At 66.8% G+C, this 57671-nt stretch carries 51 protein-coding genes, 2 tRNA genes and 2 riboswitches (2 of these 55 cut by a window edge); of the genes, 25 read left to right on the plus strand and 28 right to left on the minus strand.

The features are described 5' to 3' along the window. The 9 genes from ACT3S6_RS01915 to ilvD all read right to left on the minus strand — a co-directional run. Positions 1-374 carry the 5' portion of an acetate--CoA ligase family protein gene (locus ACT3S6_RS01915; RefSeq protein WP_444553477.1) on the minus strand. It extends 1783 nt beyond the left edge of the window, so only the first 374 of its 2157 coding nucleotides appear in the window; it begins with the start codon at positions 372-374; its stop codon lies off the left edge, out of view. 53 nt (positions 375-427) lie between these two features. Beyond that, positions 428-2635, minus strand: a complete 2208-nt coding sequence (locus ACT3S6_RS01920) for an acyl-CoA dehydrogenase (RefSeq protein WP_444553478.1) — start codon at positions 2633-2635, stop codon at positions 428-430. Positions 2636-2883: 248 nt separating this feature from the next. Continuing rightward, positions 2884-4656 carry a BCCT family transporter gene (locus tag ACT3S6_RS01925; protein WP_444553479.1) on the minus strand — a complete coding sequence of 591 codons (1773 nt, stop codon included), beginning with the start codon at positions 4654-4656 and terminating at the stop codon, positions 2884-2886. Between the two features lie 183 nt (positions 4657-4839). Then, positions 4840-6402: a methionine--tRNA ligase gene (metG, locus tag ACT3S6_RS01930; RefSeq protein ID WP_444553480.1), complete on the minus strand. Its 1563-nt coding sequence runs from the start codon at positions 6400-6402 to the stop codon at positions 4840-4842. Positions 6403-6556: 154 nt separating this feature from the next. After that, the gene (serA, locus tag ACT3S6_RS01935) at positions 6557-8152 is read right to left on the minus strand and encodes a phosphoglycerate dehydrogenase (RefSeq protein ID WP_444553481.1); all 1596 of its coding nucleotides are present in this window, start codon (positions 8150-8152) and stop codon (positions 6557-6559) included. A gap of 198 nt (positions 8153-8350) precedes the next feature. Then, positions 8351-9376, minus strand: coding sequence for a ketol-acid reductoisomerase (ilvC, locus tag ACT3S6_RS01940; protein ID WP_444553482.1), 1026 nt, complete (start codon positions 9374-9376; stop codon positions 8351-8353). Between the two features lie 56 nt (positions 9377-9432). Continuing rightward, positions 9433-9951, minus strand: coding sequence for an acetolactate synthase small subunit (gene ilvN / locus ACT3S6_RS01945; RefSeq protein ID WP_444553483.1), 519 nt, complete (start codon positions 9949-9951; stop codon positions 9433-9435). A gap of 4 nt (positions 9952-9955) precedes the next feature. Further along, a complete protein-coding gene (locus ACT3S6_RS01950) occupies positions 9956-11836 on the minus strand; it encodes an acetolactate synthase large subunit (RefSeq protein ID WP_444553484.1) in 1881 nt (626 codons plus the stop codon). A gap of 271 nt (positions 11837-12107) precedes the next feature. Further along, entirely contained in the window at positions 12108-13811 is a 1704-nt protein-coding gene (ilvD, locus tag ACT3S6_RS01955; protein WP_444553485.1) for a dihydroxy-acid dehydratase, read from the minus strand. Between the two features lie 100 nt (positions 13812-13911). Here ilvD and ACT3S6_RS01960 point away from each other — a divergent pair, with 100 nt between their 5' ends. From ACT3S6_RS01960 to ACT3S6_RS01975, 4 genes are all read left to right on the plus strand, one after another. Continuing rightward, positions 13912-14415 (plus strand): hypothetical protein, encoded by a 504-nt coding sequence (locus ACT3S6_RS01960; RefSeq protein WP_444553486.1) that lies wholly within the window; start codon positions 13912-13914, stop codon positions 14413-14415. 454 nt (positions 14416-14869) lie between these two features. After that, positions 14870-15001, plus strand: coding sequence for a hypothetical protein (locus ACT3S6_RS01965; RefSeq protein WP_444553487.1), 132 nt, complete (start codon positions 14870-14872; stop codon positions 14999-15001). A 254-nt stretch (positions 15002-15255) separates the two neighbouring features. Beyond that, complete coding sequence (locus ACT3S6_RS01970) at positions 15256-15933, plus strand: DUF6318 family protein (protein WP_444553488.1); 678 nt, start codon at positions 15256-15258, stop codon at positions 15931-15933. 665 nt (positions 15934-16598) lie between these two features. Further along, entirely contained in the window at positions 16599-17015 is a 417-nt protein-coding gene (locus ACT3S6_RS01975; RefSeq protein WP_444553489.1) for a hypothetical protein, read from the plus strand. Positions 17016-17054: 39 nt separating this feature from the next. On the opposite strand, the gene ACT3S6_RS01980 is transcribed toward ACT3S6_RS01975, so the two are convergent. Further along, complete coding sequence (locus ACT3S6_RS01980; RefSeq protein WP_444553490.1) at positions 17055-18005, minus strand: 2-hydroxyacid dehydrogenase; 951 nt, start codon at positions 18003-18005, stop codon at positions 17055-17057. 174 nt (positions 18006-18179) lie between these two features. On the opposite strand from ACT3S6_RS01980, the gene ACT3S6_RS01985 reads away from it, so the two are divergent. The 8 genes from ACT3S6_RS01985 to ACT3S6_RS02020 all read left to right on the plus strand — a co-directional run bounded on the left by ACT3S6_RS01985 (position 18180) and on the right by ACT3S6_RS02020 (position 25978). Beyond that, positions 18180-18252, plus strand: a tRNA-Lys gene (locus ACT3S6_RS01985). 66 nt (positions 18253-18318) lie between these two features. Then, on the plus strand, positions 18319-18807 hold the full coding sequence (gene bcp, locus ACT3S6_RS01990) for a thioredoxin-dependent thiol peroxidase (protein WP_444553491.1): 489 nt from the start codon (positions 18319-18321) through the stop codon (positions 18805-18807). A 76-nt stretch (positions 18808-18883) separates the two neighbouring features. Continuing rightward, positions 18884-18968, plus strand: a tRNA-Leu gene (locus ACT3S6_RS01995). 105 nt (positions 18969-19073) lie between these two features. Further along, positions 19074-20927 (plus strand): ABC transporter substrate-binding protein, encoded by a 1854-nt coding sequence (locus tag ACT3S6_RS02000; RefSeq protein ID WP_444553492.1) that lies wholly within the window; start codon positions 19074-19076, stop codon positions 20925-20927. A 78-nt stretch (positions 20928-21005) separates the two neighbouring features. After that, positions 21006-22499 carry a malate:quinone oxidoreductase gene (locus tag ACT3S6_RS02005; protein WP_444553493.1) on the plus strand — a complete coding sequence of 498 codons (1494 nt, stop codon included), beginning with the start codon at positions 21006-21008 and terminating at the stop codon, positions 22497-22499. Positions 22500-22683: 184 nt separating this feature from the next. Continuing rightward, the gene (locus ACT3S6_RS02010; RefSeq protein WP_444553494.1) at positions 22684-23829 is read left to right on the plus strand and encodes an LLM class flavin-dependent oxidoreductase; all 1146 of its coding nucleotides are present in this window, start codon (positions 22684-22686) and stop codon (positions 23827-23829) included. Then, on the plus strand, positions 23822-24277 hold the full coding sequence (locus tag ACT3S6_RS02015) for a MarR family winged helix-turn-helix transcriptional regulator (RefSeq protein WP_444553495.1): 456 nt from the start codon (positions 23822-23824) through the stop codon (positions 24275-24277). Before ACT3S6_RS02010 ends, ACT3S6_RS02015 begins: the two co-directional genes overlap by 8 nt. Before the next feature lie 54 nt (positions 24278-24331). Beyond that, entirely contained in the window at positions 24332-25978 is a 1647-nt protein-coding gene (locus ACT3S6_RS02020; protein ID WP_444553496.1) for an ABC-F family ATP-binding cassette domain-containing protein, read from the plus strand. Between the two features lie 34 nt (positions 25979-26012). On the opposite strand, the gene ACT3S6_RS02025 is transcribed toward ACT3S6_RS02020, so the two are convergent. From ACT3S6_RS02025 to ACT3S6_RS02080, 12 genes are all read right to left on the minus strand, one after another. Then, positions 26013-26240 (minus strand): hypothetical protein, encoded by a 228-nt coding sequence (locus ACT3S6_RS02025; protein WP_444553497.1) that lies wholly within the window; start codon positions 26238-26240, stop codon positions 26013-26015. 115 nt (positions 26241-26355) lie between these two features. Next, complete coding sequence (locus tag ACT3S6_RS02030; protein WP_444553498.1) at positions 26356-27549, minus strand: cysteine desulfurase family protein; 1194 nt, start codon at positions 27547-27549, stop codon at positions 26356-26358. Next, positions 27546-28526, minus strand: a complete 981-nt coding sequence (gene nadC, locus ACT3S6_RS02035; protein ID WP_444553499.1) for a carboxylating nicotinate-nucleotide diphosphorylase — start codon at positions 28524-28526, stop codon at positions 27546-27548. The genes ACT3S6_RS02030 and nadC overlap by 4 nt, the downstream gene beginning before the upstream one ends. Before the next feature lie 7 nt (positions 28527-28533). Then, a complete protein-coding gene (locus tag ACT3S6_RS02040) occupies positions 28534-30177 on the minus strand; it encodes an L-aspartate oxidase (RefSeq protein WP_444553500.1) in 1644 nt (547 codons plus the stop codon). Beyond that, positions 30174-31457 carry a quinolinate synthase NadA gene (gene nadA, locus ACT3S6_RS02045; RefSeq protein WP_444553501.1) on the minus strand — a complete coding sequence of 428 codons (1284 nt, stop codon included), beginning with the start codon at positions 31455-31457 and terminating at the stop codon, positions 30174-30176. Before nadA ends, ACT3S6_RS02040 begins: the two co-directional genes overlap by 4 nt. After that, positions 31454-32248, minus strand: a complete 795-nt coding sequence (locus tag ACT3S6_RS02050) for an NUDIX hydrolase (RefSeq protein WP_444553502.1) — start codon at positions 32246-32248, stop codon at positions 31454-31456. The genes nadA and ACT3S6_RS02050 overlap by 4 nt, the downstream gene beginning before the upstream one ends. A gap of 119 nt (positions 32249-32367) precedes the next feature. Then, a complete protein-coding gene (locus tag ACT3S6_RS02055; RefSeq protein ID WP_444553503.1) occupies positions 32368-33687 on the minus strand; it encodes an MFS transporter in 1320 nt (439 codons plus the stop codon). After that, positions 33684-33887, minus strand: coding sequence for a hypothetical protein (locus ACT3S6_RS02060; protein WP_444553504.1), 204 nt, complete (start codon positions 33885-33887; stop codon positions 33684-33686). The genes ACT3S6_RS02055 and ACT3S6_RS02060 overlap by 4 nt, the downstream gene beginning before the upstream one ends. 200 nt (positions 33888-34087) lie before the next feature. After that, positions 34088-34405, minus strand: a complete 318-nt coding sequence (locus ACT3S6_RS02065; protein WP_444553505.1) for a hypothetical protein — start codon at positions 34403-34405, stop codon at positions 34088-34090. An 81-nt stretch (positions 34406-34486) separates the two neighbouring features. Further along, positions 34487-35293 (minus strand): energy-coupling factor transporter transmembrane component T family protein, encoded by an 807-nt coding sequence (locus tag ACT3S6_RS02070; protein ID WP_444553506.1) that lies wholly within the window; start codon positions 35291-35293, stop codon positions 34487-34489. After that, positions 35290-37008 carry an ABC transporter ATP-binding protein gene (locus ACT3S6_RS02075; RefSeq protein ID WP_444553507.1) on the minus strand — a complete coding sequence of 573 codons (1719 nt, stop codon included), beginning with the start codon at positions 37006-37008 and terminating at the stop codon, positions 35290-35292. Before ACT3S6_RS02075 ends, ACT3S6_RS02070 begins: the two co-directional genes overlap by 4 nt. Beyond that, on the minus strand, positions 37005-37637 hold the full coding sequence (locus ACT3S6_RS02080) for an ECF transporter S component (RefSeq protein ID WP_444553508.1): 633 nt from the start codon (positions 37635-37637) through the stop codon (positions 37005-37007). The genes ACT3S6_RS02075 and ACT3S6_RS02080 overlap by 4 nt, the downstream gene beginning before the upstream one ends. 34 nt (positions 37638-37671) lie before the next feature. Beyond that, positions 37672-37781, minus strand: a riboswitch (TPP riboswitch). A 57-nt stretch (positions 37782-37838) separates the two neighbouring features. Beyond that, positions 37839-37934: riboswitch (TPP riboswitch) on the plus strand. Positions 37935-38258: 324 nt separating this feature from the next. Between ACT3S6_RS02080 and ACT3S6_RS02085 the strand changes: the two genes are divergently transcribed. Together ACT3S6_RS02085 and ACT3S6_RS02090 are read left to right on the plus strand one after the other, a co-directional pair. After that, positions 38259-39023: a 3-oxoacyl-ACP reductase gene (locus tag ACT3S6_RS02085; protein WP_444553509.1), complete on the plus strand. Its 765-nt coding sequence runs from the start codon at positions 38259-38261 to the stop codon at positions 39021-39023. A gap of 2 nt (positions 39024-39025) precedes the next feature. After that, positions 39026-40348, plus strand: coding sequence for an LLM class flavin-dependent oxidoreductase (locus tag ACT3S6_RS02090; protein ID WP_444553510.1), 1323 nt, complete (start codon positions 39026-39028; stop codon positions 40346-40348). A gap of 22 nt (positions 40349-40370) precedes the next feature. On the opposite strand, the gene ACT3S6_RS02095 is transcribed toward ACT3S6_RS02090, so the two are convergent. After that, positions 40371-40844: an Lrp/AsnC family transcriptional regulator gene (locus ACT3S6_RS02095; RefSeq protein ID WP_444553511.1), complete on the minus strand. Its 474-nt coding sequence runs from the start codon at positions 40842-40844 to the stop codon at positions 40371-40373. Between the two features lie 156 nt (positions 40845-41000). On the opposite strand from ACT3S6_RS02095, the gene ACT3S6_RS02100 reads away from it, so the two are divergent. The 8 genes from ACT3S6_RS02100 (at position 41001) to hpaD (ending at position 49306) form a co-directional block, all read left to right on the plus strand. Then, a complete protein-coding gene (locus ACT3S6_RS02100; RefSeq protein WP_444553512.1) occupies positions 41001-42032 on the plus strand; it encodes a thiamine pyrophosphate-dependent enzyme in 1032 nt (343 codons plus the stop codon). Further along, positions 42025-43056, plus strand: coding sequence for an alpha-ketoacid dehydrogenase subunit beta (locus ACT3S6_RS02105; RefSeq protein ID WP_444553513.1), 1032 nt, complete (start codon positions 42025-42027; stop codon positions 43054-43056). The genes ACT3S6_RS02100 and ACT3S6_RS02105 overlap by 8 nt, the downstream gene beginning before the upstream one ends. Further along, positions 43049-43378 carry a biotin/lipoyl-containing protein gene (locus tag ACT3S6_RS02110; RefSeq protein ID WP_444553514.1) on the plus strand — a complete coding sequence of 110 codons (330 nt, stop codon included), beginning with the start codon at positions 43049-43051 and terminating at the stop codon, positions 43376-43378. The genes ACT3S6_RS02105 and ACT3S6_RS02110 overlap by 8 nt, the downstream gene beginning before the upstream one ends. A gap of 2 nt (positions 43379-43380) precedes the next feature. After that, positions 43381-44244, plus strand: coding sequence for an alpha/beta fold hydrolase (locus ACT3S6_RS02115; protein ID WP_444553515.1), 864 nt, complete (start codon positions 43381-43383; stop codon positions 44242-44244). 160 nt (positions 44245-44404) lie between these two features. Continuing rightward, positions 44405-45958 (plus strand): fumarylacetoacetate hydrolase family protein, encoded by a 1554-nt coding sequence (locus tag ACT3S6_RS02120; protein ID WP_444553606.1) that lies wholly within the window; start codon positions 44405-44407, stop codon positions 45956-45958. 10 nt (positions 45959-45968) lie between these two features. Next, positions 45969-46628, plus strand: a complete 660-nt coding sequence (locus ACT3S6_RS02125; RefSeq protein ID WP_444553607.1) for a GntR family transcriptional regulator — start codon at positions 45969-45971, stop codon at positions 46626-46628. 27 nt (positions 46629-46655) lie between these two features. After that, the gene (gene hpaE, locus ACT3S6_RS02130; protein ID WP_444553516.1) at positions 46656-48161 is read left to right on the plus strand and encodes a 5-carboxymethyl-2-hydroxymuconate semialdehyde dehydrogenase; all 1506 of its coding nucleotides are present in this window, start codon (positions 46656-46658) and stop codon (positions 48159-48161) included. A 47-nt stretch (positions 48162-48208) separates the two neighbouring features. After that, a complete protein-coding gene (gene hpaD, locus ACT3S6_RS02135; RefSeq protein ID WP_444553517.1) occupies positions 48209-49306 on the plus strand; it encodes a 3,4-dihydroxyphenylacetate 2,3-dioxygenase in 1098 nt (365 codons plus the stop codon). Here hpaD and ACT3S6_RS02140 read toward each other — a convergent pair. After that, a complete protein-coding gene (locus tag ACT3S6_RS02140) occupies positions 49303-50700 on the minus strand; it encodes an MFS transporter (RefSeq protein WP_444553608.1) in 1398 nt (465 codons plus the stop codon). The genes hpaD and ACT3S6_RS02140 overlap by 4 nt on opposite strands. Positions 50701-51039: 339 nt before the next feature. Here ACT3S6_RS02140 and ACT3S6_RS02145 point away from each other — a divergent pair, with 339 nt between their 5' ends. Then, positions 51040-51798, plus strand: a complete 759-nt coding sequence (locus tag ACT3S6_RS02145) for a hypothetical protein (protein ID WP_444553518.1) — start codon at positions 51040-51042, stop codon at positions 51796-51798. Between the two features lie 77 nt (positions 51799-51875). Beyond that, positions 51876-52547, plus strand: coding sequence for a phosphoribosyltransferase (locus ACT3S6_RS02150; RefSeq protein ID WP_444553519.1), 672 nt, complete (start codon positions 51876-51878; stop codon positions 52545-52547). Positions 52548-52632: 85 nt separating this feature from the next. Here the strand turns inward: ACT3S6_RS02150 and ACT3S6_RS02155 are convergent, their stop codons facing one another. Both ACT3S6_RS02155 and ACT3S6_RS02160 read right to left on the minus strand, forming a co-directional pair. Continuing rightward, complete coding sequence (locus ACT3S6_RS02155; protein ID WP_444553520.1) at positions 52633-53964, minus strand: MFS transporter; 1332 nt, start codon at positions 53962-53964, stop codon at positions 52633-52635. Positions 53965-54213: 249 nt separating this feature from the next. Beyond that, positions 54214-54753, minus strand: a complete 540-nt coding sequence (locus ACT3S6_RS02160; protein WP_444553521.1) for a flavin reductase family protein — start codon at positions 54751-54753, stop codon at positions 54214-54216. Positions 54754-54913: 160 nt separating this feature from the next. On the opposite strand from ACT3S6_RS02160, the gene ACT3S6_RS02165 reads away from it, so the two are divergent. After that, positions 54914-55633, plus strand: coding sequence for an IclR family transcriptional regulator (locus ACT3S6_RS02165; protein ID WP_444553522.1), 720 nt, complete (start codon positions 54914-54916; stop codon positions 55631-55633). A 20-nt stretch (positions 55634-55653) separates the two neighbouring features. On the opposite strand, the gene ACT3S6_RS02170 is transcribed toward ACT3S6_RS02165, so the two are convergent. After that, positions 55654-56943, minus strand: coding sequence for an MFS transporter (locus tag ACT3S6_RS02170; RefSeq protein ID WP_444553523.1), 1290 nt, complete (start codon positions 56941-56943; stop codon positions 55654-55656). 66 nt (positions 56944-57009) lie between these two features. Continuing rightward, positions 57010-57671, minus strand: partial view of an AAA family ATPase gene (locus ACT3S6_RS02175; protein WP_444553524.1) — the final stretch only. The gene runs 2482 nt beyond the window's last position; the window shows 662 of its 3144 coding nt (coding positions 2483-3144); its start codon lies beyond the right edge, outside the window; the stop codon is at positions 57010-57012.

Consider the following 57671-nt stretch of genomic DNA (forward strand, 5'->3'; position numbering starts at 1 on the left):
GCCCTGCCTTCGGCACCGGCCTCGCTCAGTCCGGCGGCAAGCATCACCAGGTTGCGGATGCCCTTGAGCCGGGCGTCCTCCAGGATGGTCTCCAATGATTTGGTGCCGGTGAGCACGATGGCCAGATCAGGGGCCGTGGGCAATTCGGCGATCGAGGTGTAGGAGGGCTGCCCGTGGCATTCCTCGCCGCGGCGGTTGACCAGGTACAGCTCACCGTCGAACCCCCCGGAGATGAGGTTGGTATAGGTGAATTGCGACCAGGCGGACTTGCTGTTGGCCCCGACGATCACAATGGACCGTGGCTGGAGCAATTCGTTCAGTCGATCCGAGGCGAGGGTGCTCACGGTATGGGTATCGCGCGTCATCGTTGTCATGCGAAGGGTGTCCTTTCGGGAATGGCTTCAGGTATGGATTCCTACGGGGAGGCCTAGCCGCGGGGCAGGCCGAGGATGCGTTCGGCAATGACATTGAGCTGGATTTCCACGGTGCCTCCGCCGAGAAGCACCTGGGGGACGTCGAGTTGTCGGGTGACCGCGTCGGCCGGGGCATCGGCGAAGAGCATGCCCGGCCCGGCCATGGCGGTGACCAGGCTGGCGGCCTCACGGGTCAGCCGGGCCTGGGCGACCTTGGCCAGCGAGGAACCGACTCCTGGGTCGCTGCCGTTGACCTGGCGCAGGGTTTCACGCAGGTTCAGCGCCCCGATGGCCGAACTGCGGGCCACGATCCTGCCCAGTGCGGAGAACGCCTCACGCTCGTTGCCGACGTAGCCGTCTTCACTGATCAGGGCCCGCATTCCGTCCTCGGTTCCGGCCGATACGCCGGCCGAGATCTGGGTGCGTTCGTTCTGCAAGGTCGTGGCCGTGATGCGCCACCCCTGCCCCGGTTCGCCCAACAGGTACTGGTCAGGAACAAAGACCTCGTCAAGGAAGACCTCGTTGAATTCCGATTGGCCGGTGGGCTGCATCAACGGGCGCACCACGACGCCGGGGCTGCGCATGTCGACCAGGAAATAGCTCAGGCCCTTGTGCTTGCGCACCTCGGTGTCGGTCCGGGCCAGGCAGATGCCCCAGTCGGCTTCGTGCGCACCCGAGGTCCAGACCTTTTGGCCCTTGAGCTCCCACCCGCCGTCGACCCGGTTCGCCCGGGTGGATAGTCCTGCCAGGTCGGAACCGGCTCCGGGTTCGGAGAAGAGCTGGCACCAGGCCAGATCCCCGCGCAGGGTAGCCAGCGCAAACTGCTCCTTGATGGCGTCGGTACCGTAGGCCAGGATCGTGGGCATCGCCCACTCGCCGATCACCGAGGTGGGTTGGACCAGACCGCGGCGGGCATATTCCTGCCCGATGACCACCTGTTCGGCCGGGGTGGCACCCAGCCCGTAGGGGGCCGGCCAGTGCGGGGCGGCGAGCCCGTTCTCGGCCAGGAAGGTCCGTTGTGAGCCGCGGGAGTACCAGCGGCCGCCGTCGTACTCGTTTTCCAGTGATGCCGCTTCATCGAGCAACGCACCGATGCGGGTGCGGAACGCCGGGTCCTCATCGGGCAACTCGATGTCGATCTGCCGATCGGTGTCCAACGCGGTGCGGCCCAGGGACGCCACGCTGTCGGCCACCGGGCCGACTTGGGCGGCGAGGGTGATGGCGCGGCGCCAGTAGAGGTGCGCGTGGTGCTCCCAGGTGAAGCCGATGCCACCGAAGATGGTCACGGCCTCGGTGATCGCCTCGACGGAAGGGACGACGGCCGCCTCGACGGCCGATCCTGCGGCCAGGGCCTGCTGGGTGCGGTCCTGCTCGAGGGAGACGACAGCCGACCACGCGGCGGCGGTGGCCAGTTCGGAGGAAATGAGCAGGTTCGCGCATTTGTGCTTGATGGCTTGGAAGGAGCCGATCGGCTTGTCGAACTGCTCGCGGATCTTGGCGTAGTCGGTGGTGGCGTCCACGGCCCAACGCATGATGCCCGACGCCTCGGCACCGAGCAGGGCCGCCCGCAGGGTGTCGGCATAGGTGATGTCCAAGCCTTCGAGGATCGCTTCGTGGTCCACGGCCAGGCCGTCCAGCTGCAGGACCCCGGCATCGCGGGTCAGATCGGAGGACGCGCCCGGGCTCTTGGTCAAGCCACTGGCCTGGGCGTCGACCAGGGCGAACCGTGTGGTCTCATCGGAAGTGAATCCGATGACCAGATGTTCCGCGGAAAGCAGCGAGGCGACGCCGACGCTACCGCTGAGTTTCCATCCTTCGGAGGTGGCCGTGACGGCCAGGGCCGCGGTGGGCATCACCAGGGCGCCGGTGGCTCCGTCGGCGAAGAGGTCCAGTCCCCGCGTCGAAGCCTTGCACTCGGAGGCCCCGGCGACCGCGGAGCTGGCGAGCACCGTTGAGACATACGGGCCCGGCACGAGGCGGCGGCCGAATTCCTCGACCACGATCGCCGTGTCGGCCACGCTTCCGCCTTGGCCACCGCGTTCTTCGCTGATGTGCAGGGCGTGCAGCCCGTTGTCCACGAGTTCGGCCCAGTGCCCGGGCCGGCCTCCCTCGGCGTAGGCCTGGAGGTGTTCACGGGTTTCGAGGATATCGGCGAAGCGTTCGGCAAAGTCTGAGACTGCGGAGGCTAGGTCGGTGTGCTCTTCGGTGAGGGAAAGTGGCATCTGTTCACTCCAAAATCACGGACGATGCGCTCCCCTACGACAGGGAGGATCGTCGAGCGGTGTTTCAATAACTGAAACTAGACTCTAGTTTAATTTTGTGAGCTACGCAATACCTTGGAGTTTTGTTGTCGGCGTGGGAATCAACCATGGATCGGACACACGAAAGGGCCCCGGTCCGGAAACTTCATTCCGGACCGGGGCCCTGTCCTCGAGCGGCTAGCGGGGCGTGGGCCCGCTAACGACCCGTCTTATTTCTTGTCGTTCCTCCCGCGCGGCTGCCACGGCCGGGGCCGGGTGCGGACCTCGGAGGGAAGCGCGGTTTCGATGCGGTCGTCCACCTGGTCACCGAAGCGCTCATCGAAGTTCTCGGTGAGTTCATCGGTCACCCCGACGCCGACCTCACGGGCCAGTTCGAGCCGGCGCTGGCGACGTTCGGCCCGCAGCAGCACCTGGTGTTCGCCATGCAGCGCCTTGAACGTGGCGATGCACATGCCGATGATCACGATACTCACCGGTAGTGCCGTGAGGATCGAGGCGGTCTGCAACGCGCCCAGTCCCCCGGCCAGCAGCAGGGCGATGGCGACGAGGCCTTCGAGCGAAGCCCACAGCACCCGGCTCCACTTGGGCGGGTCGGTATCGCCGCCGGAGGCGAGCATGTCGATCACCAGCGAGCCGGAGTCCGAGGAGGTGACGAAGAAGATCGTCACCAGCAGTACGGCGATGACCGACAGCACCCCGCCCAATGGCAGTTCGGCGAGCATGTTGAACAGCACGTTCTCCGAGACGATGCCTTCCTTCTCGTCGAACAGTCCGCCGTTCATGTCGTCCCAGGCCCGCTGGATGGCGGTGCCACCCATGATGGAGAACCAGATGAAGCTGACGATGGTCGGCACCGCGAGGACGCCGAGGACGAATTCGCGCACGGTGCGCCCGCGGGAGATCCGCGCGATGAAGACCCCGACGAACGGTGCCCAGGACATCCACCAGCCCCAGTAGAAGATGGTCCAGTTACCCAGCCACTCCTGACCGGCAGCGCCGGTGTAGGTGGCGGTATCGAGGGTCATGCCCAGGATGTTCTGCAGGTAGAAGCCCAGCGAGGAGACCAGATCACGGAAGATGAACAGGGTCGGGCCCAGCAGCAGCACGGAGATCATGAACACCCCGGCCAGCCCCAGGTTGATGTTCGAGAGCCACTTGATGCCCTTGCCCACCCCACTGACCGCGGAGGTCAGCGCGAACAGGGTGATGATGATGATCAGGATCACCAGCAGTGACTTGTCGACCTTGCCGACCACGCCCATATGGGACAGCCCGGCGGAAATCTGCTGGACGCCCAGCCCCAGCGACGTCGCGATCCCGAACAGGGTGCCTACGACGGCGACGACGTCGATGGTGTCGCCGAGCCAGCCCTTGACCTTGTTCCCCAGCAGGGGTTCCAGGGTCCAGCGGATGGAGATCGGGAATCCACGGCGGTGGATGGCGTAGGCCATGGCCAGGCCGACGACGGCGTAGATGGCCCAGGCATGCAGTCCCCAGTGCATGAAGGTCTGGCCCATCGCAGCCCGCGCGGCATCCGCTTCGTCCCCGGTCACCCCGGGTTTGGGGTTCACGAAGAACGTCAGGGGTTCGGCGGCGCCCCAGAAGACGAGGCCGATGCCCATGCCTGCGGCGAAGAGCATGGCGAACCAGGACAACAGCCCGAATTCGGGCTTCTCGTCATCCTTGCCCAGGGTGATGTTGCCGTAGCGGCTCAGACCCATCCAGACGGCGAAGACCACGAAGGCTCCGACGACCAGCATGTAGTACGGGGCCAGCCCGTCCACCACTGCGGTCTGCATGTTGCCGAACACCTTGGAGGTGCCTTCGGGGGCGATCATCGCCACGGCGACCAGGGCCACGATCACGATCAATGCGGGGTAGAAGACCCGGGGGGCGGGGATGAACGGCGCCTTCTTCACCTCGGGGTCCGAGGCGCGCCTCTGGTCTTGTTTCTCACCGCTTATTTCCGGTGGGGTGCTCATGACAGTCCTCAAATACGGGGTTGGGGATACGAGTAAGTCCGTTGCCCCACTTTACTGACAAGGCATCCGCTGTCAATTTGCTACTTCCCGTCCCCCGGGCCGTCAATGGCGGCCTTCCCGCCGGCCCGCGGCCCCGTCGGGCCACCCCCTCCAGCTGCCGTCAAGGGGGTGACTAGTGGCTTTTCACTCCGCAGCCGGTTCCTCATACTTCGGGAAGATGGGCGTGGGCGCCGGCAATGCGGCCCCCGGCTCAATGGTCGACCCGTAGGCGGCGAACGTGCGCGCCGCTCCCCCGGACTGGCCGAGCACATCGAGCAGCTGGCTGCCGGCGGTGGGCATCACGGGCTGGACGAGCAAGGCGACCTTGCGCAGGATCTCCAACGTCACATACAGCACCGTTTCCATCCGCGCGGTATCGGTCTTGCGCAGCACCCAGGGCGCGTTTTCGGCGAAGTAGGCGTTGGTGTCTCCCAGGACATGCCAGACGGCTTCGAGTCCCTTGCTGAATTCCTGCCGGTCGTAGGCCCCGCGGGACAACTCCAGCAGTGCCTCGGCGTCGTCCAGCAGGGCCCGGTCGGCGTCGGTGAATCCACCCGGGGTGGGCACCACGGCCCCGCAGTTCTTGGCAACCATCGACAGGGACCGTTGGGCCAGATTGCCCAGGTTGTTCGCCAGATCGGAGTTCATCCGGGCCACGATCGCGTCGTGGCTGTAGTTCCCGTCGGCACCGAAGGGGACCTCGCGCAGCAGGAAGTACCGGGTCTGGTCCAGCCCGTAGTTCTCCACCCAGTCGGCGGGGGCCACCGTGTTGCCCAGGGACTTGGACATCTTCACGCCGTTGTTGTGCAGGTGGCCGTGGATCATGATCCGGCGCGGCAGTTCCAATCCGGCGGACATCAGGAATGCGGGCCAGTAGATGGCGTGGAACCGGGAGATGTCCTTGCCGATCACGTGCAGGTCCGCCGGCCAATATTTGCGGAAGGAGGCCGAGTTCGTGTCGGGGAAACCGACCCCGGTCAGGTAATTGGTCAGGGCGTCCACCCACACGTACATCACGTGGGCAGGGTTCCCCGGAACGGGGATCCCCCAGTCGAAGGAGGTGCGCGAGACCGAAAGGTCGTTCAGCCCGCCCTCGACGAAGCGGATGACCTCGTTGAACCGGTAGTGCGGTGCCCCGAACTCGGGTTGGCTGCGGTAGAGCTCCAGCAGCTTCTCCTGGTAGGCGGAGAGCCGGAAGAAATAGGATTCCTCTTCGGTCCAGGTCACTTCGGTCTCGGATTCGGTGGAGTAGCGCACCCCGTCCTCGTGGACCTCGGTCTCGTCCTGGCCGTAGAAGGCCTCGTCGCGCACCGAATACCAGCCGGCGTACTTATCGAGGTAGATGTCCCCGCGCTCCTCCATGCGCTTCCAGATGGCCTGGGCGGCTTCGAGGTGGTCCACGTCGGTGGTGCGGATGAACCGGTCGTAGCTGATGCCCAGTTCGTCCTGCGCCTCCTGGAAGACATCCGAATTGCGCTGCGCCAGTTGGCGGGGGGTGATGCCTTCCTTCTCCGCGGTCTGGAGCATCTTCTGGCCGTGCTCGTCCGTGCCGGTCAAGAAGAAGACATCACCACCGTCCAGGCGTTTGAAACGCGCCATGGCGTCCGCGGCAATGAACTCGTAGGCGTGGCCGATATGCGGGTCGCCATTGGGATACGAGATGGCCGTGGTGATGTAGAACGGGGTCTGATCCTGGGTTGAAGTCACTCGAGAAATCTACCGCACCGAGGCGCCGGTGCGCCCATCGGCAATGTAGCAACCGGACTCATCGGCGCCGCCGGCCGGTTCCCGGGCGGGCGGGGCCGGGCGTGTGGTCCGCCGCGCATTGCGCCATCCCCACGTCCCGGGCCCGCCGGTTGCCTTATTCAGAGAGGTCCACTTCGCGGGCCGTGCTCGCGTTGATCGACTCCCGGACCTCGTCCAGGACCCCTGCCGGCAGCGAGGAGTCCACGGCCAGTACGGCCAGCGCCGGGCCGCCTTCCTCATTGCGGGAGACCTGCATGGCGGCGATGTTCACCCCGTGCTGGCCCAGGGTGCTGCCCAGGGTGCCGATGACCCCGGCCCGGTCCTGGTAGATCAGCACGATCAGGTGCTCGGCGATCGGGATCTCGAGCTCGTATCCACCGATGCCGACCAGCTTCTCGATCTGCTTCGGCCCGGTCAGGGTACCGGTGACGGAGATCTGCTGCCCGTCGGACAGGGCGCCCTTCAGGGTCAAGGCATTGCGGTATTCGGGCGATTCGGTGGTGGTGACCAGGCGCGTGGAGATCCCGCGTTGTTCGGCCAGCACGGGGGCGTTGACGTAGGAGACCTGGTCGGAAACGATATCGCGGAACACGCCCTTCAGCGCCGAGAGCTCCAGGACCTTCACGTCCAGTTCGGCGATCTCCCCGGCGACCTCCACGTCCAGGGACGTCAAGGAGTCCACCGTCAATGCGGTGAAGATGCGTCCCAGCTTCTCGATCAGCGGGATGCCGGGGCGCACCTCTTCGTCGATGACGCCGCCGGCGACGTTGACCGCGTCGGGAACCAGTTCTCCGGAGAGGGCCTGGCGGACCGATTTGGCGACCGAGACGCCGGCCTTCTCCTGGGCTTCGGCGGTCGAGGCGCCCAGGTGCGGGGTGACGGTGACGTTCTCGAACTCGAAGAACGGCAGATCGGTGCTGGGTTCGGAGACGTATACATCCACCCCGGCGCCGGCGATCCGGCCGTCCTTCAACGCGGTGTAGAGGGCCTCCTCATCGATCAGGCCGCCGCGGGCCACGTTGACGACGTAGGCGCTGTCCTTCATCTTCGCGAAGGCCTCGGCACCCAGCATGCCCAGGGTTTCGGGGGTCTTGGGCATGTGGATGGTCACGAAGTCGGAGGTGGCCAGCAATTCGTCGAGTTCGAGCAGGCGCACGCCCATCTGCTGGGCGCGGGCACTGGTGACGTAGGGGTCGTAGGCGACCACGTCCATCCCGAAGCCCTGCAGCCTCGCGGCCACGAGGGCGCCGATGCGGCCCAGTCCGATGATCCCTGCGGTCTTCTCATAGAGTTCGACGCCGGTGTAGGCCGAACGCTTCCAGGCCCCGGACTTCAGCGAGGCGTTGGCCGCGGGGATCCGGCGGGCCAGCGAGACGATATGCCCCACGGTGAGTTCGGCGGCGGAGATGATGTTCGACGTCGGGGCGTTCACGACCATGACGCCGGCCTGGGTGGCGGCCTTGATGTCGACGTTGTCCAGCCCGACGCCGGCGCGGGCGATGACCTTGAGCTTCTTCGCCGCGGCAATCGCCTCGGCGTCGACCTGGGTGGCGGAGCGGACCAGGATCGCCTCGGCATCCCCGATGGCCTCCAACAACTGGGTTCGATCGGACCCGTCGGTGCTGCGGATCTCGAAGTCCGGGCCCAAAGCCTGGACGGTGGCGGGCGAGAGTTCCTCGGCCAGGAGGACGACGGGCTTGGTTTCTGACACGGAGGTGGCACCTTTACGATCGACGGCTGCGGGTCAGGGCCGGGGTCGTCCGGTCCCGCACCCCCAGATTATCGGCCGGGCGCCGCCAGCCCGGTGTCCGTGTGCCCATATTACGGGCCGGTAGACGTCAATGACCCGCACTGTTCACACAGTGCGGGTCATTGACGTCATGCTCCGGGGGAGCCGGTCCGCTGCCGCTTAGCGGGCGGTGACGCCATCGGTGTAGTCGTCATCGGTCTGGATCCAGGAGAACAGCTTGCGCAGGTCCCGGCCGGTGGACTCGATCGGGTGGTCCTCGCCGCGCTTGCGCAGCTCAAGGAATTCCTTCCCGCCGGCGGCCTGGTCGTCCATGAAACGCTTGGCGAAGGAACCGTTCTGGACGTCGGCGAGGACGGCCTTCATGTTTTCCTTCACGTCCGGGGTGATCACCCGCGGGCCGGAGACGTAGTCGCCGTATTCAGCCGTGTCGGAGACGGACCAGCGCTGCTTGGCGATGCCCCCTTCGACCATCAGGTCAACGATGAGCTTGAGCTCGTGGAGGACCTCGAAGTAGGCGATCTCGGGCTTGTAGCCGGCCTCGGTCAGGACCTCGAAGCCGTACTGCACCAGCTGCGAGGCCCCGCCGCAGAGCACTGCCTGCTCGCCGAAGAGGTCCGTTTCGGTTTCTTCGGTGAAGGTCGTCTCGATGACACCGGCGCGGGTTCCGCCGATGCCCTTGGCATAGGACAGGGCCAGTTCCTTGGCCTTGCCGGAGGGGTTCTGTTCCACGGCGATGAGGTCCGGCACGCCGCGGCCTGCCTCGAATTCGCGGCGGACGATGTGGCCCGGGCCCTTGGGGGCGACCATGGCGACGTCGACATCGGCCGGCGGCTGGATGTAGCCGAAGCGGATGTTGAAGCCGTGGCCGAAGAACAGTGCGTCGCCGGCGACCAGGTTCGAGGCGATCTCGTCCTGGTAGACCTTGGACTGGATCTGGTCCGGGGCCAGCAGCATGATCACGTCTGCTTCGGCTGCCGCCTCGGAGACGCCGACGACCCGCAGGCCCTCGGCCTCTGCCTTGGCCCGGGAGGCGGATCCTTCGCGCAGGCCGACGCGGACGTCGACGCCGGAGTCGCGCAGGCTCAGCGCATGGGCGTGGCCCTGCGAGCCGTAGCCGATGACGGCCACCTTGCGGCCCTGGATGATCGAAAGGTCTGCATCGTCGTCGTAAAACATATCGGTCACAGTGATAACTCCTTGGTGCTGTTCGGTATCTGAGTCTGGAAGTCTGGTGTGGGTGTTCAGGCCGAGACCGCGCGCAGGGCGCGGTCCGACATTGATTTGGAGCCGCGGCCGATGGCCAGGGTGCCGGATTGGACGATCTCGCGTACCCCGAACGGTTCGAGGACGGCCAGCAGCGCATGGAGCTTATCCGGGGTGCCGGTGGCCTCGATGATCAGTGAATCCGTGGCCACGTCCACGACGGCGGCGCGGAACAGGTCGGCGGCCTGGGTGACCTGCAGCCGGGTGGCGGCATCGGCACGGACCTTGACCAGGATGTGGTCGCGCTGCACCGAGGAATCCGGGGTCAGTTCCACGATCTTGATGACGTTGATCAGCTTGTTCAGCTGCTTGGTCACCTGTTCGAGCAGGTCGCCTTCGGCGTCGACGACCACGGTCACCCGGGACATCCCGGGCACTTCGGTGGGGCCGACGGCCAGTGAATTGATGTTGAACGCCCTGCGGGCGAACAGGCCGGCCACGCGGGTCAGGACGCCGGGGACGTCCTCCACGAGCACGGAAAGGGTATGGCGTGCCATGGTCCTAGTCCTCCTCTTCCCATTCAGGGGTCATTCCGCGGGCGATCTGGATCGCGTCGTTGCTCACGCCGGTGGGGACCATCGGCCACACCATGGCGTCGGCACTGACGACGAAGTCGATCACGACCGGGCGATCGTTGATCTCCAGTGCCTTCTGGATGGTGGCGTCGATGTCTTCATCGCGTTCGCAGCGCAGCCCCACGCAGCCGTAGGCGTCGGCGAGCTTGACGAAGTCCGGCACCCGCGCGGTTCCGTGGCCGGTGTTCAGATCGGTGCTGGAGTAGCGGCCGTCGTAGAACAGGGTCTGCCATTGGCGCACCATGCCCAGCGACGAGTTGTTGATGACCGCGACCTTGATCGGGATGTTGTTGATCACGCAGGTCGCCAGTTCCTGGTTGGTCATCTGGAAGCAGCCGTCGCCGTCGATGGCCCAGACCACGCGGTCGGGGTTGCCGACCTTCGCGCCCATGGCCGCCGGAACGGCGTAGCCCATCGTGCCCAGGCCGCCGGAGTTCAGCCACTGGTGGGGGCGTTCGTACTTCACGAACTGGGCCGCCCACATCTGGTGCTGTCCGACCCCTGCGGCATAGACGCCCTCGGGTCCGGTCAGGGCGCCGATGCGCTCGATGACCCGCTGCGGGGCGGTGAGCCCGTCGTCGGTCTCGGTGAACCCGATCGGGTAGGTCTTGCGCAACCGGTCCAGGGTCGACCACCACTGGGTCAGATCCGGGTGGCCGTCGGAGGCGAACCGGGCCCGGCAGGCCTCGGTGAGCTCGGGCAGGATCTCCTTGACCGAGCCGACGATCGGGACATCGGCGGTGCGGTTCTTGGAGATCTCCGCGGGATCGATATCCGCGTGGATGACCTTGGCATACGGGGCGAAGGTGTGCAGCACCCCGGTGACGCGGTCATCGAACCGGGCGCCGAGGGTGATCAGCAGGTCCGCCTGCTGCAGTGCCGTGACCGCCGAGACGGAACCGTGCATCCCGGGCATCCCCACATGCAGTTCATGCGAATCGGGGAACCCGCCGCGGGCCTGCAGCGTGGTGGCGACCGGGGCACCGACCAGTTCGGCCAGCTCCATCAGCTCGGCGGAGGCGTGGCCCTTGATGATCCCGCCGCCGACGTAGAAGGCCGGACGCTGGGCGGCACCGATCAGTTTGGCGGCCTCACGGACCTGTTTGGAATGACCGCGCACCACGGTGCGGTAGCCCGGCAGGTCGATCTTCGGCGGCCAGGAGAAATCGGACTTGCCCTGCTGGGCGTCCTTGGTGATGTCCACCAGCACCGGCCCGGGGCGTCCCGTGGCGGCGATGTGGAAGGCCTCGGCCATGACCCGCGGGATGTCGGCGGCGTCGGTGACCAGGAAGGAGTGCTTGGTGATCGGCATGGTGATGCCGACGATGTCCGCCTCCTGGAAGGCGTCGGTGCCGATGAAGGCCGAATGCACCTGTCCGGTGATCGCGACCATGGGGACCGAGTCCATATGCGCATCGGCAATGGCGGTCACGAGGTTGGTGGCTCCGGGGCCGGAGGTGACGATGCATACCCCGACTTCCCCGGTGACCATGGCGTAGCCCTGTGCTGCGTGGCCTGCGCCCTGTTCATGACGGACCAGGACATGGTTGAGCCTGGTCGAGTCCATCAGTGGGTCGTAGGTGGGCAGGATAGCCCCTCCCGGCAACCCGAAGACGTCTTTGACGCCCAGTTCTTCCAACGAGCGGACGATGGCTTGTGAGCCGGTCATCCCGGTGGGTGCCACAATGTTGTTCGGACCCTGGACAGGGTTCGAGGCATCCACGGTGGAAGAGACAGGAGCATGATCCTTGGCACGGCCGGCGGCCTTGGCCACCAGCGACGGGCTGATGGGTGTTCCGTTACTCATCGGATATTCCTTCTCTTCTCTAGTTCTGCGCATAAAAATACCCCGCTGGCCTTCATGGCTTCAGAGGGGTTCGCGCGTCACCGTGTCCTACAAACGAGGCTTAGGCTCCGCGCTTGGTAACTAGTAGGACTTCGGTTCGGATCTGCATGTCTTCAGTTTCCCCGGTGCTGCGGGGGCTGTCAACGAAACCCACTGACTGTCTCAACATGTGGACGCGACGTCCAGTCCGTGGACATGCCCGGTGACCGGACGTCGCATCCCGTTGGTTTAGCTAGCCACAGTAGGCCCCCGTGCTGGCGGACTTCACGAGCTTGGCGTATTTGCCCAGCACGCCGGTGGTGAACTTCGCCGGCAACGGCTCCCAGCCCTCACGGCGTGAGGCCAGCTCCGCCTCGTCGACCAGCAGGTCGAAGGAGCGGGCGGCGATGTCCACCCGGATCCTGTCCCCGTCCTTGACGAAGGCGATGGGTCCGGCGTCGACCGCTTCGGGGGCCACGTGCCCGATGCACAACCCGGTCGTGCCTCCGGAGAAGCGCCCGTCGGTGAGCAGCAGGACGTCCTTGCCCAGCCCGGCGCCCTTGATGGCACCGGTGATGGCGAGCATCTCGCGCATCCCCGGGCCGCCCTTGGGCCCCTCGTAGCGGATGACGACGACGTCGCCGGCCTTGATCTCCCCGTGGTCCAGCGCATCCAGGGCACCTTGTTCGCGTTCGAAGACGCGGGCGCTGCCTTCGAAGACATCCGCGTCGAAGCCGGCGCTCTTGACCACTGCACCCTCGGGGGCCATCGAGCCCATGAGCACGGTGATGCCACCGGTCGCGTGGATCGGGTTGTCCAGCTCACGCAGGACATGTCCGTCCAGTGCCGGCGGTTCGATGTCAGCCAGGTTCTCGGCAACGGTCTTGCCGGTGACGGTCAGGCAGTCGCCGTGGATCAGCCCGGCGTCGAGCAGCGCCTTCATGACCACCGGGACGCCGCCGATCTTGTCGACGTCGTACATCACGTATTCGCCGAAGGGCTTCAGGTCCCCCAGGTGCGGGATCTTGTCGCCGATGCGGTTGAAGTCCTCGAGCTTGAGCTCCACGTCGGCTTCGCGGGCGATCGCCAGCAGGTGCAGGACGGCATTGGTCGAGCCACCGAAGGCCATGGTCACGGCGATCGCGTTCTCGAAGGCCTTGCGGGTCATGATGTCGCGGGCGGTGATGCCCTGGCGCAGCATCTCCACCACGGCTTCACCCGATTTGCGCGAGAACATGTCGCGGCGGCGGTCCGCCGAGGGCGGGGCGGCGGAGCCGGGCAGTGACATGCCCAGGGCCTCGCCGATGCAGGCCATTGTATTGGCGGTGTACATCCCCCCGCAGGCACCTTCGCCCGGGCAGATGGCCCGTTCGATGGTGTCCAGGTCCTTTTCGCTCATCTTGCCCGCCGCGCAGGCCCCGACGGCCTCGAAGGCGTCGATGAGGGTGACTTCCTTCTCGGTGCCGTCCTCGAGCTTGGCGGTGCCGGGCATGATCGACCCGGCGTAGACGAAGACACTGGCCAGATCCAGTCGGGCTGCGGCCATCAGCATGCCGGGCAGGGACTTGTCGCAGCCGGCCAACAGGACCGATCCGTCGATGCGCTCGGCCATCATGACGGTCTCCACGGAGTCGGCGATGACCTCACGGGAGACGAGGGAGAAGTGCATGCCCTCGTGGCCCATGGAAATGCCGTCGGAGACCGAGATGGTTCCGAACTGCATGGGGAACCCGCCGCCGGCGTGGACGCCGTCCTTGGAGGCCTGCGCCAACCGGTTCAGGGAAAGGTTGCAGGGCGTGATCTCGTTCCACGAACTGGCCACCCCGATCTGCGGCTTGGCGAAGTCGTCGTCTCCCATACCGACCGCGCGGAACATTCCGCGGGCCGGGGCAGCGTGGATGCCGTCGGTGACGGCTCGGCTACGTGGCTTGATGTCTATGGTGCTGTCCTGGCTCATAACCCAGAGTCTAGAACTCCCGGCCAAACGCAACGAACACGTGACCTGCTTCTGAAACATTTGCCCTGAACTATCGGGGCACTCCCTTTAGGATGGATGCATGGGGAAAACAGACAGTGACGTCAGCGCGCCCGAGACCACGGATGACTCGACGCTCAAGGCGCACCTGCATCGCGCCTTCGATCAACAGATCCCTAACTTCGGAAGCTACAACCTCGTCTATGCGACGGGGCGTGCCGGTGAAGGCGGTAAATACATCGTCGGCTACCGTCGTGAACCGATGGAGCTCCTGGTGGCCCCGCTGCATGCCGTGACCTTGGCAGCGCTCGAACCCGCAGTGGCGATCAACCTCACCAACCTCAGCCATCTGGCGGAAGACCGTGCCGGTGGCCACGAGGTCGGAACCAGTACCGGACGGGTCTACCGTTTCGAAGTGGCACCGGAAACAACCGTTGACGCACCGCCTGCTGCAACCAGCGCCCCGGGGTCCCGTGTCAGGCTCCAGCAACACCACGACGCCGAGGACTTCTCCGAGTTCTTCGATGAGTTCCTGACCCTTTTGGACGGTTTCGGCGAGCCCGGAAATATCTCCGACGACCAGTAGCCGCACGGGGTCGCTCGTTGATCCACCGACAGCCATCCCGCCTAGTCATTGCCTCAAGCGATGAAACTCCTTGACGGCCAGCGCCGGGAAAAGTCGTCACTTACCCCTCCCCCGGACTTTGGGCTCCGCGCCCAGGCGAGCTTGAGTGTTCACGAATTAGGTATAAACTTTAGTCTTCGTTGATCATGTTGCACTCAGCCCTATGGAACAGGCGGCACCACGACGGGCTTGGGCGAAACCTCCCCCGGCTCCACAACCACGAGCACAGGGGCCCATGCTTCAAGAACACGAGGGTGGACCGCCTCCGGCCGACCTTGGCGTACCCCAGACACTTCGAAGTGCCATCCCGGCATCCAGCCCTGACGGCCACACCGTCCCTGGGGCGACCACGACATGCTCCCTCGAGCGCATACTCGGGCTACTCGAGGTAGTTGGATTCGAGGTCGACCAATTCATGAATGCGCACACCCTGCCGGGCGAAAAGGACGACGAAGTTGCCCTGTCTTGGATGAGCACCGCCTTGGAAGACATGGCCGCTACCCTCATCGGCGTCTCCAACCATCCACGGCATCGCCACGAGGACTGATCCTTCAGCTGTGTATGTAGGTGCATCCCGCCCTGTGCCGAACTTCTAATTCGGCCGGATCCACGCCGTGGCGTGATTTTGAGGCGCCCTCATGTCTCTTCGGCGAAACCACCGCGTCTTCCCCCGCCGCCATCAGCCGAGGTTTCGTTTCATCGTCGCGGGAAACACGGAGTTGTGGATAACTATTCAGTCGAGTTGATTTCCGGGCTAGGGTGCGTTTACGCCCGTTTTCAATGTCGAACCCGGAAGGCCTCATGCCGCTCACGATCGCCCGAAAGGCACTCAGCGGTTTCGCCGTTGGAGCAGCCGTCGCCATCGCCTTGAGCGCCTGTTCCCCGTCGGACGGCGCTGAAAACAGGAGTCCCAGCGGCACTACACCAGCGTCATCTTCAGCATCCCCGTCAGTAGCCGGGAAGGACGGCAGCGCTGCGGCCTCCCCCACTTCGAAGTCCGCCTCGCCAACTCCGGTTGCCGCAAGTTCTGATGGGCCTGCCAAAAACTGGCCCGTCCCGAAGATGCCCGCTGCTGCAAAGAAGCACGATCTTGAGGGAGCAGCGGCATTCTCGAAGTATTACTTTGAGCTCATTGAATACACGGCGATTACCAATGAATCTGCGCCCATAAACGAAGCTTCTTCTCCGAAGTGTGATTTGTGCCAGAACGACATCATTAAGCCTGCCATCGACAACAAAAAGAACGGGGGGTGGAGTACCGGCGGAAAGTTCCACCCAACCATCAGTTCTGCTCAGGACGAAGGCTCAGACGAAGTTTGGGTGGCTTTCAAATATCTGCAGGACGAAACCTACGTTTACGATCCCGACAAAGTCCTCAATAGGATTCTCCATGAGACTCCAAAGCCTGTCGTTGGTTCTTTTTTTCTGGAGTGGCAACAAGGCTGGCAGGTGAATTCGGTTGAGATCGCAACTTCTTAACCATGAAAGTCATGGATAAATACATGCCGAAGATCCGAGCCCTGTCCGCGTCTGCGATTGTCGTTTTGGCGGCGATGCTACTCACCCCACCGTCTGCTATGGGGACGCCTCCGGCCGAGACCACAGTTGGCGAACCTACGAAGGACGTCGGCATAAGAGGGCGGGACGTAGAGGCAATCCGAAGCAACGTGCCCTCGGCTCAACTCCCAGCGCAGGAAGAAGAAGCACCAAAAGGCCCTGCAAAAGGATCGAAGAAGGCCGCTTACAAGTCATCGACGCCCAGGGCGAAAACTCCGGTGTCCGGAACCACAACAAAAAGATCGAAGTACGAAGTTTCCTACTCAACTACCTGTGCCTTTGAACTCGGTGGTAGCGGAACTTGCAGAACATTCGACGAAGCTCCTTGCCCAGAAGATGAGCCGCTAAAAGTTCGCACAATCCGGACGCCAGCTGGAGCACTCGTATCTCGAGACACTTATTGCTCTACTGAGCCTCCACCCGAGGCCCCCAAAGACTCAGCCGAGAAACCCGCCGATCTACAGCGCGCGGTGCAGGAGCAACGAAGCATCGAGGTCTCGCCTGCAGACTTTCAGAGTTTCCCCATACGTGGTTCGAAGGTTGCTAGTCAGCCTTCGGGGTTCTCGCTGCGAAATGGAAACGCGCACATGTATGCCAAATCTGACCTCCAGACCTTCGACGTTGATATCTACGACGAACCAGTAAGGATCCGGGCGATCCCCCAGACCTATCTCTGGAACTACGGAGATGGTCACAGCAGGAAACTTCAAAAACCCGGGAAACCCATGCCTGGCCACACCTTCGATCAGCCCACCGACACCAGTCACGTCTATACGAAGACCGGCGATTACAGCATCCAGCTGAACACCGCCTATCGCGGCGAATACTCCGTCGACGGCGGTCCGTGGATGCCCATTCCCGGGACCGCAACTGTCCCCAGCGATCCCATGCCCATGAGCGTCTGGCGGACCAAGAAGCTCCTGGTTGACGAGGACTGTGCCGAAAACCCTGGCGGCCCGGCGTGTGACTCACCGTTCCTGAATGGGGAAACCGCATCGAAATAGGCGTCGGTTTCCCCATGCCGGAGGGAGGCGCGCAGCTACCTACAGCAGGTGCTCGCCCTCATGCACCAGGTTCTTCGGCTTCTCCCCAACAGACATGCTGGCCATCTGTTCGTGGACCAGCTGGGCAATACGTGGCGGGAAGGCTTCCGTATTGCCGCCGACATGCGGTGTGATCAGTGCGTTCGGCAACTTCCACAGCGGGTGATCGCTCGGCAGAGGTTCGGGGTCGGTCACGTCCAAGGCGCAGTGCAGTCGCCCCGAGGCTACTTCCGCCGTCAACGCGTCGGTATCGACCACCGGACCGCGGGCCACATTGACGACCACTGAACCGTCGGGCAGCGCCCCCAGCAGGTCCCGTCCCAGCAGATGGTGGGTCGAATCATTCAGCGGGACGATCGCGATGACCGCTTCGAGGCCGGGCGCCAGTTCCATCAGCTCGTCCAGACCATGGACCTGCCCGTGTTCGTCGGTCCGCGCATGGGTTCCGATCCGGACCAGGTCGATCTCAAAGGGATCCAGCCGGCGGCGGATCTCCTCGCCGATGCCGCCGACACCGATCAAACCGATCCGACGGTCCGCCAGCCCCTTCCATCGTGCCGAATCCCAGGTACCGGTCAGCTGGTTCTGCGCCGCCTGGCCGATGCCGCGTAGGGCCGCCAGGAGCAGGCCCACGGTCAGTTCAGCGGTGGCCGCGGCATGGACCCCATGGGCCGACGCAATGGCAATGTCTTCGCCCACGGCATCCACAACGCCGTCGTACCCGGTGGACTGGGTATGAACCAGACGCAGATTGGGGGCCCGACGGACCTGGCCCAATCGTTTCCTTGAGGCCATCGAGTAAGGCAGCACCACGGCGCCGATGTCTTCCAGCTCCACCCCCTGGGGTTCGCCGTCCAGATCCCATACTCCGCAGCGCACCCCGGCGGGTAGTGGCGAGCAGGCATCGAGGAGGTCTTGGTCAGGGACGGTGAAGGTGGTGATCGGTTCCATGTCCACAGCTTAGGATTCATCCCCGGCACAGCCGCCAATCGGAGTCCGGAAACCGGATGGAATGTGACACGGAACGCATTCAGGAAAGCGGTTTTGCGCGGTCGGAAAAGTGCTGGTAATGTTTCATCTCGTTGCAAAGCGCGGTCCCGCAAGGAAATCGTAGCCAGCAGCAATGCACCTCTAGCTCAATTGGTAGAGCAACTGACTCTTAATCAGTAGGTTTCGGGTTCGAGTCCCGAGGGGTGCACACGATGAAGGAGGCCGGCCGAGAGGCCGGCCTCTTTTTGTATACCCGGATACCTGGAGGAAGCCCATGACCACCCCATCCCAGCGCCTCGCCGTCGGCGATACAGCTCCCGCCTTCACCCTGACCGCCGCGGACGGCTCCACCGTCTCGCTCTCCGATTACGCCGGCTCCAAGGTCGTCGTCTACTTCTATCCGGCGGCGATGACCCCCGGCTGCACCAAGCAGGCCTGCGACTTCCGCGATTCGCTCTCCTCGTTGGCTTCCGCCGGGTACCAGGTGCTGGGGATCTCCCCCGACGCCCCCGCGAAGCTGGCGAAGTTCACCGACAAGGAATCCCTGACCTTCCAGGTGCTCTCCGATGAGGACCACGCCGTCGCGGCCGCGTACGGCGCCTGGGGCGAGAAGAAGAACTACGGCCGTGTCTACGAGGGCCTGATCCGCTCGACGATCGTGGTCGGCGAGGACGGGAAGATCCAGCTCGCGCAGTACAACGTCAGGGCCACGGGCCACGTCGCCAAGCTGCACCGCGATCTGGGCCTCGACACCGCCTCCTGACCGCACGGGCCAATCCACCGGTCCTGCAATGGGTTCCGTTACACTGGTTGAGGCCTTCCGCGTGCAGGGGGCCTCAGCGAGCGTGGCGGAATTGGTAGACGCGCTGGATTTAGGTTCCAGTGTCTTAGGACGTGGGGGTTCAAGTCCCCCCGCTCGCACCAGGTGATGATGACCGACGAGAAAGAACGACCCATCGGCTCGTCACAGGACCTTCATCGGCCCCGCAGAACCCATCGGGACGCCCCCTAGGCAAGGAGCAAGTCAGCGTGGAGTCCACCAACCGCCCCGGCGACGCTCCGGGGCCTGGTACCTCGCTCCCCGCGGGAGGACGTCCCTCGCGGCGGACCGTACTGGGTATCGGGTCGATCGCCATGGCCGGACTGGTCGGATGCACCAAGGCCACCACACCGGAGGAACTGCCCACCGCTGCCCCGCCATCCAGATCGATCGTGAAGAACCTGGAAATACGGTTCGGCACGCCTGCCTCCCCGGCCATCCTGGATCCGGCCCTGGCCTCGGACAACGAATCCTTCAGGGTCACCCGGCAGATCTTCGAATCGCTGATCAGCGTCGACCCGGATACCGGGGCCCCCACCCCGGGGCTGGCCACCAAGTGGACGACCAGCAAGGACGGGCTCACCTACACCTTCACCCTGCGGGACGGGGTGTCCTTCCACGACGGCACCGAATTCAACGCCGACGCCGTCGTCCACAACTTCGAACGCTGGGCCAACCTGCCGAAGGATCTCGGAGGGCAGGTCGGGCAGGCCTTCGAATCGGTCTTCCACCACAACGATGTGCAACTGGCCCACGACAAGTCCATTGCCCCAGATACCCGGGCGGCCACCCAATCCGCGCTGCGCTCCCCCGACGTCCTGGGCGGGTTGGGCCTGGATAAGGACCCCGGCAAGGAGCCGGCCCCGGAGGACCCGATCAAGACGGTGACTGCCAGCTACTACCAGGGCTGTCGCGCCGAGGGGACCCACACGTTCGTCTTGACGCTCACCAAGCCGATCACGGGTTTGATCGATGCCCTCACCCTTCCGGGTTTCGGGATCGCCTCGCCGTCGGCGCTGCGGAAATACAAGGCCGACGAATCGACGAAGGATTCCTCCGGCGGCATCAGCACCGGTTTCAGCAAGCATCCGGTGGGCACCGGCCCCTATCTCTTCGACGAGGCGGCGGAAGATTCGGTCACCGTCATCGCCAACGAGGACCACTGGCGGCACAGCACCCAGATCGGTCGGGCCACGTTCGCCGTCCTGCGCGATCCCTCCTCGCGTCTGCAGTCCCTGCGGCGGCAGAAGATCGCCGCCTATGACATGGTCACCGTCGGGGAACTGCGCGAGCTCGTCCGTGAAGGCCAACAGGTCCTGCAGCGCGACCCCTTCTCGATCCTGTACATGGGGATGAACCAGTCCAACCCGGTCCTGGCGGACCGGAAGATCCGCCAGGCGGTGGCCCATGCCGTGGACCGGCAGAAGCTCATCGAGGAGTTTTTCATCTCCGGGACCAAGGAGGCACGCAGCTTCGTGCCACCCAGCCTCGGGGTCCCCGACGCCCAGACCTACTTCGGCTATGACCTCCCCAAGGCCAAATCGTTGCTGAAGAGCTCGGACTACGACGGCGAACCGATCCCCTTCACCTATCCGCTGAACGTCACCCGGGCCTATCTGCCGATGCCCGAGCGGATCTATGCCGCGCTCAGCGCCCAGCTGACCGCCGCCGGGTTCAACATCAAGCCCTACCCGGTCGAATGGGAGGACGGCTATCTGGAGGACGTCGTGTCCGGCCACCGCCCCGGCTTCCACCTGTCGGGGTGGAACGGCGGCTACCGGGACCCGGACAACTTCATCGGCACGCTGTTCGGCACCACGTCCCCGGAATTCGACTACGACGCCCCGAAGGTGCGCGCGAAGATCGTCAAGGCCCGCTCCATGCCCAACGGGGACCAGCGGGCGACCACCTACCAGCAGATCGGTGAACAGCTGGCCAAGGATCTTCCCGCCCTGCCGCTGGCCTACCCGATCTCCGCCGTCGCAGCCGACGATACGGTCCTGCATTACCCCACCAGTCCCACCCTGGACGAGCCCTTCGACCGGGTGAGGCTCGCCACCTAGGGCGGCCGAGGGCACCGCTTGATTTCATGGCGGTGATCCGACCGCGCTAACCTTGACTTAAGCCACCAGAGTCGTCGGATGGAGAATCCTGTGCCGAGCCAAACCAGCTCATCGAATGTCGATATCGCCCTGATCGGCGGTGGGGTCATGAGTGCAACGCTGGGAACGCTGCTCAAGCAACTGGAGCCCAGCTGGGATGTCGCCCTGTTCGAGAACCTCGACCAGGCAGGTCAGGAGGCGTCCGACCCCTGGAACAACGCGGGTACCGGCCACTCGGCGCTCTGCGAACTGAACTACTCCCCGCTCGGTGCCGACGGCAAGGTCGACCCGGCCAAGGCCGTGGGCATCAACGAGCAGTGGCAGGTCTCCCGCCAGTTCTACTCCCACCTGGTGGACCAGGGCCGCATCTCCACGCCCAGCTCGTTCATCAACCCGCTGCCGCATATGAGCTTCGTCCATGGCGAAAAGAGCGTGGACTACCTGCGGACCCGCTTCGAGTCACTGCGCACGCAACCGATGTTCCAGGAAATGGAGCATACCGAGGACGTCGCCACGATCGCCGAATGGGCGCCGCTGGTCGCCGAGGGGCGCAACCCGTCCGAGCATGTCGCCGCATCGCGCATCATGGGCGGAACCGACGTCGACTTCGGGTCGCTGACCCGCCAGCTGATCGCCAACCTCGGTGAGGACGGGGTCGACCTGAACTTCGGCCATAAGGTCACCGGCCTGGAGCGCAACGGTGCCGGCTGGACGCTGACCGTGAAGAACAAGGCCACCGGGGACAAGCACACCGTGAACGCCAAGTTCGTCTTCGTCGGTGCCGGTGGCGGCGCCTTGCATCTGCTCCAGGCCGCCGGCATCCCCGAAGCCCACGGCTTCGGCGGCTTCCCGGTCTCCGGGCAGTTCCTGCGCAGCACCAACGAGGAGGTCATCTCCCGCCACCATGCCAAGGTCTACGGCCAGGCCTCCGTCGGCGCCCCGCCGATGTCGGTGCCCCACCTGGACACCCGCTTCGTCAACGGCAAGCGTTCGCTCATGTTCGGCCCCTACGGCGGTTTCTCTCCCAAGTTCCTCAAATCAGGTTCCTATATGGACCTGGTGGCCTCGGTCCGTCCGGGCAACCTCATCCCGATGCTGGCCGTCGCCAAGGACAACCTGGGCCTGGTGAAGTACCTGGTCACCGAGGTCCTCAAGAGCCGCGAGGCCAAGAACGAGGCCCTGCGCGAGTACTACCCCAACGCCTCGGGCGATGGCTGGGAACTGATCACCGCCGGCCAGCGGGTCCAGGTCATCAAGAAGGACAAGAAACGCGGCGGTGTGCTGCAGTTCGGCACCGAGGTCATCACCAGTGCCGACGGGTCGATCTCGGGTCTGCTCGGCGCTTCGCCCGGCGCTTCGACCGCTGCCCCGATCATGATCGAGGTCCTGCGCCGCTGCTTCCCGCAGAACTTCGCCGGCTGGGAGTCCAAGCTCACCGAGATCGTCCCGAGCTTCGGCGTCAAGCTCAATGAGAATCCCGAGCTGCTTGCCCAGGTCACCGCGGCCACCAACAAGTCCCTCGGACTGAAGTAGCCGGACAGTGCCGGCGACGGTGGGACGGGTACTGCCCGTCCCACCGTTCGTTAACGCCCCGGTCGGCGCCGCCGCCACTCTGCCTCCCCGCACCGCTGGGAATACCGGGGAAACCACCGTGGTTCTTACATGCATACGCATACATTTTCTGGCATACTGAAAGCCGGAGCCACGAAGGAGCACCATGGAAATCGGCGTCTTTTCGGTCAGCGACATCACCGCGGACCCCACCACCGGGCATCTGCCGACCGAGCATGAACGCATCACCGCGATGGTGGCGATCGCGAAGAAGGTCGAAGAGATCGGGATGGACGTCTTCGCCATCGGCGAGCACCACAACCCGCCGTTCTTCTCCTCCTCCCCCACCACCGAGCTGGCCTATATCGCCGCTCTGACCGAACGCATCACCCTCTCCACGGCCACGACCCTGATCACCACGAACGACCCGGTGAAGATCGCCGAGGATTTCGCGATGCTCCAGCATCTGTCGGGCGGCCGGACGGATCTGGTGCTCGGACGCGGGAACACGGCCCCGGTCTACCCCTGGTTCGGCAAGAGCTCGGCGGATGCGGTGGAACTGACCGTGGAGAACTACCATCTGCTGCGCCGCCTCTGGGACGAGGAGAACGTCTCCTGGTCCGGCAAGCACCGTACGGCGCTGCAGAACTTCACCTCCACCCCGCGTCCGCTGGATTCCGTTGCCCCCTTCGTCTGGCACGGTTCCATCCGTACCCCGCAGGTCGCGGAGATCGCCGCCTACTACGGTGACGGGTTCTTCGCCAACAACATCTTCTGGCCCAAGGAGCACTACCAGGAGCTGATCGGCCTCTACCGGCAACGTTTCGAGCACTACGGCCACGGCCGGGCCGACCAGGCCTATGTGGGCCTGGGCGGACAGTTCTACCTGGCCGAAAACTCGCAGGACGCCGTGGCACAATTCCGCCCGTACTTCGACAAGGCCCCGGTCTATGGCCACGGACCCTCGCTGGAGGATTTCACCGCCCAGACGCCCTTGACCGTCGGCAGCCCGCAGCAGATGATCGAGAAGACGCTCACGTTCCAGGAATACTTCGGTGACTACCACCGCCAGCTCTTCCTGGTCGATCACGCCGGTCTGCCCCTGAAGACGGTGTTGAACCAGTTGGATCTGTTCGGCGAGCGGGTCCTGCCCGAGCTGCGGGCCGAATATGCCCGGCGTAAACCCGCGGACCATCCGGAACCCCCGACCCACGCCAACCTGCTGGCAGCGCGGCGGGCAGGCATCAAACCGGCCACCGCCCGCAACGAGGTCCCGCTGCCGGCCACCACCTTCGAGGAGTCCCATGTCTAGGCCCGCCACCCTCCGTGAAACCACGCAGGCCTGGGAAGCGCTTTTCCGGGCCCAGGTGGCCATCATGCGTCGGCTCCAACGCCATCCGGCCTTCAAACGACTCACGATGCGCGAATACGACGTGCTCGTCACCCTGGACCGCTGCCCCGAGGGCGGGATCCGGTTGGGCGAACTCAACGAGGACGTCCTGCTCAGCCAACCCAGCCTCAGCCGGATGGTCGACCGGCTCGAGGCCAAGGGGTACATCACCCGGACCGTGGACCCGGTGGACCAGCGGGCGATGCGGCTACGGCTGACCGAGGACGGGCGCAGGATCCAACGCGAGATCGGCCGCGAGCATGTCCGACACATCCACGAGGTGATGGGATCCGGGCTCTCCGTGGATGAATTCGCCGAATTGACCCGGCTGACCCGCAAACTGGGGGCCTCCGTCCAGGCCAGGGACTGACCCCCGGTCCACCCCCGGTCCACCCCCGGGCCGCCGCGTCCCTAGAATGGGTGGATGAGCGCCCATCTCGTGGCCAAGGACCTCGCTGGAGGTCCTGCCCACCGCACCTTGTTTTCCGGTTTGAGCTTCACCGTCGCCCCCGGCGACGTGGTCGGGGTGGTCGGTGCCAACGGGGCCGGTAAATCCACGCTGCTGCGCCTGCTCGCCGGACTGGACACCCCCCGCTCCGGTTCGGTCACCGCCTCCCCCGACGGGGCCTTCATCGGCTGGCTGCCGCAGGAGCACGAACGCCGCCCCGGGGAGAGCATCGCCGACCATCTGGCCCGTCGGACCGGTTGCGCCCAGGCCACCGTGGCCATGGAAGCCACCGCCGAAGCCCTGGCCACCGGGGCCCGCGGTGCCGAGGACGCCTACTCGGAGGCCTTCGACCACTGGATGGCCTCCGGGGCGGCCGACCTCGAGGACAGGATCGCCCCGGTGCTGGCCGAACTGGGGTTGGAACTGGACCCCTCCACCGTGATGACGGCGCTCTCCGGGGGCCAGGCCGCCCGGGTCGGTCTGGCGGCCCTGCTGCTCTCCCGCTTCGACCTGGTGCTGCTGGACGAGCCGACCAACGACCTGGATCTGGCGGGGCTCCAACGACTGGAAGCCTTCGTACGGGGACTGCGCACCGGCGTCGTGCTGGTCTCCCACGACCGCGAATTCCTCTCCCGGTGCGTCAGTACGATCGTGGAACTGGACCTGCCCCAGCAGCAGGTCTCGGTCTACGACGGCGGATATGACGCCTACCTGGCCGAACGCCAGGTGGCCCGCCGGCATGCCCGGGAGGCCTATGAGGAGTTCGCGGAGAAGAAGTCGGAGCTGGTGTCCCGGGCCCGGACCCAGCGCGAATGGTCCTCCCAGGGGGTGCGCAACGCGATGCGCAAGGCCCCGGACAACGACAAGATCCGTCGTCGGGCCAGCATGGAGTCCACGGAGAAGCAGGCACAGAAGGTCAGGCAGATGGAGTCGCGGATCGCCCGCTTGGACGAGGTGGAGGAGCCGCGCAAGGAATGGGTACTGCAGTTCTCCATCGGCACCGCCCCCCGCTCCTCATCGGTGGTGGCCACGCTCAATGACGTGGTGTTGACCCAGGGCTCATTCACTCTCGGCCCGGTCTCGCTGCAGGTCAACGCCGGCGACCGGATCGGCATCACCGGGCCCAATGGGGCCGGCAAGTCGACCCTGCTGCGGCTGCTCTTGGGCTGGACGGCCCCGGATCAGGGGACGGCGTCCCTGGGGGCCAGCGTGGCCATCGGAGAGATCGACCAGGCCCGGGGGCAACTGGAGGACGGCCTGGCCCTGGGCGAGTCGTTCGCCCGGGTCGTCCCGTCGATGGATCCCGCGGGGATCAGGACGCTGCTGGCCAAATTCGGGTTGAAGGCCGACCAGAGCACCAGCCTGGTCTCGGAGCTTTCCCCGGGCGAGCGGACGCGGGCCTCACTGGCCCTGTTGCAGGCCCGCGGAGTCAATCTGCTGGTGCTCGACGAACCGACCAACCATCTGGATCTGGCGGCGATCGAGCAGCTCGAGGAGGCACTGGAGTCCTATACCGGGGCGTTGCTGCTGGTCAGCCACGACCGCCGGCTGTTGGAGAACGTCCGCCTGGACCACCGGTGGGCCGTGGCGGATGGGCGGGTCGACGTCGCCGCCGCCCGCTAGGGACCCCACCAGTCGGTGGCGGGAACCGCGGGGCCTAGTAGTGGCCGGGGTGGCGGCGCTTGGCCATCCCGATGAGCCCGAAGACGACCATGACCAGGCCGATGATGACGCCGAGCCAGAGCGAGGTGTGCGTCTGGTCCACGAAAGGGTTCTGCACCAGCACTGCGGAGGTGCCGTAGATCGCGATGATCACCAGCCCCAGCACGAACCAGACGATTCCCGTGCGGTCACGACTTTTCGTTGTTGCTTCCTTCGTTGCCATGGCAGGCTCCCTTCCACCGGTGGAAGAGGCGACCGGCTGTTCCGGGGGGTCTCTTCGTCGTGCCATTCCGACCCGTGCCTCGCCTCATGCGCCGAAGACGGCCGGTCCTTTCAATTTACGCCTCCTCGGGCCGTGCGACAACGCGGGCCGGCGCCGTGTCGGTGACTGCCTGGACCGCGGCGACGACGGCGCGGGCCGCGGTGCTCAGTTGCACCTCGGTGGTCTCGGCGGTGAAACTCAGCCGCACCGCGGTGCGGGCGACGTCGGGGTCGAGCCCCAGGCCCAGCAGGACCGGTGAGGGGTCGGTGGATCCAGCGGCGCAGGCCGAGCCCGAGGAGCAGATGACCCCGCGGCGTTCCAGCTCCAACAGGATCGTTTCCCCGTTGGCCCCGGGAAAGACGAAGGACACGATGCCCGGCACCCGCCGCCCGCGGTCCCCGGTGAGCAGTGCCGCTTCCTGCCCGGGGGCCCGTCCGTGGTTGAGCCCGTCCAGGACGGTATCGATCAGCTGTTCGGTCCGGTCCCGGGTCGTCTCGAAGGCTTCCACCTGGGAGGCCGCCAACCGTAGGGCGGTGGCCGTGGAGACGGCTCCTGCGATGTTCTCGGTCCCCGAACGGCGCCCGCGTTCCTGTCCCCCGCCATGGATCCCGGGTTCCAGGGCCAGTTTCCCGCGGATCATGGCCAGCCCGGCCCCCTTCATCCCGCCGAGCTTATGTCCCGAGAGGCTGAGGGCATCCAGGTCCCTGGCCAGTTCGGCGATGGGCAGCCAGCCGGCCGCTTGGACGACGTCGGCATGCATCAACGCCCCCACCGCATGGGTGGCGGCGGAGATCTCCGGCAGGGGCTGGATGGTGCCGATCTCGTTGTTCACTGCCATGACGGTGACCAGCGTCGTGTCCTCCCGCAGCAGGGCGGTGAGTTCCGCGGGGTCCACCAGTCCCCCGGGGCCCACGGGGACGATGTCGATGGTGAACCCGTGGTGGCGCTGCAGGTAGTCGCAGGCCTCCCGGACCGAGGAGTGTTCGATTCCCGAGCGGATGACGTGTCTGCCGCGGGGGTTGGCCAGGGCCAGACCGATGATCGCCAGGTTGTTCGCCTCGGTACCACCGGAGGTGAACACAATGTCCCCGGTGCGCACCCCCAGGGTGCCGGCCGCCGTGGTGCGAGCGTAGTCCAGCGCCCGGGCCGCGGTCTCCCCGATGCCGTGGGTGCTGGAGGGGTTGCCGAAGTCCCGGGCCATCAGCGGCCAGACGAGCTCGAGGATCTGCTGTTTGACCGGGGTGGTGGCGGCGGCGTCGAGATAGATCATGCCCGCACCGTGCCCTGCGCTTGAGGGGCGCCGGCAATCGGGGTGCCGGGGGCCCGGCTGGCGCCGAGGCGCATGTCCAGTCCCACGTCCAGCGCCCGGACCGAATGGGTCAGTGCTCCGGAGGAGATGACGTCGACCCCGGTGGCCGCCAAGGCGGCGACGGTATCCAGGGTGACGTTCCCCGAGGCCTCCACATAGGCGGCCCCGTTGATCCGTCGCACCCCTTCGACGAGGTCTTCGACGGTGAAGTTGTCGAGCATGATCGTATCCACCCCGGCGGCCAGGACAGCTTCGAGCTGGTCGAGCCCGTCGATCTCCACCTCGAAGTGCACGGTGTGTCCGAGCCGGGCGCGGGCGGCACGCAGGGCGGCGGTCAGCTCGGCCCCGGTGCCCAGCAGGGCCAGGTGGTTGTCCTTGGCCATCACGGCCTCGGAGAGGGAGCCACGGTGGTTGTGTCCGCCGCCGCAGCGCACCGCGTAGCGTTCCAGGGCCCGCAGCCCCGGGGTGGTCTTGCGGGTGTCGGCGATCCGCGTGCCGGTGCCGGCGACGGCGTCGACGAAGGCCCGGGTCAGGGTGGCGATCCCGGAGAGGCGTTGGAGCAGGTTCAGTGCCACCCGTTCACCGGCGAGCACCGAACGGGCCGATCCCCTCACGGTGGCCAGCACGTCCCCTGCGGCGAACTCCTGCCCATCGGCGAGCGCGAATTCCACGGTGGTGGTCGGATCGGTCCGGGTCATGGTGGTCGAGAAGATGCCCAGGCCGCTGGCGATGCCCGGTTCCCTGGCGATCACGTCGGCGGTCGCCGTGGCGTGGACGGGCAGCAGGACGTTCCCGGTCAGGTCCCCGGTGGGGTTGTCTTCGGCGAGCGCCGCGTCGACGAGGCTCTCGATGACACGTTGCGGCACGGGCATCGGCTCGGGTGTCTCTACAGCGGCAGAGTGGGCCCCGGTGGTGGGGCCGTGGTGCAGGGTGGTCATTCGTTCCTCAGGGGTTGGGGCTGCCGGTCAGCAGCAGGTCGTTGCTGCCCGTCCCGGCGGAGGTATCAGGTGTGGGTGTCCGGGTGGCCCGGACGAAGCCGGTGCGGACCCGTCGGGGTGCGGCGGTGGGTGGCGGGGCATCGGTGCGGTAGTGGGCGCCGATGGAGGTGGTGCGGGCCAGCGCGGCTTCGGCGATGAGGCGCCCCACGGTGATCAGGTGGCCCAGTTCGGCCTCCTCCCGTGTCCTTGCTCCCGGGCCCGAGGGCGCGGCGGTCAGTGTAGCCACGGCTTTGGCCAGTCCCTCCCCGGTGCGTTCGACCCCCAGCCGGGCGGTGGCCAACTCCTGGAGCCCTTCGAGGCTCAGCGGTGCCGCCGCGGGATCGGTGGCCCCGTCACTGAGTTCGAACACATAATCGATCGCGGTGGGGGTGCAGGCCTCCCCGGCGTCGTCGGCCCCCAGGGAGGAGGCCGCTCCGAAGCCGTGGACGAGTGCTTCGAGCAGCGAGTTGGAGGCCAGCCGGTTGGCCCCGTGGGTTCCGGTGCAGGCCGCCTCCCCTGCCACCCGCAGTCCGGGCACGGTGGTGCGTCCACACCCGTCGGCATGGACCCCGCCCATCCAGTAGTGCTGGGCCTCGGTGACCGGGACCGGTGCGGCGGCCAGGTCCAGGCCCAGGGCGGCCAGACGGGTGGTGATGGAGGGGAACCGGCGGGCCAGATACCCCTGCCCCTTCGCGTCCTCCACGGCCCGGGCGTCCAGGAACACCTGTCCTCCCGTGGCGTGGACGTGGTGGATGGCCCGGGCCACGACGTCGCGGGGCGCCAGTTCGGCCGCCGGGTGCACCCCGGTCATGAAGCGGTGCCCGTCACCGTCGATCAGTATCGCACCCTCCCCCCGGACGGCTTCGGAGACCATGAACCTGCCGGCACGGACCAGGGTCGGATGGAACTGGACGAATTCGGCATCCACCATCAGGGCTCCGGCCCGCCACGCCAGGGCGGCCCCGTCGCCGGTGGCCCCCGCGGGGTTGGTGGTCCATCCGTACAGCGAGCCGATCCCCCCGGTGGCCAGGAGCACGACGTCGGCCTCGAGCCGGATGGCCTCTGCCCCCTGGAGGTACCGCAGGCCGGTGACCACCCCGGCGTCGTCCACCAGGTCGGTGACGAAGGCGTGTTCGAGGATCTCCAGGCGTCCCTGCCCGGCGAGCCGGCGGCAGAGGTCAATGAGCGCCGAGGCGATCACCTTCCCGGTGGAGTCCCCGCCGGCGTGCAGGATGCGGGCGTGGGTGTGGGCGGCTTCGAGCCCCAGGGCCGGATGCTCCCCGGAGGGTTCGGCGTCGAAGTCGGTGCCCAGTGCCATCAGGGCTTCGATATGCCCCCAGGCGGAGGAGCAGAGAGCCCTCACGGCGGCCGGGTCGTTCAGCCGTGCCCCTGCCGTGAGGGTGTCCTCGATATGGCTGGCCACCTGATCCCCGCGGGATGTCCCCCGGGGTCCGACGGCGGCGATCCCGCCCTGGGCGTACCAGCTGTTCGAATCGGCCAGGGCGTCCTTGGTGAGCAGGGTGACCCGGTGGCCGTGTTCGACGGCGGTGATCGCCGCATAGAGCCCGGCGACCCCCGATCCGACGACCGCCAGTTCCAGCGGCTTCCTCACGGTTTAGCCGCCAGCATCCGTTCCAGGGCCACCCGGGCGTTGGCGGCATCGGTTGCGGGGACGGAGATCTGGTTGACCACGCGTCCGGCGACGAGTTCCTCCAGGACCCAGGCGATGTAGCCCGGGTGGATCCGGTACATCGTCGAGCAGGGGCAGATCACCGGGTCCAGGCAGAAGATGGTGTGCTGCGGGTACTGGTCGGCGAGCCGGTTGACCATGTTGATCTCGGTGCCGATCGCGAAGGTGGTCGGCTCGGTGGCGGCGGCGACGGCCTTCTGGATGAAGTCGGTGGATCCTGCCGAGTCGGCGGCGTCGACGACCTCCATGGGGCATTCGGGGTGGACGATGACGTTCACCCCCGGGTATTCGGCACGCGCCTTGTCGATCTGGCCGGTGTTGAACCTGCGGTGCACCGAGCAGAAGCCGTGCCAGAGCAGGACCTTCGCGTTCTGGAGCGCCTCGGGGGTGTTCCCGCCCAACGGCTTGGCCGGGGACCACAGCGGCATCTGCTCCAGGTCGATGCCCAGCGCCTTGGCGGTGTTGCGGCCCAGGTGCTGGTCGGGGAAGAACAGGACCCGCTGGCCGCGTTCGAACGCCCATTCGAGCACGGTCGTGGCATTGGAGGAGGTGCATACGATCCCCCCGTTGCGTCCCACGAAGGCCTTCAGCGCCGCGGAGGAGTTCATGTAGGTCACCGGGATGACGGGGACCCGCCCCTCGGAGTCGGCTTCGGTGCCGTAGATCTCCTCGAGCTGTTCCCAGCATTCCTCCACGGAGGATTCATCGGCCATATCCGCCATGGAGCAGCCGGCGGCCAGGTTGGGCAGGATGACCTTCTGCGCGTCCTTCGAGAGGATGTCGGCGGTCTCGGCCATGAAGTGGACCCCGCAGAACACGATGTATTCGGCTTCTTCGCGGTTCAGCGCCTGGTTGGCCAGCTGGAAGGAGTCCCCGATGAAGTCCGCGTACTGCACGACCTCGTCGCGCTGGTAGAAGTGTCCGAGCACCACCAGCCGCTCGCCCAGGGTCTCCTGGGCCGCACGGATGCGTTCGTCGAGTTCGGCGTCGTCGGCGGTGCGGTATTTCTCGGGGATGACCCCCTGTTGCGGGGTGTCCTCAGGGGCGACGTCATCCATCGAGGAGCCGGGGCCGTAGGAGGGCAGCCCGGTGTCGAGGTCCCAGGGTGTTTTCACCAGTTCGGAGGTGCAGACCCCCGAGTCCGCGGTGTCCCCGACCGGGGTCAGGGTGAGCTGGGCGATGGTGTTGTTGACACTGGTCATGATCTATCCCGTTGTTCTTCCGTGTTGGTGTTCTCTTGCGGTACCGCGGCGGTGTCCCCCGCGTACCGGTACAGGCGCGGTGGGCGGTGCTTGCCCCCGTGCAGGTATTCGTCGGTGGCCTCGATGCCGGGGGCTCCGCGCAGGTGGCGGCGGAAGTTCGCGGCGTCGAGGCGGCGATCCAAGACGGCCTCGTAGACCTCCTGGACCTGGGCCAGGGTGAAGCGTGGGCCCAGGAAGCGGTGGGCGATGGATCCGTATTCGACCTTGTTCCGCAGCCGCCACAGGGCGTAGCGGACGATCTCGGCGTGGTCGAAGGCCAGGGCCTCGATGACGGCGTCGTCGCGGGCCGGGAACCAGGCCACGTTGGGGTCCTTCAGCAGCCGCTCCCGGTGTGTCGGGGCCCCGCCGGCGTCGGGGGCGGCTTCGGTGCCTTGCTCGTCGTCTTCCCGGACCAGGGCCCAATACACGATCGAGACGACCCGGTGGGCCGGGGACCGGTCCAGCCCGCCGAAGGCGTAGAGCTGTTCGAGGTGGCTGGGGGCCAGACCGGTGGTGGCCCGCAGGTTCGCTGCGGCGGCATCCTGCAACGTCTGCCGGGCCCCCAGCGGACCACCCGGCAGCGCCCATTGACCGCGGTAGGGTTCGCGGGTCCTGCGGATCAGTGGCAGCCAGAGCGTGGGCCTGCCGACCGCCTCGCCGTCGTCGGCCTCGTCCCGCAGGGCGAAGATCACCGTCGAGACAGCCAGTTCCGGGCTCATGGCCTGGCGTTCGGAGACATTGGCGAACTCCATTCCGGCTCCTTCCCGACGCAGTTCCGACTTATTGTCGAAGTGACAATAAGTCAGCATACGTGGGTGGCCGGGCATTTCCAACACCCATGACGCAGGTTTTGAGCTCCGGCCTCCGTCCTCTACCGGCCGGCCACATCGTCGTCGTCGAGCAGGACCTCCTCGATCCGTACGGCGCGGAAGGGAGAGGCGGCCAGCAGCATCATGCCTGCGGCAATGAATCCCGCGGCGACCCACAAGGCAGCACCAACACCCGCCACGGTGGCGATGAACCCGCCCACAGGGGCCCCGAGAACGATCATCCCGCGGTTGGCCGAACGGCGGACCGACGTCATCCGGGCGATCATCGCATCGGGTGTCAGTCCCTGCCAGAAGCCCATCTCCAATGGACTTTCGGCCCCCATGGCCACACCCCAAAGCAGCTGTGCCGCCCCCAGGCACACCAAGAGGGCGACCCGCCCCCCGGAGGCGGGCGACAGTTGCGGCAGTAGCGAGGCGATGAGGGCCAAAGCCACCACGGAGAGGGCCTCGAGACCACGGGCCAGGACGACGACGCGGCCCGTCCCCCACCGTTCTCCACACCGGGCGGAGACGCTGGTACCCACCACTGCTCCGACACCCGCGCAGCTCAGAACCACCCCCAGATCGAGGGGACCCAGCCCGGCAGCCTGCAGGATGAGCACCGGCAGGGCCGTGCCCACTATCGCCGATCCGATGAACCACACATGCGTGCTCCAGGCCAGTGGACCCAAGTAGTGGTGCCCATAGAGCCAACGCACCGATTCGGCCACCCGCGAGCGTAGGCTCGGCCCCTTCCCGCGGTCCTTGGAGACACTGTCATTCCCCGCAGGGCGTCCGGGCAGAGTGGCCACCACGATTCCTGAGAACAGGAAGCTTCCGGCGTCGAGCAGCAGGGCCCAGGGCGCCGTGAGCACGGCGACCAGGCCGCCCGCCACCGCAGCTCCGATGGTCTGGGCCACCGTGCCGCTCTGCTCCAGACGGACGTTGGCCCTGACCAACAACTTCCGCGGCACCAGCTGCGGGATGAAGCATTGGTAGGCGGCATCGCCCACCAGCGACAGAACCCCGAAGCCGAAGACCAACGCAACGACAGCGGGAACGGACAGCCATCCCGACACCCCTCCGAGGCACAGCACCCCCAGCAGGACCGCCCGACCGAGGTCGGCCACCATGAGGGCACTGCGTCGGCTGAAGCGATCCACCCAGATCCCGGCCACGAGCCCGAAGATCAGGTACGGCGCCCACCGGGCGGCACTGACCCACCCCTGGTCCTGCGCGTTTCCACCCAAGGTCACCAGGACCAGGACGGCGAGCGCGACGGAGGTGACGTAGGTGCCGAAGTCCGAGACGGTGGACGCGGCCCAGAATCGGACGAACGGGCCATGCGGGCGCAACCGTCCGGGACTGCGTGGCGCGCTCATGGTGTCGAGGCTACTGCAGCGGCCCCCCGCCGAGGCGGCACCCCGGCCACCACCATCCTGATCCCCGCCCCTGCCTGGGTCATGGGTTCGGTCGTGATGGTGATCGACGGGCCGTCGGCCATCATCACGGTCGCGGTGGACCGGGGTGTCAGCGAGGCGCAACCTGCCATCGCCCTGACGCCGCCCGCTGCCGGGGACATGGGTGCGAGTTCATGTTGGTCTCCGTGGAGACACCGGCCGCGGCGACGCCTGCCCTGCCCCCACGCTAGGGCCCGGCCGGGCGCGGAACCAGCGAGGGGCCCTCTTGCCTTTCGTGGCCGAAACACGTGTTTTCCCCGCACGGATACTCGGATCCCGGCGGCGGGCCGATTAAAAACTCCCCGTCGCAGGGTTGGGTCGTTCAGCCGCCGAACCCGGGCTCGAACTTCCATCCTTCGGCGAAGAAGTGTCGTTCACCCAGGGGATGGTCCGGATGCTTCTCCAGCCATTGCTCCTGCGCGGCGAGCAATTCGGCGGTCGCCTCCCAGGTTTCCCCGGTCGATGGCGGATGCACTCCGGCATCGCGGGCAATGGAACGCAGTTCCTGATCCGTGTACTCGGCCAGCTCCTCGGGCCCGAGGTGCCGATCCCAGAGGAACCGGGCGAGCTTCTTGGCCTTGGTCGCCCGGTTGTTCATCGCCCGCGCCGTGCTGCCGAAGGCATTGGGGTCCTGGCTCATGCCTCTATTCCTCTCACCGTGGACAAGGCCAGCAGCCTACCAAGCGGGGATGGGCGTGTGGGCCATGATCCGAGCCCGGGCTCACCCCCAGAGTGCCGAGTAGCCCCTGATCCAGCCACCGGTGACGCCGAGACCCAACACCACCACCAAAACGGTGAGCACACCGAAAGCCATGATCCAGTCGGCTCGTTCGACCCGGATGGGCTTCCAGACGGTTCTCGGAGCCAACCCCAGGCCGCGGGACTCCATGGATTGGGCCATGCGCTCCCCCCGGCGCAGCGAGACCACCAGCAGGGAGAAGGCAGCGTGGCCGAACTCCCGGATCCCGGGCCGGCGCACCCCCGGGGCCGGTGCGGGGGCCCGCACCGACTGGGCTTGCCGGATGGTCTGCCAGGTGCCGGGCATGTCCTGGAGCATCTGGTACCCGGCCAGGATCGCATGACAGAGCCGTGGGCCCAGCCGGGCCTGCTGATGCAGGCTGTCGGTCAGGGCCACGGCGTCGGTGGAGAAGACGAAACCGATCGACAGCACCCCCAGGACGAAGGTGCGCAACGCCAGGGAGGCACCCAGGGTCACCCCTTCGACGCTGGCCTGCAGGCCCAGGACCGTGAACAGTTCCTCCCCCGGCCGGGTGATGGCGTTGATCATGAGCATCCCGAGGGCGAACCCCAGGAACGGGATATGGGCCAGCAGCAGCATCCGGGGTGAGGGCCGGCCCCAGATCAGCACGGCGGCCAGCGCCAACGGATACAGCAGGGCGGGGGTCAGCGGATCGAAGACGAACAGCAGTGCGAAGGAGACCACGAACAACACGGCGAGCTTCATCGTGGGGTTGCGCCGCCCCAACGGCGTGGCCGTGTTCACCCAGGGCAGGGGGCCCGCGCTCACGACTGCACCTGCATCCCGGGCACCGGGGAGACTTCCCGATCCAGCCCGTCCAGGATGGCCCTGATCGCCTCAGGGCGGTCCTCGACCTCCACCAGCCAGTCCAGCAACGGGGGCAGCACGATCCCGGCCCGGGACAGCACCCCCCGGTCGCCCAGCACCTCGAAGATCGGCCCCTCGGCGATGATTGTGCCCCCGGCGATGACGATCCCCCGATGGGCCAGGGTGGCGACGCTGCGCAGATCATGGCTGGAAAACAGGATCGACTGCCCCTCGGCCGCGGCGTCCCGGAAGGCTGCCATCATCGAGATCGTGGCCTTTCGGTCCAACCCGAAGCCCGGTTCGTCGGCCAGCAGGGTGGCGCGCGAATGGGCGAGCATGGCCGCGACGCTGAGCCGGCGCTTTTCCCCGCCCGAGAGCCGGAAGGGGTTGGCCTCCGCCAGATGGGTCAGCCGGTGTTCGGCCAGCAGGGCCTCGATCCGCTCGTCGGCGGGACGACCATTGATGACCGCGGGCAGGCCATGGCCGATCTCCTCGCGGACCGTGGAGGCCACGAACTGGTGTTCGGGGTTCTGGAACACCATCCCGGGGCGGTCCCCCGTCACCGTGCCGGACAGCGGTGCCAGCAGCCCGGCCAGGGACAGCAGCAGGCTGCTCTTGCCCGTCCCGTTGGCGCCCAGCAGGGCCGTGATCTCCCCGGAATGCAGTTCCAGGTCGATGCCTTCCAGCTGGGCGGTGATGGTTTCCGGGTCGCGCCGGCGTTTCCTGGCCGATGCCGGGGCCCGGGTGACCGAGAGCCCCTGCGCGGATAGGACGACCCCGCCGCGGGCCGGTGCCGGAACCGTGGGCCGGTCCTGCGCCCACCCGAGCAGTCGGTCCCGGATGATCGGGCAGGCCAGCCCTCCCCCGGTGCCGAAGGCCGCCTGCAGTTCGGTGTCCAGCGGTGTCCAGCACCCCGCAGCCACCAACCGTCTGGACCACTGCTCCAGCACGGTCGGCGTGGGGCCGTCCGCCAGCAGGGTTCCTGCGGCATCGAGCACGATGGCCCGGGCAGGGAGCCCCGCGACGCCGTCGGTTCCCGCGTACTCGTCGATGCGGTGTTCCACCAGCACGACGGCGGGGCCGCGCGTTTCCACGGCCCGGTCGATGGCCCGGCGCACCGAGGAGATGCCCTCGGCGTCGAGCATCGAGGTGGGTTCGTCGAGCAACAGCACCGGGGGCTCCGCGACCAGGCTGGCCGCCAGGGCCACCCGTTGGCCTTCACCGCCGGAGAGCTGCCGGGTGGATCTGCCTCGCAGCCCGGTTCCGTTGATGTGTTCCAGCGCCGCGTCGATCAGGGCGTCGATCCGGGGTGGGGCCACCGCATGGTTTTCCAGCGGAAGGGCGATCTCCCGGTCCACATCGGGCATGCACATCGCCGATTCGGGGTCCTGGGCCAGGACGCCCACGGTCCGGGAGAGCTCGGCAACACTGCTGTGGGCGGTGTCCTGGCCGGCCACGAGGACCCGGCCGGTGGTGCGGGCCGCCACCGAATGCGGGATGACCCCGGTCATCAGCGCCAGCAACGTGGATTTCCCGGCCCCCGAGGGGCCCAGGATGATGACCTGCTCCCCGGCGTCCAGGCCCAGCGACACCTCCTGCAGCACCGGTGCCGCCCGCCGGGGGTAGTGCACCGTGGCCTCCTGAAGCGCGATCACCGCCGCGCCCACCGGTTTCATGCTCCCCCGGTGGTGGGCAGATCGCGTCCGATGGCGTAGTTGTCCACCACGCCGGTCTTCGCCAGGGCGTTGACCGTCCGGCGGGCCAGCAGCCCGCCGAGGATGAGACCGGACAGCAGTTGGACGACGAGCCGGATGACGAAGAAGTCCTGCCCGTACCATCCGAAGCGGAAGGCCGAGACGGCGAAGGCCAGCCCGGCCCCGAGCAGCCCCGAGCAGGCGTACACGCCCCAGCTGAAGGACCGGTAGCGGCGCAGGGCGAAGGGCAGTTCGCTGCCCAGACCCTGAATGGCGGCCACGAGGAAGAGCATCGGCCCCGCCGTTGAACCGAGGAAAACGACTTCCACCCCGCCGGCGATGACCTCGGCCAGGATCCCGGCGCCGGGGCGTCTGATGATGGCGACGGCGATCGGGGCGACGATCAGCCACCCGCCGAAGAGTAGATGCGAGGAGAGGTCCCCGAACGGGCCCATCAGCAGGGTCAGCCCGGCCGATGCCTGGACCAGGGCCCAGTAGAGGAACCCGAAGACGACCCCCAGGACCACGATGAGCACCAGGTCCTTGAGGTCGAAGGAAAAGCGTCCCCGCGCCGGTACTGGCGTGGTGGATGGCGGCGTTGTCGAGTGCACTGTCGTGCCCCTTCCGTTGAGTGAACAGGGCACGGGATTCAGAGTTTTGCCTCCCTGCGCTGGCATGACCCAGATCAGGTTCGACGGTCGAAGCTTGATCAGCTTCCTCTCAGCCCGGCTCACCGGACTCCCGTGTTCAGCACAGACTGTACACGGGGACACGAAGTTGTCGAATCGCCACGTCACGTGTGTAGGCTGTGGTGCAGTGACACGGGGTGCCACGATTTCCTGGCTGAGAGAACACCCGTTGAACCTGATCTAGTTCGAACTAGCGAAGGGATGTTGCAGGTGTTTCTCCACCTAGACCCCCATTTTGGAAGGTCCTGCCGGACCGCTGCCCCACTGCCCGGTACCAGCTTGTCCAGGTTGCGTCCGCCCTGGCGTCCGGCGGCTTGTCGAGGACCCGCCCGGCCAGGCGTTTAGCGTCTGCCCACCAGCTGCACCGCAACCAAGAATCCTGCCCGAAGCCTGCTCTCCGCCGTCGGGCAGGACAGCACGTGAACGATGCTGCCCACAGTGCTTGCCGCGCCATTCCTTACTCTCCCCGGGCGACTCCGCCTCCGGGGCCCCCTCGCCATTTCCACCACCCCCTGCCCTCGGCAGCCATGAAAGTGAGACCAGATGAACCTCTCCGACCAGCTTGTCCTCGTCACCGGAGGCGCCCGCGGTTTGGGCCGTCACATCGTGACGGCCTTCGCCGGGCAAGGCGCCCGCGTCATCATCAACTACCGCCAATCCGCCCAGGCCGCTCAGGAGCTCGCCTCCACCCTGGGGCCCGACCGCGCCCTGGCCGTCCAGGCGGATGTCACCGATCCGGCACAGGTCGCCACCATGCTCGAGACCGCCCAGGCCCATTTCGGTTCCCCCGTGACCACCGTGGTGAACAACGCGTTGGCCGATTTCTCCTTCAACGGCGAGGCCCGCTCCTCGGCCGCAGACATTGGGTGGGAGGAGTTCACCACCCAGTTCTCCGGCAGTGTCCGCGGCGCCCTGAACACCTCCCAGGCCGCCCTGCCGGGGATGCGCGAACACGGCTTCGGGCGGATCATCAACATCGGCACCAACCTCTTCCAAAACCCGGTGGTCCCGTACCACGACTACACCGCCTCCAAGGCCGCCCTGTTGGCGCTGACCCGCACACTCGCCGCCGATCTGGGCCAACACGAGGTCTCGGTGAACATGGTCTCCGGCGGCCTGCTGCGGACCACCGATGCCAGCGCCGCCACCCCCGAGGAGGTCTTCGACTTCATCGCCTCCTCCACCCCGTTGCGCAAGGTGACCACCCCCGCCGAATTCGCCGACGCCATCCTGTTCTTCGCCTCCCCCTGGGCCCGTGCGGTCACCGGACAGAACCTGGTGGTCGACGGCGGACTGGTGATGAACTAATAATGAGCGCACACAGCAGCGACACAGCACCACGCCAACTACATTTCAACGCCTTCCTCAACGCCTGCGGGCACCACCAGGCCGCCTGGCGCCACCCGGGCTCAGCGGTCGAACAGCTGGGGGACATCGAGCATTACGAACGGCTGGCCCGGACCGCCGAGACCGGCCTGTTCGACGCGGTGTTCTTCGCCGATGGGCATTCGGCAGGGAATCCGTCAGTGGGTCCACGGTGGTTCTTCGAACCGTTGACGGCCCTGGCCGCCATGGCACGGAACACCAGCCGCATCGGGCTGATCTCCACCGTCTCCACCACCTTCTACACCCCGTACCACGCGGCACGGATGCTCGCGTCGCTGGACCACATCAGCGCCGGGCGCATCGGGTGGAACGTGGTGACCTCGATGTTCGACGCCGAGGCACGCAACCACTCAATGGATGCCATGCCGGCCAGCCCCGAGCGTTATGCCCGGGCGGCCGAGTTCATCGACGTCGCGCTGGGACTATGGGATTCCTGGGCCGACGACGCCGTGTTGGCCGACAGGGAAGGGCTTTTCGCCGATCCCGAGAAAGTCAGACCCATCAACCACGACGGCGAGCATTTCAGCGTCGACGGGCCGCTGAACGTGCCCCGGGGCCCGCAGGGCCGGCCGGTCCTGTTCCAGGCGGGGGCCTCCGAGTCCGGCCGCCAGCTGGCGGCACGCCATGCCGAGGGCATCTATGCGGTGGCCTACGATCTGGCCAGTGGACAGGACTACTACGCGGACCTGAAGCGGCGCATTGCCGCCGAAGGCAGGGACCCGTCCAAGGTCGCGATCATGCCCGGCCTGGTCACCTTCCTGGGGTCCACCGAGGCCGAGGCGCTGGCCGGGCAGGCCGAGGTGGACGCCCTGCTGCCCACCGAACAGTCGCTGGCCCAGCTGGGGATGTTCATCGGGCAGGATTGCCGCGACTGGGACCTCGACGCACCGGTTCCGACCCTGCCACCGGCGAGTGAATTCACCGGCCCGCAGGGCAGGTACGCCACGATCCTGCGCATCGTGGAGGCCGAACGTCCCACGGTGCGGCAACTGCTGGGCCGGTTGGCCGCAGGAGGCGGCCATTGCACGATGGTGGGGACCCCGGAGCAGGTGGCCGACTCCATCGAACGTTGGTTCGTTTCGGGGGCCGCCGATGGCTTCAACCTGATGCCGCCGATGCTGCCTGACTCCCTGGAGGAGTTCGTGGACCGGGTGGTGCCGGTGTTGCAACGTCGGGGGCTCTACCGCACCGAATACTCGACCGACACCCTGCGCGGGCATCTGGGGCTGGAGCGGCCGGTGGCCTAAGCCGCCACCGGCCCCTCAGGGCTCAGCCCCGTTGGGCGGCGGCGCGGGCCAACGGCAGCATGCGTAGGGCGATGGGCGAGTTCAGCACCACCAGCGAGGAACTGCGCAGCACGGTCCGGGTGGCAATGATCGCGTCCAGGACCCGTTGCAGGTCGTCGTTGGACGTGGCCACGATGGTGGCCATCAGGTCGGACTCGCCCGAGACGGTCTGGAGTTCGAGCACCTCGGGGACCTCGGACAGGGCGGCGGCCACACCGTCGTGACCGGCATCCTGGTGGATCACCAGGGAACAGTAGGCGCGCACCGGGTATCCGAGCCCCTCGGCCGAAAGGTGCGGTCCCCAGCCGGTGACCACCTCTTCACGGGTGAGCTTATCCAGCCGCGACTGCACCGTGGCCCGGGCGACCCCCAGGGTCCGGGAGGCCTCCAGGACCGACATCCGTGGGTCCGAGGAGAACTCCTCCAGGATCCTGGCGTCCAATTCGTCGATCTTCACTAACCCCTCCTAGCTATACAATGTGCACAGTTGATCATTCTTAACTATAGACACTCTGCGCAGATTGTTGGTCCAACCATCGGCGTATTGCGCATGAACTTCCGGGTCATTACGGTCGGAGCAAGTCCACCGAACCACACCCCCAGGGAGTCGAACATGACCGATGCACCCCGGCTCGAGCCGCACGCCGACGAGCTCGGCACCGATGAACTACTGAAGCTGTATTCCCTCATGGTGCGCACGCGGCAGCTCGATGTCGCCGCCATCGCCTGGCAGCGACAGGGCATCCTGCCCGGTTACGCCCCGGAACTGGGCCAGGAAGCAGCCCAGGTGGGCAGCGCCTACGCGCTGGACTTCGCCCGCGACTTCGCCTTCCCCACCTACCGCGAAATGGGCGTCGCCCTGGCCGCCGGGGTCGACATGGTCGAGTACATGTCCACCCATAAGGCCTCCTGGCATGGTGGCCTGTGGAACCCCGCCGAAACCCATGTGGCACCCATCCAGGCCGTCGTCGCCGGTTCGGTGCTGCACGCCGTGGGCTGGGCCCACGGACAGACCGTCGATGGCACCGGCAACGTCGCGCTCACCTACTTCGGTGATGGCGCCAGTTCGCAGGGCGACGTCCACGAGGCCATGAACTTCGCCTCGGTCTACAAGGCCCCGGTGGTCTTCTTCACGCAGAACAACGGCTGGGCCATCTCGGTTCCCACCGAACGCCAGGTCGCCGGCGGCTCCGTTGCCGCGCGCGGGGCCGGCTACGCGATCCCCTCGATCCAGGTCGACGGCAACGACGTCGTCGCCGTGGTCCGCGCCGTACGTGCCGCCGTCGAACACGGCAGGGCAGGCAACGGTCCGGCCATGGTGGAGGCCATGACCTACCGCCGCGGACCGCACTCCACCTCCGATGACCCGGGCCGTTACCGCAGCCTGGACGATGAACGTCGTGACGGCGGCGAGGACCCGCTGAACCGCCTCGAAGCGACCCTGCGTGAAGCAGGCGCCCTCGATGACGCGACGGTAGCCGACATCAGCGAGCAGGCCGGCGAATTCGTCGAGCAGGTCCGCCTCGGAGTCGACGCTCTCGACGCCCGCCCGGGCACGGAGATGTTCGACTTCGTCTTCCAGGAACCCACCGAAGCACTAGCAGCCCAGGCCGCGAACTGGCGAGAGGAATCCGAACATGTCTAACCCGGCCACCGCAACCGTGCAGGAGCGTCCGATGGAGAACACCGTCGTCGAAATGTCCATGCAAAAGGCCCTGAACCGCGGCCTGGACGAACTATTGACCGAAGACCCGCGCTCGATGATCTTCGGCGAGGACGTCGGCGGCCTCGGCGGCGTCTTCCGCATCACCGACGGGCTGCAGGCCAAACACGGCAGCACCCGCGTCTATGACACCCCGCTGGCCGAATCCGGCATCCTGGGCATGTCCATCGGGCTGGCCATGGCCGGCTGGCATCCGATCCCCGAAGTACAGTTCGACGGTTTCGCCTACCCGGCGATCAACCAGATCGTCTGCCAGCTGGGCCGGATGAACTACCGTTCCCGCGGGACGTTGCCGATGCCGGTGACCCTGCGCGTGCCCTCCTTCGGCGGCATCCGCGCCCCCGAAATGCATACCGAGTCCCTCGAGTCGCTCTTCGCCCACGTCCCCGGGCTCAAGGTCGTCTCCCCCTCGACCCCGCACCAGGCGTACCACCTGCTGAAGAAGTCGGTCCTCATGCCCGATCCGGTCATGTTCATGGAGCCGAAGTCCCGCTACTGGCAGAAGGGCGAGGTCGACACCGAGAACCCCGGGGACCTGGAGGGCTCGGTCATCGCCCGCGAAGGCCGCCATCTGACCCTCATTGCCTGGGGCGCCATGGTCGCCCGCTGCCTGCAGGTCGCCGAACTGGCCGAAGAGGACGGGATCAGCATCGAGGTGTTGGACCTGCGCTGGCTCAAGCCCATCGACGCCGCCGGTCTGGCCGCCTCGGTCTCCAAGACCAAACGCGCCGTCGTCGTCCATGAGGGCCCGCGGACCGCGGGGCTGGGCGCCGAAGTCGCCCAGCTGGTCTCCGAGTCCTGCTTCGGGGTGCTCAAGGCACCCGTTGAGCGGGTGACCGGTTTCGACGTACCGTATCCCTCAGGTGACCTGGAGGACGAGTACATCCCCAACATCGACCGCATCCTGTTCGGCATTCAACGAGTATTGGAGTACCGCCGTGGCTGAAATTTCCTTCCCGCTGCCCGATCTGGGTGAAGGCCTCATCGACGCGACCGTGCTCGAATGGCTGGTGGCCGTCGGCGACCAGGTCGAGCGCAACCAGCCGCTCGTCGAGGTCGAAACGACCAAGAGCTCGCTGGAGCTGCCGTCCCCGCAGGCCGGCAAGGTGCTGCGCATCCACGGCGAGCCCGGCGACACGATCAACGTCGGCGAGGACCTGATCGTCTTCGAGGTCCCCGACGACACCGCAGGCATCGTGGGCACCGTACCCAAGGAAGCCGCCCCGAAGCGCCGGGTGCGTCTGAGCGCCAACCTGGACGAGGACTGATCGTGGCCCCGGTCGAAAACACCGGCGCGGACCGGCCGGCCACCGCACATCATGAGGCGGAACACCGGGTGGAGGGCACCGAGAATTCCCTGGCCGTGCGGATCTTCTCCGCCGGGGACGACTCGGCCTCCCGCCCGGTCCTGCTCATCCACGGATTCGCCTCCTCCACCGAACTGAACTGGGTCGCCACCGGGTGGATCACCGCCCTGAACGACGCCGGTCGCAAGGTCATTGCCGTGGATCTGCCGGGTCACGGGCTCAGCCCCGCCCCGGATGACCTCGATGCCTACACCCCCAGCCGGATCCGTGCGGAGCTCCTGCAGATCCTGCAGGACCAGCACGTCAGGCCGTTGGCCGACGGGGATCCAGCCTCGGGGGTGGACGTGTTGGGCTACTCGCTGGGCTCACGTCTGGCCTGGGAGTTCGCCGGGACCCAGGACCAACTGGTGCGCCGGGTGGTGCTCGGCGGGCCGGCCAGCAACGACCCGTTGGCGACCTTCGACCTCGACGCGGCCCGGGAGCACCTCGCCGGCGGTTCCGAGATCGGGGACCCCACGACGGCGGAGCTGGTGCGCATGGCCCAGCTGGTGCCCACGAACAACATGTTCTCGATGCTGTCCCTGATCGAGGCCATCAAATCCGAGCCCTTCGACCCCGCGGAGGCCGTGCCCTCGATGCCGGTGTTGCTGGTGGCCGGCGAACGCGACGAACTGGCGGCGACCTTGCCGACGCTCGTTCAGCTGGCCCAGGAGCACCAGGGTCCCGGGGCCGAGGTCCAGGAGCTGATCCTGCCGGTGCGCACCCACGCCAATGCGGTGACCTCGCGTGCGTATAAGCAGGCGGCCGTGGAGTTCATCAACGGCTAACGCCCCACCCCTGAAGGACAGCAAGGCCGCCCGGCTACCGGGCGGCCTTGCGCCGTCTCCAACAGGTTCATTCCACACCCCTGATCCCCTTGACGTGATGTGGTCCACAGGGCATGATAGATCGTATACGATTTCGTACATCACAGGAGGAACCGTGGCGTTGGAGCAGAATCCCGAAGTAGACACCGGCGAGCAGGGCGCAGTTCGGACCGTACCGGTCGACGAGTCCATGATCGACGCCGTCGGGAAGGTGCTGGCCGTCCATCTGAGCTACGCCTCGCGGGCCGCCCAGCGCGGGCGCACCCCGGAGCATCCCTCCTACTTCATGAAGGCCGCCTCCTCGCTGTCGGTCTCCGGAACACCCGTCGAACGGCCCGCGGGCACCGAGGCCCTGGCCTTCGAAGGCGAGATCGCCCTGGTCATCGGCACCACGGCCCGCCGGGTCTCCCCCGATCAGGCCTGGGCCCACGTCGGCGGGGTCACCGCCTCCAACGACCTGGGCGTCTACGACATGAAGTACGCCGATAAGGGCTCCAACGTCCGCTCCAAATCGGGCGACGGCTTCACCCCCATGGGCCCGGCCATGCTGCCGGCCGCCTCCATCGACCCGGCGAAGCTGCGGATCCGCACCTGGGTCAACCAGGAGCTGGTCCAGGACGACACGACCGCCGGGCTGATCTTCGACTTCGCCCGCATCGTCGCCGACCTCTCCCAGCTGATGACCCTGGAACCCGGGGACGTCATCCTCACCGGCACCCCCGCCGGCTCCTCGGTCATCGTCCCCGGGGACACCGTCGAGGTCGAGGTCGACGACCCGGCCTCGGGGCTGAGCACCGGCCGGCTGATCACCCCGGTCACCCAGGGCACGGCGGCAATGGGCAGCTTCGGGAACCAGCCCCGGCTCTCCGAAACGGATCTGATCGACGCCTACGGCTCCCGCGAGGCCGCCTCCGCGGCCGGCGCCCTCTCCCCCGCCGCCGGTTCCGCCGTCGTCCTCACCGAGGATCTGAAGGCGAAGCTGAACGCGGTGGCCACCGCGACGATCTCGGCCACCTTGCGCAAGCACGGACTGAACAACGTCTCGATCGACGGCCTGCACCCGACCAAGACCGGACGCAAGGTCATCGGCACCGCCCGGACCCTGCGCTTCGTCCCCAACCGCGAGGACCTCTTCAAGTCCCACGGCGGCGGTTTCAACGCCCAGAAGCGGGCGATCGATTCGGTGAACGAAGGCGAGATCCTCGTCATGGAGGCCCGCGGCGAAACCGGCTCGGGCACCCTGGGCGACATCCTGGGATTGCGCGCCCAGGTTCGTGGGGCGGCGGCCATCATCACCGACGGCGGCGTCCGCGACCTCACCGCGGTCTCCGAACTGGAGATCCCCGCCTACTACAGCGGTTCGCACCCCGCGGTGCTCGGCCGCAAGCACGTCCCATGGGACACCGACCTCACCATCGCCTGCGGCGGCACCACCGTGCAGCCCGGTGACATCATCGTCGCCGACGACGACGGCATCCTGGTCATCCCCCCGGCACTGGCCGAGCAGGTCGCCGAGGAGGCGATGGAGCAGGAACGCAAGGACGAGTTCACCTTCGAACAGGTCCGCCAGGGCCACCAGGTCGAAGGCCTGTTCCCGATGAACGCCGAATGGAAGAGCACCTACGACGCCTGGCTCGCCTCCGGTGCCTCAACCGTCGGCGTCGACCCGAAGTAGGGGCCCCGTGATCGCCACGAGTAAATCGGAGCAGGCCTACACCCTGCTCAGCGACCGGATCGCCTCCGGTGTCCTGGTGCCGGGCTACCGCCTGGTCCTGGGGACCATCGCCGCGGAACTGGGCTGCAGCGTGGTCCCGGTCCGCGAGGCGATCCGCAAACTCGAGGCCGAGGGCCTGGTCCGTTTCGAACGCAACGTCGGGGCCACCGTCGCCTCCCTGGACACCGACCTGTATCTGCACACCATGCAGACCCTGTCGGTGATCGAGGGGGCGGCCACCGCCCTGGCCGCCCCGCTGCTGAGCAGCCAGGACCTGGCCCGGGCCCGGCAGATCAATGAGTCCCTGCGCCGGACACTCACGGATTTCGATCCGCGCCGCTTCACCGAACTGAACAACCAGTTCCATGCGGTGCTGTACGAGAACTGCCCCAATCCGCACATCCTGGATCTGGTCCACCGCGGCTGGGCCCGTCTGGGCGCCATGCGCTCGACGTCGTTCGGCCATATCCCGGGCCGGGCCCGTCATTCGGTGGCCGAACATGACGCCCTGCTCGATCTGCTCGCCACCGGAGCCCCGGCCGAGCAGATCGAAAAGGCGGCCCGCGCCCACCGCACCAACACCCTCAACGCCTATCTCGAAGCCGCCGGCCAACCGCCGTCGACCCTCTGAACCACCCGTCCACGGAAGGAACACAGCATGAGCAAGCATTTCGTCCCCGAGAACCTGCCGAAGCACCTGCAGCACTACATCGGCGGCCGCTTCGTCGATTCCGCCGGCGGAGAGACCTTCGAAGTCCTCGACCCCGTCACCAACACCACCTATGCCACCGCCGCTTCCGGCCAGCAGGCCGACATCGATGCCGCCGTCGACGCCGCCCGCGAGGCCTTCAACCACGGCCCCTGGCCGACCATGAAGCCCCGGGCCCGCGCCAAGGTCCTGTACGCGATCGCCGACGCCGTTGTCGCCCAGGAGGACCGTCTGGCCGAGATGGAGACCTTCGATACCGGTCTGCCGATCACCCAGGCCCGCGGCCAGGCCCAACGTGCCGCCGAGAACTTCAGGTTCTTCGCGGACCTGATCGTCGCCCAGCACGACAACGCGCTGAAGGTCCCCGGATCGCAGCTGAACTACGTGAACCGCAAGCCGATCGGCGTCGCCGGGCTCATCACCCCGTGGAACACCCCGTTCATGCTCGAATCCTGGAAGCTGGCCCCCGCAATCGCCTCGGGCTGCACCGTGGTGCTGAAGCCGGCGGAGTTCACTCCCCTCTCGGCCTCGCTCTGGGCGAAGATCTTCGAGGAGGCCGGTCTGCCCGAAGGCGTCTTCAACCTGGTCAACGGCTTCGGCGAATCGGCCGGCGACGCCCTGGTGAAGCACCCCCAGGTCCCGCTGATCTCCTTCACCGGCGAATCCACCACCGGCCAGACGATCTTCCGCAACTGCGCCGAATCGCTCAAGGGCATGTCGATGGAACTCGGTGGCAAGTCCCCCGCCATCGTCTTCGACGACGCCGATTTCGACGCGGCCATCGACTCGACCGTCTTCGGGGTCTTCTCGCTCAACGGCGAGCGCTGCACCGCCGGCTCGCGGATCCTGGTCCAGCGCGGCATCTACGACAAGTTCGTCGAGGCCTACGCCGCCCGGGCGAAGAACATCGTGGTGGGCGACCCCCACGACCCCGCCACCGAGGTCGGGGCCCTGGTGCACCCCGAGCACTACGACAAGGTCATGTCCTACGTCGAGATCGGCAAAACCGAAGGCCGGCTCGTCGCCGGCGGCGGCCGCCCCGAGCAGCTGCCCGCAGGCCAGGAGAACGGCTCCTACGTCGCCCCGACGGTCTTCGTGGACGTGGCCCCCGACGCCCGGATCTTCCAGGAGGAGATCTTCGGACCCGTGGTGGCGATCACCCCCTTCGACACCGAGGAGGAGGCCCTGGAACTGGCGAACAACACCAAATACGGGCTCGCCGCCTATGTGTGGACCAACGACCTCAAGCGCAGCCACAACTTCGCCCAGGCGGTCGAGGCCGGCATGGTGTGGCTGAACAGCCACAACGTCCGTGACCTGCGTTCGCCCTTCGGCGGGGTGAAGTCCTCGGGCCTGGGCCATGAGGGCGGCTACCGTTCGATCGATTTCTACACGGACCAGCAGGCCGTGCACATCACGCTCGGCGAGGTCCACACGCCCAAGTTCGGCGCCTGAAAGACAGCAATGACGCTGCCGGGCATCCCACACCCTAAGGAATCATCATGAGCACCAAAACCGTCACCTCTTCGCTTCCGGCCCCCGATATCGTGCGCTGTGCGTACATGGAGATCGTGGTCACCGATCTGGCCAGGTCCCGCCAGTTCTATGTGGACCTGCTGGGGCTGCACGTCACCTACGAGGACGAGCACGCCATCTACCTGCGCTCCTTCGAGGAGTTCATCCACCACAACCTGGTGCTGACCCTGGGCCCGGTGGCCGCGGTGGCCGCCTTCGCCTACCGGGTGAGGTCCCCGGAGGAGGTCGACGCTGCGGAAGCCTACTTCAAGGAACTGGGCTGCCGTACCGAACGCCGCAAGGACGGGTTCGTCCGGGGGATCGGTGACTCGGTCCGGGTGGAGGACCCGTTGGGTTTCCCCTACGAGTTCTTCTACGCCGTCGAGCACGTCGAACGCCTGCACCAGCGCTACGATCTCTACTCCGCCGGCGAGCTGGTCCGTCTGGACCACTTCAACCAGGTCACCCCCGATGTCCCGCGGGGCCGCGAATACCTCGAAGGTCTGGGTTTCCGCGTCTCGGAGGACATCCAGGACTCCGACGGGGTCACCTACGCGGCCTGGATGCACCGCAAGCAGACCGTGCATGACACGGCCCTGACCGGTGGTGACGGGCCGCGGATGCACCACGTCGCCTTCGCCACCCACGAGAAGCACAACATCATCCAGATCTGCGACAAGATGGGCGCCCTGCGCATCTCCGACCGGATCGAGCGCGGCCCCGGCCGCCATGGGGTGTCCAATGCCTTCTACCTGTACATCCTGGATCCGGATGACCACCGGATCGAGATCTACACGCAGGACTACTACACCGGCGATCCGGACAACCCCACGATCACCTGGGATGTGCATGACAACCAGCGTCGTGACTGGTGGGGCAACGCGGTGGTCCCCTCCTGGTACACCGAAGCCTCCCTGGTCCTGGATCTGGACGGGAACCCGCAGCCGGTCACCGTCCGCGAGGACAAGTCCGAGATGGCGGTGACCGTCGGGGCCGACGGCTTCTCCTACACCCGTTCTCCCGGGGACGGAAAGACCGACGAGCCCGGCGAGGACGTCGGGTTCAAGATGGGCCACCAGCTCTAGGAGCGACCGGTCCCGCGCCGCTTTTCGTCCGCCACGGCCACGGCCAGGGTCACCAGCACGACGAGGCCGATCACCGAGAAGGCCACGGTGAAGGCGGTGGTCCAATCAGTCAGCGCCAGGATCGCGAAGAACACGACGGTGACCAGTGCCAGGCCCACGGCCGTTCCGATGCGCTGGCCGGTCTGCAGCACTCCCCCGGCACTGCCGGCATATTCCTGCGGAACCTCCGCCAGGGTCAGCGCCTGGTTGGGGGAAATGATCGAGCCCTGCCCCAGCCCCACGAAGCACATGGAGCCCAGCAGCCACCAGATGCTCAGGATGCCGGCGGCTTCGAGTTGGACGACCAGTACCGTGAGCAGCAGCCCCACGAACGCACTGATGATTCCGCCGATGACGATCTTCCGGCCGAAGTCCATGACCCGTTTTCCGGCCCAGTTCGAACTCACCGCCGCCAACAGGGCGGCGGGGAGCCCCAGCAGGCCGGTCTGCAGGGCGCTGAGCCCCAATCCGTCCTGGACATAGAGCGCGATCAGCACCCAGACGCTCGTGACGCCCAAAAAATACAGTCCGGCGATGATGGTCCCCAGGGTGAAGCTGCGGGTCCTGAAGAGTTCCAGATCGACCATCGGGCTGCCGCCGCGTTGCTTATAGGAGCGTTCCCATATGATCCACAGTCCCAGCAGAAGCATTCCGACCGGCAACAGCAGCCAAGCCCAGGCCGAACCCTCCGATTCGACGAAGGGCAACAGCAGGGCCAGCACGCTGAACCCCAACAACAGGGCCCCCACCGGGTCCAGATCGAATTTCTGCATCGGCTGCGGGCTGGTGGGTTCCCTCGTGGCTTCCGCGGCCACGGCACGACGGATGAACAGGGGCCGGGGGAACCACAGCAGCGCCAGGACGACGGCGACGATCCCCACCGGGACGTTGACCAGGAAGGTCCAGCGCCAGCCGGTTTCGGCACCGAAGGTCTCGATGATCAGCCCGCCCATCAGCGGTCCGAAGGCCACCGAGACCCCGACGACGCTGCCCAGCGCCCCGAAGGCGCGTCCGCGTTCACGGCCCCGGAAGTATTGCTGGATCATCCCCACGACCTGGGGGTTCAACAGACCGGAGCCGACGCCTTGGACGAAGCGGGCGATGTTCAGGCTCGTCGGGTCCGGGGCCAGCCCGGCAGCGACCGCCGAGAGCGTGAAGACGGTGACCCCGGCCAGGAACAACGGTCCCCGCCCCAGGATGTCCCCGGTGCGTCCGGCGGCGACCAGGACGATGCCGAAGGTCAAGGCGTAGCCGGACAGCACCCATTGCAGATCCGATTGCGAGGCGTCCAGACCGGATTGGATGGAGGGCAGCGCCACATTGACGATGCTCACGCCCACCAACGACATGAACATCGTGACCAATAGGACGATCAGGATGCGCCACCGGCGTGGATCCGGGACATAGGGGGTCGCGTCGGGGGTGGCGGGGGAAGGGGTCACTGAACCATTCAAGCATTGACCGGCCGCAGACGTCGCCCCTTGCGGTGACCGACCTGCCTGTGGGGCCGGCCCGGAGGCGGATGGCAGCCAACCCTCTGCCGACATGCGGCGACGTCGACCCGCGCCGGCATCGTATCCCGGGATTGTCACCATGGTCCCGTGATGTCTAATAATTGCAGCGGGAAGAGTAATTCCCTAGACTCACCGTGTTGATTCAATCGATGGCAACGGCGACGAGGACGTGATGCGGTCTTGCTGTACTCACGTCGGGTCCGCGACGACACCCAGGAGATGGTGACCGTGAAACACATGAAATTCCTGGTAGGTACCTTATCGATCGGTGCCGTGCTCTTCGGCACCTCGGCCTGCATCCTCGAACCCGACCCCTCACCCTCGAGCTCGGGCGCGGCCCAGTCGGACTCCTCGTCCGCAACCTCCTCCGAAACTGCAGAACCAGCTCCCCCGCCCGAGGCCGCAGAGCTGTATCCGGCCCTGGAACGGACCCCGGACGAGAACGATGAGCTGCCGGTCGAAGCCGACCTGGGAGACATCACGCCGGATAGTGTCCGGTTGTTGGGGTGGTCTTCCTACGCCGCGCAATTCATCGCCACCGACGAGGACGACGACCTGTGCTTCATTGCCTGGGCGACCCCGGGCGACGGGGATGGCACCCCGGTGGACTATGGAACCCCCGGCATCCAATGCCGTCCGGTCCAGGAGGTCCAGGACCAGGGGCTGGCGGTGCGCGTGGACCAGGAGAAGGATTCCGATGGTCTCGTGGCCCACCTGCTCCCGCCGGACATGGAAATGAAGCAGGTCAAGAAGGTCATTCTGGCCATTCCCGGAAACCACGAGGATCTGCGGCCGCCGGTGGAGATCATGGATAATTTCGATCACTCAATCACCCTCGCCATGGGTACCGAGACCGCCGACGATCTGGGGCCCATCGACATCCCGCGCCCGGACGGGTCGACCCTGACCCTGGAACCGACCCCGGAGATGACGAACTAGTTGTACTCGGGGCCGGCGGCGCTTTCAACGCCACGCCCGAGACTGGTCACCCCGTAACTTCCGGGCGATAATGGGGCATGGGACCATTTCGATCAGATTCCCGTCCCTTTTCGGACCGGGACTACGCAGGCCGGCATCTGGCAAGCCATCTCACCGCCTACCGGGACCAACCCGATTCAGTCGTCGTACTGGGCCTGGCCCGGGGAGGCGTACCGATCGCCGCCGCCGTCGCCCGGGCCCTCGACGCCCCCTTCGACGCGCTGGTCGTACGCAAGCTCGGCGTTCCCGACCAGGAGGAACTCGCCTTCGGGGCCCTGGCCGCCCACGGACCGGATCAAGCCGAAGTGCTGATGGACGAGGTCCTGGCGACGCTTCCACCGGAACGACGTCGCAAGGCCGCCCTGGATGAGGTCCGTGAGCGCGAATCCAGGGAACTACGACGCCGCCAGCTTTCCTATCTGCGCCGGCGCGGCATCGACGTCGGAGAGCAGAACGTGATCCTCTGCGATGACGGCCTGGCCACCGGGGCGTCGATGCTCGCGGCCATCAAGGTCATCCGCCAAGGCCACCCCGACCGCGTGATCGTCGCCTCCCCCGTGGGGCCACCGCGGGTGTGTGCGGAACTGGCGGCGATGGCCGATGAACTGGTGTGCCCGTTGCAACCGGAGGAATTCGGTGCGGTCGGTGAGTTCTACGCCAACTTCGCCCAGGTCAGCGACGAGGACGTGCTGCGCCTGCTGGGCGGCTAGTTCAGCACCTCGCAACCACTGACGGCCGCCCCACCCCCCGGACTGGATCCGGGCGGTGGGGCGGCCGTCGTCGTGCCGTGTGTTTCTACTTCTCGACGTAGTCCACGTGGTGTTCAACCATGAGGTCTACCCCGCGGGTTTCCTTCACCAGCGAGACCGCGATCAGGGAGATGATCGAGATGACCACCACGTAGATCCCGATGCTCCACGAGTGCCCGGTCTTCTCCAGCAGCAGCGCCGCGATCAGCGGGGCGAAGGCGCCCCCGAGGATGGCCCCGAGTGCGTAGCCGATGGAGACCCCGGAGTAGCGCACCCGGGCCGGGAACATCTCGGCATACAGTGCCGACTGCGGGCCGTAGGACAGGCCCAGCCCGATGGTCAGGACGAACAGCGCCACGAAGTACCAGTAGATGTTGGCCGTATCGATGAGGAACCACATCGGTACCGCCCAGAGCGCCACCAGGATGTAGCCGATCTGGAACGTCCGCACGCGCCCGATCTTGTCCGAGAGGATGCCCCCGTACATCGTGAAGATCAGCCAACCGAAGGAGGCCAACGCGGTGGCCAGCAGCACCGGGCCGCGGTCCATTTCCAGATTCTTCGAAGCATAGGTGGCGAAGAAGGCGATCAGCAGGTAACCGGCGGCGTTGTTGGCGATGAAGATCAGCGCGGTCAGGACGACTTCACGGGTGTTGTGCTTGAACAGCGTCTTCAGCGGGGCCGAGGACTCCTTCTTGCGTTCCTGCAGGGCGGCGAAGACCGGGGATTCCTCCACCGACCGGCGGATGATGTAGCCCACGAGGATCAGCACGATCGAGAACAGGAACGGCACGCGCCAGCCCCAGGTCAGGAATTCCTTTTCGCCGATCAGGGTGGTGAGCAGCCAGATGGTGCCGGTGGCCAGGATCATGCCGCAGGGGACGCCGATCTGCGGGTAGGCGCCGAAGAATCCACGGCGGTGGTCCGGGGCGTGCTCGACGGACATCAGGGCGGCGCCGCCCCATTCCCCACCTGCGGAGAAGCCCTGCAGCACGCGCAGGAGGATCAGCAGGATGGCGGCCCATCCGCCGATCTGTGCGTGGGTGGGCAGCACGCCGATGAGCGAGGTGGCCATGCCCATCATGACCAGGGTGAAGACCAGCATCTTCTTGCGTCCGAGCTTATCGCCCAGGTGTCCGGCGACGATGGCGCCGAGCGGGCGGAAGAGGAACGAGATACCGATGGAGGCCCAGGAGGCCAGCTGTGCTCCGGTTTCCCCCAGCGGGGCGAAGAACAAGGGGCCCAGGACCAGTCCTGCGGCCTGGGCGTAGATGAAGAAGTCATACCATTCGATGGTGGTTCCGACGAGGGTTCCGGCCAGGACCTTGCGTTCCTCGCGCCGGGTGGCTGCAGTCGGTGCTGCGGCTGACAGGGACATGCGAACTCCAGTGTTCTGCGCTCTCCGCGCTAGGTGCATAACCGACCGAACGGACGGTAAATGTGATCCAACTCATCGTAGCCGAAAAGTTCGTCAATTTCCCGTCAACATTTCACGTATTTCTCTCGGATGACGGCAACGCCTTCCGGCCCGCTCGACCCGGTAGGGAACGCATTTCCGGCGGTATCAGTTCGCCCGTTCCTGTCAAGGGCTTCCGGAGGCTCGTTCAGGATGTTGCGCCCCGGCGGATCACAGGAGTTCTTCGACCCCGAGCTGGCTGCCGGGAATGGTGGTGAAGGCGCTATTGGCGAAAGCCAGGGCGTCCCCGGCGCGGTAGTTGAAGTCCTCGACCTGGCCCAGGTACAGGGTGTGGTCGCCGCCGTCGTAGGCGGCCCAGGGGTTGCAGGAGAAATGCGCCAGCACACCCGCGAGCCGCGGGGCGGTCTCGCCTTCGACCCACACGGGGTCCGGCCCGGGCTTGCCGGCGAAATGCAGGGCCAGGGCCTGCTGCTCGGCGCCGAGGATGTTCACGGTGAAGGGCCGGCCTGCCAGCTCGTCGTGCGCCCGGGTGCTGCGGGCGATGCTGACCAGCACCAGGGGCGGGTCCATCGAGACCGAGGTGAAGGAGTTCACGGTGATGCCATGGCGTTTGGTGGATCCATCGAAGGTCACGATGGTCACCCCGGTGGCGAAGCGCCCCAGGCTGCCCCGGAAATGTCGCGGGTCGGTGGTCCCGATCCGGTGCGGAAGGCCGCCTTCGGCCACTTCGTCCTTCGGGGAGGCGTCCATGCTCGATCCTCCGTCACCGACGATCGGCGTCTTGCCTTCACGACCACCGGTATTCTATATTCGAACTTCTGGTTCCATGAGGGAACTATTCCAAACGTATCCCGGGGTCCTGCAGGGCACAAGAGCCCACACCCCGGTCCTCAAGGCAAAGGCGGTCCCCGTGTCCCAGAACCCCCCGGCCGGCTCCCCTGCGCAGACCCTGTCCCGGGGGCTCCGCGCCCTGGAGATCATCACCGACCGGCCAGAGCCTCCCACGATCGCCGAGCTCGCCGACGAGCTGGGCGTCCACCGCTCCATCGCCTACCGGATCCTGCGCACCCTGGAGGACCATGCCCTGGTCCGTCGGGACAACACCGGACGCCTCGAAGGCGCCCCGGGTCTGGCCTCCTTGGCCCGGGGGGTCCAACGCGATCTGCAAAGCGCCGCCCTGCCGGAGCTGACCGCGTTGGCCAACGAGCTGGGAATGACGGCGTTTTTGGCCGTCTGGGACCACGAGGACTGCATCACCCTGGTCTCCGTCGAACCCCGGCACAGCACCGCCACCGTCATGCAGCGCCCCGGCTCCCGGCACCCGTTGACCCACGGGGCCCCGGGCATCGCGATCCAGTCCGCCTATTCACGCACCGGCTGGGAGGAGGTCGCCCCGAAACATCCCTGGCGCGCCGCCGCGGAGCAGGCAAGGACGGACGGCTATGCCACGAGCCTGGATGAAGTCATCCCCGGGGTCTCCTCGATCGCCGCCGCCCTCCAGGTCCCCGGCCAGACCCCGGCGGCGGTGGCGGTCGTCTATGCCACGGCAGCCCACGACGTCCACGCCGATGCCCTGGGCCGACGCGTGGCCGCGGCCGCGGCCTCCGTCGAGGTCGCCCTGGGCGCATAGCTCCCCCGGGCCTGGGCCGGTCAGGCGCCTTCGGTGCGCGGCACCCGCCCCAGGGCGTAGGTTCCCACCCCGGAGAGGAAGAGGACGATCGCGGCGGCAGCGGCCACCAGGAACGCCCCCTGGGGCCCCACCACATCGGCCAGGACCCCGGCGAAACCATTGCCGATGGCGGTGCCCACGACGATCCCGCTGGCGAGCATCGTCATGACGGTGCCCATCCTTCCGATCGGTGCCACGTCTCCCCCGACGGTGAAGATCGTGACCAGGATCGGCCCGATCGGCAGGCCGATCAGCAACAGGAACACCACCATCGTCCCGATCGTCTGGGGCACCTGCAGCAGCAGGGCCAACGGGATCAGCAGCGCGGCGCATACCGCCCAGCGCACCGGCTGCGCCCAGCCACGGGGCCAGAGCGAGACGGAGAGGGCGGCGACGGCCGAGGTCAGCCCCAGGGCGGCATACAGCAGGCCTCCGGCACTGGCATTGCCGAAGAGTCCCGCATAGGACACGGCGCCGGCCGAGACGGAACCGAAGAGGGTGCCCATCCCGGTCATGCCCAGTACGCAGAGTCCGACGCGCACCACCCGGGCGGTGATCCACCCGGATCCGGGGACCGGCTCGGCGCCGGGCTGCTGGAGTTCAATGGCGTTGGCCGTGGGGTGGACCGCAAAGGCCGGAACCAGGGCCGCGGTCAGCAGGGCGGCCAGGGCCAGCGGGAGCCAGGGGGCCACGAGCGACGCCAGCACACCGACCAACGCCGGCCCCATGACGAAGGTCAGTTCGTCCACGGTGCTTTCATAGCTCAGTGCGGTTTCGAGTTCGCGCCGGCCACGGGAGCGCCCCTGGGTCAGGGCCATCCAGCGCACCCGGGCCAGCGGGCCGACCTGGGGGCAACTCGCCCCGGCGACGAAGGAGATGATGATGACCAGCAGCGGTGACCCGGATTCGATGACCCCCAGGCCGGTAAGGATCAGCGCGGAGACCACGACCGCGTGCAGCAGGGCCGCCGGCACCAGGACCCGACGCTGGCCCCACCGGTCGGCGGCGTAGCCGATCATCGGCGCGCCGATGGCCGAGCCCACCCCCACCGCTCCGGCGGCGACCCCGCCGCTGGCATAGGAGCCGGTCGCGGTGCTGATCAGTGTCAGGGTGCCGATGGTGAGCATGGCCAACGGCAGCCGGGCGAAGAAGGCAAGCGGGAAGAATCCCGGGCCTGCCAGTTCCAGCAAGCTGCGGAAGCTGCCGCCGGAACCGGTGATTGCGTTCTCGGGGGGTGTGCCCGTGGCGGGCGCCGAGGGATCGGTGTTCATGTGTTTCACGGGTCCTTCAAGGTGCGCCCGTCCCAGCCACCCGGAGCGCCCTACCCTGTGCGTTTCCTATTCTACCGTGTCGGCCATGACCACTTCGGCCGTGGATCCGGTGCGCTCCTTGCGGACCCTCAACTGGGCCGGGATGCGTTGCTTCATCTCGGCGACATGGCTGACCAGGCCGACGACGCGGCCCCCGCGGCGCAGCCCGTCGAGGGCATCCATGACCGTTTCCAACGCCCCTTCGTCGAGGGAACCGAAGCCTTCGTCGACGAAGAGGGTCTCGATGTCGATGCCTCCCGACTGTTGTTGGATGACATCGGCCAGCCCCAGGGCCAACGCCAAGGAGGCCATGAAGGACTCGCCTCCGGAGAGCGTCTGGGTGTCCCGACGCTGGCCGGTCCAGGCGTCGAGCACATGGAGCCCCAGCCCGGATTTGGCGTTGCCCTTGGGGCTGTCGTCGTGGACCAGTGAATAGCGTTCGGCGCTCATGACCAGCAGCCGTTCGGTGGCGGCGGCTGCCACGGCCTCCAGCCGGGCGGCCAGGACGTAGGTGGACAGGGTCATCTTGAACCGGTTCTCCCCCATCCCCCGGGCGATATCGGCCAAGGATTTCACCCGCTCGTAGCGCTCCAGCACGGCCCCTTGGCTGGTTTCCAGCCCGCGGAGCCGTTCACTGCGTCGTTCGAACCGTCCGGCATAGGCGCGCAGGACGGCATCTCGTTGGAGCA

The organism is Arthrobacter sp. AOP36-C1-22 (assembly GCF_052377515.1).
In the GTDB taxonomy this organism is placed as follows: Bacteria; Actinomycetota; Actinomycetes; order Actinomycetales; family Micrococcaceae; genus Arthrobacter_H.

What these genes read in the sequence shown, in the direction of transcription:
- ACT3S6_RS01920 (WP_444553478.1), bottom strand. Translation starts at nt 2,635, where the DNA reads ATGCCACTTTCCCTCACCGAAGAGCACACCGACCTAGCCTCCGCAGTC.
- ACT3S6_RS01925 (WP_444553479.1), bottom strand. Translation starts at nt 4,656, where the DNA reads ATGAGCACCCCACCGGAAATAAGCGGTGAGAAACAAGACCAGAGGCGC.
- ilvN (WP_444553483.1), bottom strand. Translation starts at nt 9,951, where the DNA reads ATGGCACGCCATACCCTTTCCGTGCTCGTGGAGGACGTCCCCGGCGTC.
- ACT3S6_RS01950 (WP_444553484.1), bottom strand. Translation starts at nt 11,836, where the DNA reads ATGAGTAACGGAACACCCATCAGCCCGTCGCTGGTGGCCAAGGCCGCC.
- ilvD (WP_444553485.1), bottom strand. Translation starts at nt 13,811, where the DNA reads ATGAGCCAGGACAGCACCATAGACATCAAGCCACGTAGCCGAGCCGTC.
- ACT3S6_RS01960 (WP_444553486.1), top strand. Translation starts at nt 13,912, where the DNA reads ATGGGGAAAACAGACAGTGACGTCAGCGCGCCCGAGACCACGGATGAC.
- ACT3S6_RS01965 (WP_444553487.1), top strand. Translation starts at nt 14,870, where the DNA reads ATGAATGCGCACACCCTGCCGGGCGAAAAGGACGACGAAGTTGCCCTG.
- ACT3S6_RS01970 (WP_444553488.1), top strand. Translation starts at nt 15,256, where the DNA reads ATGCCGCTCACGATCGCCCGAAAGGCACTCAGCGGTTTCGCCGTTGGA.
- ACT3S6_RS01975 (WP_444553489.1), top strand. Translation starts at nt 16,599, where the DNA reads ATGTATGCCAAATCTGACCTCCAGACCTTCGACGTTGATATCTACGAC.
- ACT3S6_RS01980 (WP_444553490.1), bottom strand. Translation starts at nt 18,005, where the DNA reads ATGGAACCGATCACCACCTTCACCGTCCCTGACCAAGACCTCCTCGAT.
- bcp (WP_444553491.1), top strand. Translation starts at nt 18,319, where the DNA reads ATGACCACCCCATCCCAGCGCCTCGCCGTCGGCGATACAGCTCCCGCC.
- ACT3S6_RS02005 (WP_444553493.1), top strand. Translation starts at nt 21,006, where the DNA reads ATGGAGAATCCTGTGCCGAGCCAAACCAGCTCATCGAATGTCGATATC.
- ACT3S6_RS02010 (WP_444553494.1), top strand. Translation starts at nt 22,684, where the DNA reads ATGGAAATCGGCGTCTTTTCGGTCAGCGACATCACCGCGGACCCCACC.
- ACT3S6_RS02015 (WP_444553495.1), top strand. Translation starts at nt 23,822, where the DNA reads ATGTCTAGGCCCGCCACCCTCCGTGAAACCACGCAGGCCTGGGAAGCG.
- ACT3S6_RS02020 (WP_444553496.1), top strand. Translation starts at nt 24,332, where the DNA reads ATGAGCGCCCATCTCGTGGCCAAGGACCTCGCTGGAGGTCCTGCCCAC.
- ACT3S6_RS02025 (WP_444553497.1), bottom strand. Translation starts at nt 26,240, where the DNA reads ATGGCAACGAAGGAAGCAACAACGAAAAGTCGTGACCGCACGGGAATC.
- ACT3S6_RS02030 (WP_444553498.1), bottom strand. Translation starts at nt 27,549, where the DNA reads ATGATCTATCTCGACGCCGCCGCCACCACCCCGGTCAAACAGCAGATC.
- nadC (WP_444553499.1), bottom strand. Translation starts at nt 28,526, where the DNA reads ATGACCACCCTGCACCACGGCCCCACCACCGGGGCCCACTCTGCCGCT.
- nadA (WP_444553501.1), bottom strand. Translation starts at nt 31,457, where the DNA reads ATGACCAGTGTCAACAACACCATCGCCCAGCTCACCCTGACCCCGGTC.
- ACT3S6_RS02050 (WP_444553502.1), bottom strand. Translation starts at nt 32,248, where the DNA reads ATGGAGTTCGCCAATGTCTCCGAACGCCAGGCCATGAGCCCGGAACTG.
- ACT3S6_RS02055 (WP_444553503.1), bottom strand. Translation starts at nt 33,687, where the DNA reads ATGAGCGCGCCACGCAGTCCCGGACGGTTGCGCCCGCATGGCCCGTTC.
- ACT3S6_RS02060 (WP_444553504.1), bottom strand. Translation starts at nt 33,887, where the DNA reads ATGTCCCCGGCAGCGGGCGGCGTCAGGGCGATGGCAGGTTGCGCCTCG.
- ACT3S6_RS02065 (WP_444553505.1), bottom strand. Translation starts at nt 34,405, where the DNA reads ATGAGCCAGGACCCCAATGCCTTCGGCAGCACGGCGCGGGCGATGAAC.
- ACT3S6_RS02075 (WP_444553507.1), bottom strand. Translation starts at nt 37,008, where the DNA reads ATGAAACCGGTGGGCGCGGCGGTGATCGCGCTTCAGGAGGCCACGGTG.
- ACT3S6_RS02085 (WP_444553509.1), top strand. Translation starts at nt 38,259, where the DNA reads ATGAACCTCTCCGACCAGCTTGTCCTCGTCACCGGAGGCGCCCGCGGT.
- ACT3S6_RS02090 (WP_444553510.1), top strand. Translation starts at nt 39,026, where the DNA reads ATGAGCGCACACAGCAGCGACACAGCACCACGCCAACTACATTTCAAC.
- ACT3S6_RS02100 (WP_444553512.1), top strand. Translation starts at nt 41,001, where the DNA reads ATGACCGATGCACCCCGGCTCGAGCCGCACGCCGACGAGCTCGGCACC.
- ACT3S6_RS02105 (WP_444553513.1), top strand. Translation starts at nt 42,025, where the DNA reads ATGTCTAACCCGGCCACCGCAACCGTGCAGGAGCGTCCGATGGAGAAC.
- hpaE (WP_444553516.1), top strand. Translation starts at nt 46,656, where the DNA reads ATGAGCAAGCATTTCGTCCCCGAGAACCTGCCGAAGCACCTGCAGCAC.
- hpaD (WP_444553517.1), top strand. Translation starts at nt 48,209, where the DNA reads ATGAGCACCAAAACCGTCACCTCTTCGCTTCCGGCCCCCGATATCGTG.
- ACT3S6_RS02140 (WP_444553608.1), bottom strand. Translation starts at nt 50,700, where the DNA reads ATGTTCATGTCGTTGGTGGGCGTGAGCATCGTCAATGTGGCGCTGCCC.
- ACT3S6_RS02150 (WP_444553519.1), top strand. Translation starts at nt 51,876, where the DNA reads ATGGGACCATTTCGATCAGATTCCCGTCCCTTTTCGGACCGGGACTAC.
- ACT3S6_RS02155 (WP_444553520.1), bottom strand. Translation starts at nt 53,964, where the DNA reads ATGTCCCTGTCAGCCGCAGCACCGACTGCAGCCACCCGGCGCGAGGAA.
- ACT3S6_RS02160 (WP_444553521.1), bottom strand. Translation starts at nt 54,753, where the DNA reads ATGGACGCCTCCCCGAAGGACGAAGTGGCCGAAGGCGGCCTTCCGCAC.
- ACT3S6_RS02170 (WP_444553523.1), bottom strand. Translation starts at nt 56,943, where the DNA reads ATGAACACCGATCCCTCGGCGCCCGCCACGGGCACACCCCCCGAGAAC.